This window comes from Pseudomonas silensiensis, assembly GCF_050434865.1.
Taxonomy (GTDB): Bacteria; Pseudomonadota; Gammaproteobacteria; order Pseudomonadales; family Pseudomonadaceae; genus Aquipseudomonas; species Aquipseudomonas fluorescens_W.
Genome location: NZ_JBNDJH010000035.1, coordinates 1 through 57,226 on the forward strand (window position 1 = coordinate 1; position 57,226 = coordinate 57,226).

Below are 57,226 nucleotides of genomic sequence, written 5' to 3' on the forward strand. Positions count from 1 at the left end.
ACCGGGTAGCAGTGTTCAAAAGCAGGTTGAATGTGGGGGCGAGTCCATACATAGCAGCTGGCGAAGCCTGCGTTCGGCTGCGAAGCAGTCGTAAAACCTGCGAATTCAATCTTCCTGAAAGAACCGCAGTGTCTGAATTCACGACTGCTTCGCAGCCGAACGCAGGCTACGCCAGCTGCTACAAGGGGGGCGCGAAGACTGCAATTGTTTTGCGTATTTGAATAAAAAAAGAAATGGAGTTGTACCGATGAAAATGTTTGGCAGGACTCTGCTGACACTGTCCTTATTGGGCGCAATGGCTACCGGCGCCCAGGCCAATGACAAGGTACTGCGCGTCTACAACTGGTCGGATTACATCGCCCCGGACACCGTCAAGAAGTTCGAAGACGAGACCGGCATCCGCGTGACCTACGATGTGTTCGACAGCAATGAAACCCTTGAGGCACGGCTGCTCGCCGGCAAATCCGGCTACGACATTGTCGTACCGTCCAACAGTTTCCTGGCCAAGCAGATCAAGGCAGGCGTCTATCAGGAACTGGACAAGTCAAAGCTGCCGAACTGGAAAAACCTCAACCCGGTCCTGCTGAAAAACGCTTCCGCCAGCGACCCGGATAACGGCCACGCCTTCCCGTACATGTGGGGCTCGATCGGCATCGGCTTCAACCCGGAGAAGGTCAAGGAAGTGCTCGGTAGCAACGCCCCGACCAATTCCTGGGACTTGCTGTTCAAACCGGAAAACGCCGCCAAGCTGAAAGCCTGCGGCATCAGTTTCCTTGATTCGCCGACCGAGATGCTCCCGGCCGCCCTGCACTACCTGGGTTACCCGGTGAACTCGCAGAACAAGGATCAGATCGCCGAAGCTGAAGCGCTGTTCATGAAGATTCGTCCGTCGGTGGCGTATTTCCATTCGTCGAAATACATCTCCGACCTGGCCAACGGCAACATCTGCGTAGCGGTCGGTTACTCCGGCGATGTGCTGCAAGCCAAGGCGCGCGCGCAAGAAGCGGGCGATAAGGTGAAGGTCGACTACAGCATTCCCAAGGAAGGCGCGGGCAGTTTCTACGACATGGTCGCGATTCCTCGGGATGCTGCGAACGTGGAAAACGCCTACCTGTTCATGAACTTCCTGATGCGTCCGGACATCATCGCCGAGATCACCAACAACATCGGCTACAGCAACGCCAACGCGGCGGCCACACCGTTGGTGGATGAAGCAATTCGGGATGATCCGGGTTCGTATCCGTCGCAGGCTGTGATGGCGACGTTGTATGCGATTCCGGACATGCCGATCGGCGTTCAGCGGGTGATGACCCGGGGCTGGACGCGGGTGAAGCTCGGTAAGTAATTCAAAGATTTCCGTTCACGCAGCGCCTTACCACCGCTGCACTCCTATCTGCAGAACGGCCTCACCTGGCTTCCTCGGTTAAGGTGAATTTGGGCGCCCTCCTCGGGCGCTTTTTTTATGAGGAAACGAGCGGCCACTCGGCCAGCGCTCGGTAGCGGCCTTTATGGGATTCGAACAAGGTGAAATGATCGGCCCGCAGATAGAACTCGGGCGGCGTCGCGGACTCTGGCACCGGCACTCGGTAATCACGCATCAGCGTCAGATGCGGCCGAAACTCCTTCTTCGGCGAATCCTCAAACCCGAACGGCAGCATGGCCTGCTCAAGCGCATACACCAGCCGCAGCAACTCCGGTGATGCCTGCTCCGGAGCGAGCACCAACACCCCTGCCCTGCGCCAGACATCCAGCCGATCAAGCGCAACCCTCAAAGGCACACCCGGTGTTCGAACATTGGCGGCAGCCGTGCAGATATCGGCAATCTGCGCCACCTCGACAGCGCCCAAAAACATCAACGTCAGATGAAAGTTTTCCACCGGCACCGGGCGCCCGCTCCTGAGCCCAAGTGCGCTGCGCCATTGGGCAATGGCCCGACGTTGCTCGGGCGTGCAGTTCAGGGCAAAAAACAGCCGTTTTAACGGCTCATGGGATTCGTCGCTCATCTCTGGCACCTCCTGACATCCAAGTTATAGTTCATGCAAACGATTCAACTGGAGGGGGCCATGCGAGAGATCATCAGCAAGGAACCATGGTGGGCCGTGCCGCCGAAACCCGGTCAGGACGAGTCCGAGCTGGAATGGGGCTGGCTGGTTCATTACAACGAAGGTGAGCCGCGCTTTGAGTTCATCAAGGAGCGGCCGACGGACAGCGAGATTCGTAATCGCAAGAGTTGCAGGATCACCCCGACGCCGGAGTGATCCTGTCGTTTATTTCAGGCTTTTACGATCATTTCGAACCCGCCAAAGATCAGCCTTTGACCATCGAACGGCATCGGGTTGACGTCCTGCTGCATGCGCGGATCGGTCATGATTTTTTCCATGCCTGCATCGCGGGTGGCCTTATCGGGCCAGATGATCCAGGAAAACACCACGGTTTCGTCTTCCTTGAGTTTTACTGCCATCGGAAACGAGGTCACTTTGCCGTCAGGGACATCGTCGCCCCAGCATTCGGCGACGCTGAGGGCGCCGCTTTCCTTGAAAAGGACAGCGGCGGTTTCGGCGTGTTTCTTGAATTTTTCGCGGTTGGCGGTGGGTACGGCTGCGATGAAGCCATCAACGTAAGACATGGTCATTCTCCTTGGGTTATGGGGCGTTCTGCTGGTTAGTCGATTCCTTCGGCCCCCAATCGACAGATCCGCTGCCCGAACTGACCGACGGTACTTCGGCGCTCCCCGCCAGATTGCCCTCGATCTGCGCCGCCATGTACAACGTACCCGCCATCACGCCGGTGGTCGGATTTTGCACCAGCTTCAGCCAGGCCTTGTCGAACGTGTTACCCAGGCTGCTGCGAATCAGTGCCTCGCTGTCCGGCCGGTCATTGGCCTGGATAAGCGCGCGAATCCCCGCCACCCCCACGGTAATCAATCCCCCGGCCAATTTGCCCGCTGCGGCGGCCACTGCACTGGCCGCTCCTCGCGGGGCCATTTCGGCTTCCATCCGTTGGCTGGCGCGTTTGGCCACCGGCGCCATGGCGGTGTCTGTCGAACCCACGCCCTTGTCACCGCCCGCCTTGTGGATCTTCTCGATCAGCGCCGCATAGGCCGGCAAGGTGTTCAGCGGCTGGGTGTGAACCACTTGATACAGCGAGGCGTCCCGGGCCGGCGGTGGCCCGAGGGCGATGGCGGGGATTTTCTGGATTCGGCCATTGAGCTGAGCCATCGGCACGCCGTGACGCTGGGAGATTTTCTGCAATTCTTCCTGAAGAATGTCCACGTAGAACGCCGTCGCCTGGCCAAGAATCGCGTCGGGATCAATCTCCACCGCGACCGGCGCCAGCACGCGCTCTTGGTATTGCTCCAGCAGATAAGCCGCCAGGCGCTTGGCCGAGGCATCTTGCTCGCCCTTGGCGCTGATCGTGTACCAGCTGACCTTCATCGACAGCCATTCCTGGGTCCAGTAACTGCTGAACCAGGGGATGAAGTTCTCTTCAGTCAGTTGATAGACCCGTGTTCGCCAGTAATCCATGGCCCCGCGTGCGTAGATTTTGGTCTGCTCGGTGGCCGATTGCGACGCCGCGACAATCTCCTGATCCACCCTCTGCCAGGTGCTTTGGGAAACAATCACCGGCACCACTTGCACCGGCGCACGCTCAGGCGTGGCGCATCCCGCCAGCACCACCAACAGCGCGACGATCAGCGAACGCACGTTCAAGATCGCGGTTCCTACAGACTTGCCCGAACGGGATGTCCGGTGTTCAAAGGCCTATTAATTTGAGTATAGGTGTCGGTGTTTGTTCGCTTGGGGTTGAGGGTGTTCTTCAGGCCGCGATGTTCCCACCATCACTTATGTCGATATTCACCATCGCAGCGAAGGCCTTCCGCTCAAAAACCGTCAGCGTAGGATCAGCCTTAACCCAACGCAAAACCCCGCATCGGAGGGGCGAATCATGATTATCCATCTCCTGACCTGCCTGGCCCTGACGGCCGTCACGCTGAGCATTTTTTCCTGGTACGTCCTGTCTGAGGAGCGCACGTCATGATTCACTCCGTGACCCTGGCCGTGAGCTTTGCGGTGTTCGGCAATAACTCCTATTCCCAATCCTTCGTTTCCCGCAAAACGTTCGAACTGGTGTTCGACAAAAACTTCGAGGCGTTGCTGATGCCATCCGCCACCAATCACTTCAACAATGAAGTGATCGGGCTCAACGATCAGTTCCGCTTCCTGAGCGATGTGCTGGAAGAGCACCTGCTGGCGACCGAGCTCGCCGCTACCGCCCGCCGGAATCAATACTTCTGAGCAGTTGACCCAGCCCCTCGGTAAAACAGGTCGGTGAACTCAAGGAAAAACGCTCAAGCAGGCGACGGTTGTCGGCGCGCGAATGTTTGATGTCACCGGAACGCGGCGCGTCGTGGTTCAACGTCACGGGGCGTCCCAGGAGTTCGCTTAACGTCGCCACCAGTTCGTTAACGCTGGTGGATCGGTTAAACCCGACATTGACCGGTTCGATCATCGGCTCTGACTCAGCGACCGCCTGTACCAGGACCTTTACCAGGTCATTGATGTAAACAAAATCCCTTGTTTGCTCCCCATCACCGTAAACCGTGATGGGGAGTTTTTTTTGCGCCCGCTCGCTGAAAATGCTGATGACACCGGAGTAAGGCGATGAAGGGTCCTGACGGGGTCCGTAGATATTGAAAAACCGCAGAATGACCGGCTCGAGACCGTGTTGGCGGCGGTAGAAATCAAGAAAATGTTCGCTGGCCAGTTTGTCGGCGGCATACGGGGTCAGCGGATTCTTGGGCGTGTCCTCGGTAATCGCCATGCCCTCGCCATTGTTGCCGTAGATCGCCGCACTGGACGCGTAAACCACCCGTCTTACGCCAGCCTGACGCATGGCTTCGCAGATATTCAGCGTCCCGACGAAATTGCTTTGGTGAGTCGCAACCGGGTCATCGATCGACGCCTGCACCGAGGCCACCGCCGCCAGATGCACCACCGCGTTGCAGTCTTTCATCGCCCGTTCCACCGTCGGCGCGTCGGCGACATCCCCCACCACCAGGGTCAAATGGCAGCGATCAATCGGCAAGTTCGACAATTTTCCACTGGAAAGATCGTCCAGAACCCGAACGCTATAACCGCTTTCCAGCAGTGTTTCGACCAGGTGCGAACCGATGAAACCGGCACCGCCCGTCACAAGAATTCGATCTGCAGTCATGATTTATTTACTCCCCTGTGCGGTAGTGGGTGTTCGATCCATTGCAATGAAGTCGCCTAATTGCTCGATGAGTTCACGGCTGTTACTGACCATTTGTTGCCAGTCGGTGGGAAAGCGCACATTCAACGGCAGTTGATCGATTCTCCAGCGCGGCGGCAGGGGGCGATCAAACCGGGCGGCGACCTGCAAACCCATTTCGCTGGCAGCGAACGGCCCACGCAACACCGTCGGCGTGCGACCGGCGCTGTCGACGGCCTGGACAACATGGGCCGGCAACCACTCGCCATCGGGCATGCGCACGCGCAGCGGCTGGCCAATCGCGGCGTAGCTGATGTTCAGCGGTTCCAGATAAATCCACAGCAGAGGCTCTTCCAGCCGCTCAAGACGCATCAACAACGTGCCGGCACCGACGTTTTCGCCGGGCGTGACCAACACCTCCGCAATTCGACCGCTCTGCGCAGCCTTGACCGACAACGCGGCGAGGCGCGTCTTCAACCACTGTTGCTCGGCGGTCTGTTGAATAATCTCGCGCTCAACGCTCAACGGCGACTGACGAGCCAGTTGCTCGCGGCGCTCGAACGCCAACAGGTCGGCTTTAAAAGCGTCGAGTTCGGACTGAGCAGCCAGTACTTCTCCACGCGAGACGGCGCCTGATGTGACGAGGTCTTCAAGCACCTGCACGCGCTCCTCCGTCCTGCTCACTCGGGTCCTGAGCAACTGACGCTCCCTGGTGTCCAGTTTGGCGTTGGTGGTGGGCACCGCCTTGGTCGGCATCGCGGCGAGCTGCGAGAGCCGCGCACGCCATTCGGGATTGTCGAGGCTGACCAACGGCTGATCGACCTGGACCTGCTCGCCGGCCATGACGAACAGCTGATCGACCCGCCCGGCATCCCGTGCGCGCACTTCAAGAATCGGCAGGCGCAATTGCGCCGGTGCGTCGATCATCAACATGCCGTAAGCCAGCTTCCCTCCCAGCCAGATCAAGGGACTCGCGACCAGGAACAGGATCAAATACCAACGCACGCGAAACGCCATGCGTTTGCCCGGCGCATAGAGCACAGTCAAACCCTGTTCCTGGGTGGGGTTCAGTTCTTTGCGACTATCGAATCGAATCTTCATGACGGCTCACCGTTTTGGAAAGTCTCGCCAGGCTTGCCAGTCAATGCCGACAATCCCCCAGGGTTGCAGCTGTTCGCGCCAGACACTGGTCTGGTGCTGCAACTGCTCAGGTGACGCGCCGGCCCAGGATTCCGTGGCATCCAGTTGCGGCTCCGTGCTTTGCGCCAGGCGAAACTGCAGATCGGGCCAGCGTTGAGCGATCTGCTCTGCCATTCGTGCGCTGTTTTTCGGGTTACGGGTGTAGATCATCAGGCTGACCTGACGCACGCCCGCCCCGGGAAGCGCGCACGGCAGGCAGGTTTTTCCGGGTTTTGCCTCAGCGAACCAGCGATGATGGCTGGAGATTTCCACCGGCCATGGGCTGGCTGCGGAGGCGGCGCGCAAGGTATCGAGCAAATCCTTCAAGCGCTGATCCGGGACCGGCACGCCCAGTTGTTCGAGTTCCAGGTCCAGGTGCAGGCTGGTGAATGAAAGCCCCTTCAGCTTCGCCAACAAGTCGGTGAGCTGATGGCGTCCCTGCGGCTCGATCCACGCCGGATCGCCGAGCAACAGGCTGACTTGCACCCCCTTGCCGGCCGCGTCCCGGAGCAATTGCTCCAGCCGTTGGCGCGTCGTGGCAAGGTCCTTCAACTGGGCGGACTTGAGGCCAAGGTAGATCTTGTCCATCCCGGCTTTACGCAGTTGCTCGAGCTCCGCCTTGCGTTGATCGGGATCGAGCAACGCTTCGCTGTCCCAGACATAACTGGCCTGTGACCATTGGCTCGACGGCGCCCCCGCCGCCTGAGCCGGCAGTGCTTGTACGGCCAGTATCGTAGGGGGCAACGACAGCGTCAGCAGCAGAAGTATCGATCGCATCATCAAAACCTCGTGGCTCGTTTAAGCACCCACCACGGTGCCATAGAGCTTTCTTCGTGGCCCCGGCGAAAGATCTCGTTGAGCATGGCCACTGCGCTCCAGCACCGCAGGAGTAGCATGAACAGCGGAAAGAAAGGCACCAACAACCCCAGGGTCATGTCCTTTGCAGGTCGGTCGGAGACCATCAACAACATGGCGCCGAACAACAGCGCGGTGATCGTCAGGTACAGCGCATAGATCAGTACAAACAGAAACAACAGCGTCTTGCCCGGCAGAACAAATAACGCCAGCAAGGTGTAGCTGAAGATGAGGAACGGCAGCACCAGCTGAAAAAAGAAGCCGCTGAGCAGGATCATCAGAAAGGTCGGCCAGCCCAACAAGCTGGGGTTGATGTTGTGGTTGTGCTTTCTGATGTAGAGAAAAAACAGGTCGCCATCCCAGCGTAAGCGCTGCATCAGGAACTGACCGAGCGTCGACGGTGCATCGGTGTGTCCAATCGCTTCCGGCTCGAAGGGAATCCTCAAGTCGTGTCGCTTGAAGTAACTTTTGATGCGCAACGTCAGGTCCAGATCCTCCGCGGTGTGGGTGTTCCAGCCACCGATTTTCACCAGAAAGCTGCGGCGAAATGCCCCGAACGCCCCCGAGACGTTATTGACCAGGTTCCATTCGGCCAGGCCGATTTTCGACATGTGGATGGATAGCAGGTATTCCAGCGCCTGCATCGCGGTCACCCAGGACGCCCAGACATTGCGCACTCGCAGGCTACCGGCGACCGCAGGCACCGACGGGTCCTCGAAGTGCCGCACGATGGCGCTGACCATGTTGTTGTCGAAGGACGTGTCACCATCAAGCGCCATCACGATTTCACCGCTGGCAAGCGACAGGCCGGCGTTCAACGACGACACCCGCCCGCCCCTCTGCCACTTGGCGATCGGACGCAAATGGCGCCGGGGGTACAACTGCGGATCCACGCTAAAACTGCGCACGGCGCTGAGCGTCGGCTGGTTCACCGTGGCCCCGTCCACCACCGGAATCATCTCGATGTGGCCGGGGTACGTCTGCTCGCACAGGCTTAACAGCGTGGTCTGTACATCCATTCCCTCGCTGTAGCAGGTAATGATGCAAGAGACCCTTGGCCGATAGACACTGATCTTCGGTACACGGGTGCGCCGACGTGTGAACCAGCGCAACACCCCCAACATCACCATGATCATCAGGGGTAATTCAAAGATCAGAAACAAGGGGAAAAGCATGAAGAACAACCGGCTCAAACCATCCGGCCCCATCAGCGCACTGAGTGCGTTGTAAAGTTGCTCCAGTAAAGGGCTCATGGCGGGTCACGCCAACTCACTGGCCAGACGGGCCAGGAGTAGTTCGCCATCTTCTTGCTCGAGAAGATCCTGGGGCGCCGTGATGCTGACGACACGCAGGGAAATGTCACTGACCTCCGGTGCTGAAAACAACTCGGCGACCCGGCCCAAGCGTTGCTTGACGGTCTCCAGGCCCTTGCCATCGGTATGGGGAAGCATGATCCAGAAGTACTCTTCGGTACTTCGAGAGCAGCGGTCTGTTTCCCTGACGGTTTCCTTCAACCGATCAGCCACGCTGTCGATGAAGGCATGGCCGTGGTGTTCACCCAGGCGAGTCAACGTGCCGGCCAGGTTGACGAAGCGCAGACCGAGCAGTGAGAAGGCAGGCGACTGGTAGCGGCGTACGACCTGCATCTGCCAGGTCAGCAGGTCATAGAAATCCTTGCCGCCTAACAGATTGAGTCGACCGAAGTGACGGACCGTTTGATCGCTGAACTCCTGGCGGCAGCGGAAACGGCCGGCCTCGGCCAGGCGGAAATCTCTGACCTCGCGTACTCGCAACTTGTCAGGCGTGTGCGACAGGCCGCAATCCAGGCAGCGCGCCTGCACGTCGGCATCGACAAAAAACGCCTGACATGAGCGACAGCGATAGTTCTCCATCGGGCGGTCGTAATCACTGCCGATATGGCGCAACCGGTTCAAGCAGTTGGGGCACAACAACACCCCGTCTTTGAGAAAGGATTCCTGTGGCCCCACATGCCCACAGGTAAAGCAGTGCAATGAAGGCTGCCGTGAAATGTCCAGGGCCTGACATTCGGCACACACATCAATGTAATTGAGCCGGCCCGAGCCACACTCCGAACACAAGCGAACGCGATCGACCAGAACCCCCTCTTGCAGCCAGTCCTGCTGCACCATCAAGCTGAGCCAGACAAACGAGTTGACCTGCTCGTTATCAGCCAGGGCGTCCAGCAGCGGATAGCGATAGTGCTGAGGCACCTCCGGGTCTCGAAGGGCATAGATGTGAGCGCTGTCGCGCAACCACAACCATGAAAGCACCCGACTTTCAAAACGCTCGGGGGCAGAACCTCGTTTGAACAACCTGTAGCGTTCTTGCCATATCCCCCAGAGGGTTCTTATTTCGCTGGATTCGACAGGGCATGCGCCATCACCCAAGGCTTCGCACCAGCCGTTCTGATCACGGCAGCAGTAAATGAGGCTGTAACGATATGGGTGAAGGGTGCGCAACTTTCGAAGCACCCGCCCGGAATAAACCGCGGGCAGGTCCAGCAGCACCACATCAAATGCGGGTGCAGCCAACAAGCTGCCCAGATCGGCGAAGTGCTCAAGCTCCGGAAGATTCAAGCTTGGAACTCTATTACCCAGTATCGCAATCCGTGGAGTTGGAGTCGTCATGACGCACGGCCTCTACAGACAGACAAGTACGGTTAAAAGGAGTTAGAAACACTAGCACCGCATCAGAAATACGTCAGTATTATTATGAAGTTATTTTTCTGATATGTCGGCTGCCAATATTCTGCCACTACCCCTTATTGGATCCCTGACTTACCCTCCGTGTTTCAGCCTGTTAAATCGCCTGATTACTAGAAAAATAATTATTTATATTTCATAAGGTTATACACACTAAGTAACTCAGGCTTTACAACTATACTCACTACTAGTTAATCGCCACCATTGATAGCGTTGCGCCATTTAATGGTATCAGCAGTTAATTCCCATTTACGCAAAAACCTTTCGGCTACCGCACCTATATTAATAAGTTCAAAGTATTTTTATACCAAAATTACTTACATGTAGAACCAGAACACCCATGCAATAGTTCCACGTATGAAACAGCATAGTTTCAATAATGAACATCAGATCAAATCTGACAATTTTTAATCGGAACAAACCTCTCGAAGACAACCGCGCAACCAGCGATGCACAGGGTCGGCATCCAGCCGCGGATGCCAGAGCATGGCAACGGTGAACGCCGGAAGAGGCAACGGCAGCGCAAAGCTGTGCATGCCGGTGCGCAGGCTGGCAGTGTGGCGTTCGGGAACGCTGGCGATCAGATCGGTGGCCCGGGCGAGCGCCAGCGAAGTGGAAAAGCCTGCAACGATGGTTGCTATCTGCCGCTCCAGGCCCAGGCGCTCAAGGGCTTCATCAATGGGTCCTTTGTCGAGCCCCCGCCGAGAGACGCTGATGTGGCTGCCTGCGGCAAAACGCGAGGGGGTTATCTCGCCTTCGCTTAGCGGATGCCCCATTCGCACGACGCCAATAAATCGATCCCGAAACAAGCCTTGGGTACGCAATTCCGGGCCAGCGGCTGTGCCCACCACACCCGTTTCCAGATCGACCGTCCCGTCGCGCAGTGACGCACTGTCTTTGTCGGGTTTGTGCATGAAGCGCAGCCGCACGCCAGGGGCTTGCTTGGCGACGCGGGCAATCAGTTCCGCGCCGAAATTCTCGACAAAGCCTTCACTGGTACGCAGCGTGAATGTGCGGCTCAGCTGGCTGAGGTCGGGTTGCTCGGCAGGCCGAAGGACCGCTTCGGCGTCCTGCACCAGCTGACTGACCCACTCGCGCAGTTCGAGCGCTCGCGGAGTGGCAACCAGCCCCCGCCCGGCCCTGACCAACAGCGGATCGCCGGTGGTTTCACGCAATCGCGCCAGCGCCCGGCTCATGGCCGACGGGCTCAGCCGCAAGCGCTTGGCGGCGCGGGCCACGCTGCCTTCGGCGAGCAGCACATCAAGGGTGATCAGCAAATTGAAATCGGGAGTAGACATGCAGCGCCTCGCGGCAGAGTGATATGGCGTTGAACGCACGTATCAAGTGCAAACGGTGCGCCTTCCGCCATGTTAGGCCGGGGCGTAGATTTCTGATAGCTCCACTTCGGGAGTGGTCAGAAAAGAGGAACAGCATGAAATCACTCAGTGCAGTCGCAGAGCGTGCGCAACAGACACCGTCGGTTCGGTGGGCGCTGGCCAGTCTTTCGCTGTCGATGCTGCTGTCCTCGCTCGGCACCAGCATCGCCAATGTGGGTTTGCCGACTTTGGCCCAGGTGTTTAACGCTTCCTTCCAGCACGTGCAGTGGATTGTCCTCGCCTACCTTCTGGCCATTACCACCCTGATTGTCAGCGTCGGTCGGCTCGGTGACATCACAGGCAGACGGCGGCTGCTCTTGACCGGCATTGGCGCGTTCACCCTGGCGTCGGCCCTGTGCGGCTTTGCGCCCACACTCTGGATGCTGATTGGCGCCCGGGCACTGCAAGGAATCGGTGCGGCAATCATGATGGCGCTGACCATGGCCTTTGTCGGCGAGACCGTGACGAAGGCAAAAACCGGCAGCGCCATGGGCTTGCTCGGGACGATGTCGGCGATCGGCACCGCGATGGGACCGTCGCTCGGTGGCCTGTTGATTGGCGGGTTCGGCTGGCGGGCGATCTTCCTCATCACCGTACCGCTGGGCTTGCTGACACTGGTACTCGCGCATCGCTACTTGCCCGCCGATCGCCAGAAGCCCAAGACCGATCGCGCTGGTTTCGACCCGCTGGGCACACTGCTGCTTGTATTGACGCTCGCCGCTTATGCGCTGGCCATGACCCTTGGCCGAGGCAGTTTCGGTCCGTTCAACATCGCCTTGCTGTTGGCGGCGGGCGGCGGCGCCTGCCTCTTTGTATTCACCGAGGCTCGCGTCACCTCACCGTTGATTCGATTGGCGATGTTCCGCGATCCCGTGCTCAGTGGCAGCCTCGCCATGAGCCTGCTCGTCGCGACCGTGATGATGGCGACGCTCGTGGTCGGCCCCTTCTATCTCGCGCATGGGCTGGGGCTCGATGCCGTTCTGGTAGGACTGGTTTTGTCGGTCGGGCCGTTTGTCGCGGCACTGACGGGGGTCCCAGCCGGCCGTATTGCCGACCGCTTTGGCGCCCAACGCATGACCCTCGCCGGGCTCGTGGCCATGGCGACTGGATGCCTCACGCTGTCGATATTGCCGGAGACGTTCGGCATCGGCGGCTATCTCTTGCCCATGGTCGTGATAACCATCGGCTATGCCCTGTTCCAGACAGCCAACAACACGGCGGTCATGGCGGAGGTTCAGCCGGACCAGCGAGGCGTCATCTCCGGCCTGCTCAACCTGTCGCGCAACCTGGGGCTGATCACGGGGGCATCCGCCTTGGGCGCGGTGTTCGCGCTCGCTTCGGCCTCGGTCGACATTGCAACGGCGCGACCCGAAGCGGTGGCCAGCGGTCTGCGGATCACCTTCGCCGTGGCGCTGGTGCTGATCTCTTTCGCACTGACCATCGCGCTGGGAAACCGCGCGCTGGCCGTGCGTCGTGACCGCCGGTAACCCGACAGGTCGTTTACTTTTCCAGTACGACCAGTGGCGTGTCTTTTTTCACAATGTACGTCGCCAGCTCAGACGCTTTGTTCGCGCCAACATTCTTCGCAACGTGCGCGGTGCCTGCGGGGATGTACAAGGAATCGCCCGCCTTGAGCGTTACAGGAGGCTGACCCTCGAGTTGATATTCAAACGTGCCTTCAATGACGTGGGCCACTTCCACCCCGGGATGCGAGTGCTTGGGGGACACCACACCTGGCTCGAAATCAACGCGGACCTGAATCACTTCACGCCCGGTGACGTCGAGGTCCTGGCGCAGCAGATCGGTGCGGTGAAGACCTGCCTGCCAGCTTTTTGCCGCAGGCGCCTCTTCTGCTTGAGAGAGCCCCGCGAAGGCGGTGAGTGACGCGGCAACGGCGATGCCGAGCATGCCAGCGCAGATACGGTGGTTGAAACGGGACATGGGCATTTCTCCAATGGGTGCGCGGAGAGTCGCGCGGAGCTTGCCGCGGATGCGGTGGCTCTATTTGGAGGCCGCCGTGTATCGCGCACGTGTCGCCAATGCCCTGGATTTGTATGTGAAGGTAGCTGCAGGTGCGCGGGATACGTTCCGATACAAACGGACCCTGCGGGCACGAAAAAGCCCGCACAAGGCGGGCTTTGTAAATCGAGTAGGTGGCCGGTGCTGGTCTCCGGCTTACAAGGTTTATCAGGCTTCCCACAGAACAGTTTTGTGCTGTCCTGCTTCACACGGCATAAGGGCTGGATCTCAGCGCGGAGATCTTTCTAACCGTGTACCCTTCGGAACGCGCCCCACGTTTCCTCGCCATCCGCTTGCGCATCAGTCTGCGTCTTCACCTACACGTTCAAGATTAGTACAAAGTGCACAGCGCAAGGCGGACTTTTTAGAACGATTTTGCCCCGTCGAAAGAGCGGAAGGATGGAAAAATACTAACAGCCGTGACACACCTCATTGACGCGCTCGCTGTCAGTGTTGACTCATCAGACCATGAAGAACGCCAAACCTCAGCCCCGGCTCGGAAGGCGTCATCTGCGAGACACCAAACACCTTGAATGCCGCCAGCATGAGCACCAGACCTCCAGGCAAGATACTTTGGCGATGGGGTTGCAAGCCCGCCAGGCCAAGTTGTTTGACATGCCCCACTTCAAGCAGGCGCAACGACAGGCGCAACAGACCACTGTAGGTGATGCCGCTTTCGCCATAGTCGTTCAACCCGTTGGCCTTGAGGACTTTGGCCAGCATCCGTGCGGTGCCTGAAGAGCCAATCACCTGCTGCCAACCCAGCGTGCGATAACGACGTGCGACTTTTTCAAATTGAACAGTGGCTACGCGCTCAGCCTCCAGGAGCGCCTGCGCCGTGATACAGCCACCCTGAAAGTAACGCGTGCCGAAGTTGCCGCTGCCTATGGCAATACTCTCGGTCATCAAGGGCTGAGCGCCCTGCCCCAGAATCAATTCAGTGGAACCGCCACCGATATCCACGACCAGTCGTCTGTTTTCGGTACCGGGTATCGTATGAGCCACACCGGCGTACACCAGTCGGGCCTCTTCATGCCCAGAGATGACATCAATCCGAAACCCCAGGTGCCGCTCCGCGCTGGCCAAAAACAGTTGCGCATTGTCGGCTTCGCGCACGGCACTGGTCGCCACCGCCCGCACTCGACCGGCCTCGAAGCCGCGTAACTTTTTGCCGAATCGCGCGAGCGCTTGCCATCCCCGATCCAGAGCCAACTCGTCCAGCGCGCCACCTTGAAACCCCTCCGTTAAACGGACAGGTTCACGCAGAGTTTTCACTTCCTGGATCACGAAGCCCTGACGCCGTCTGACTGACTGGCCGATCATCATGCGAAACGCATTAGAACCAAGGTCAATGGCTGCAAATAGAGAGGCGTCTCCTTTCATGGGGGATTCCTTGCAAGCTGAGCGCGCTAGGCGGTTTGCGAGGATCTTGCCATGGGGTCGATGACGCTAAGATGACACCCGCTACCCTTTACGGATGAGCAGACACCAGGATCGCGGGTCTTGAGGAGGTGATCGTCGATGGACGCAAAAAATGTGTCACAGCGCTGTAACTTTCGACAGGCATACTCGGGCTATACAACGCGTGCTCGTTCTTCTGCTGCCCCTTTAGGCGGCTTTTTTTTGCCTGATGATTTTGGCAGCCGTTTTGACAGATCGACCAATTGGATCTCGGCTTTGCCGAGCGCGGTTGCTGCGCAGCTCTGCCATATCTTTTCCAGCGGGCGCAGGTCGGATTCGATCAGCGCCTTCTGGCACCATTGATAGTGGTCATGCCAGGTGCCCAACGCCGATTGCAGTGCCTTGAGCGCACTCGCCGCTTTACCCGACAGCGGTGAAAGACTGGGAAACGCTTCCGTCAGGTAGCGCGTGCGCTTGACCAGGATTCTCAACTCGTGCCGATCAAAACCAACGTCATCCACGGCCGCATGCAGCCGGTCAATCTGCTTTATCAGTGCTTTTTCGATTTGAGGCTGGACGTGTTTTAAACCGCCGCTGGCTTCCACTGATCGAAAAATGGAAGGCCACTCATCCAATTGAATGAACAGGTTCTTGAGGGCCGGACTTTTCAGAATCCAGGAGTAGTGAGAGGCCAAGCGCGCTTTTCTGAGCTGAGCCTGGGCAGGAAAGCCCCTGCCCTCCAGTTCCTCAATTATGACCTCCAGATCCCGAGCGGGTGTAGTCAGCCGTCCCACCTCAGCTGCGGCGATGTTCAGAGCTGCCACCTGGCTCATGGAGCGCATCGGTCGGAGCAAACTCCTGATACGCCTCACGGCAATCCTGAGATCATGCAGAGCTTCGCTATCAGTTCGTGCCTCCAACCGAGCACGGGCGTGGTACAGGGCAACCTGAAGGGCCAGTATCTCAGCAACGAACTTGTCGACGAATGCCATTCTGTCATCTCATTGAAACGCGATGGACAGGAGATTAGCAGTGGCCAGTGCGTTCGACCTGTCTTGCATTAATAAATCAGTGACCCTTGTGTGGTCGTACCTGACACTCCTTCCAGACCTCGCGCATCAGCTCCTTCAGCATCAACGCCTCGGCCCAGCGATCGGTAATATCACCTCCGTCGGCACCCGTGATTGCATACGGCGGCGGACCGAGTTCACAGGTGAAGGACAGGCTGGCAGGTGTGTTCGATCGGGCCAGCCAATCCTCGATCCCATAGCTCCACCAGCTCAGAAAACGCTCCAGCCAAGGTCGGTGCTGGGCGAAGCTCAAGGGCACCTGGACCTGTTCGCCATTGGCGACACGACCATGGAAACCCCAACTGTGACGCAGGATGGTATGGATCTGCTCGTCGTCCTCGGTGGTGGCCGGCTCTGGCAGTTCGCGGCCCACGATATAGTGGGACAAGTCGGCCAACAGTTTGAGATCGGGCATTTCAGCGAGGATGTCGAGGGTGAACAACAGGTCGCTGGTGAGGCGATAACGGTGGGTTTCCAGCAAGATCGGAAAATCCACCTGCTCGGCCAGGCGCTGCCAGCCTTCGATCAGCTGGATCGCTTGCGTCAGCGTGCGCGGCCTCACGTCGGCTTGCAGCGTGAGGTGGTGGCAGCCGTAGCAGGAGGCGACATCAATCGCTGCGGCCAGATCATCCACGGTGCGGGGGAACAGCTGACCTTCGATTTGCAGGCCCTGCTCTTTGGCAGCGGCGCTCAGGCGTTTGGCCTGTTGCGCGACCCAGAAATGGTCGGTGATTCCGTCGAAGCCGGCGGCAGCGATTTTCTCCAGCTGCGCTTCCAGGGGAAGGTCGCATTGGCCGTGCTGATCCTGCATGGCCCATAGGGACTGAAATACCAGAAATTCACGCATGTCAGCTCCTGAGCAATTGTTTGAGCGGCACACCGGCATCGGCCAGCGCTTCCGCCGAGAGGGGGTTATGGCTGGTGATCAGCCGTTCGCACAATTTGATGTCCTTGGCCACGCTATTGCCCTGGCCCCAGCCGCAAGCACCTTGCAGGCGCCGCTCGGCATCGAGGTAGAACAACAGGAAACCACCGTCCTGGGTTGTCCGGCTCACCGTGGGTTCGGCGTTCGAAATCACGCCCACGATCTGCAGCCCCCAGTCGTACTGATCAGACCAAAATCCGGGAATGACCTCGAAGGACTGCTCGCCGCCCAAGAGATTCAAAGCGGCGTGATGGCCTTGGGTCTCGGCGTTGCGCCAGGTTTCCTGACGCTGGAAAACGCCTTGCGGGTGCAGCTGAAACTCACAGACATCGCCCGCCGCAAAAATGTCAGGCGCGCTGGTGCGCAACTGGGCATCGACACGAATGCCCTGGCCGACCTCGATCCCCGCGGCTGCGGCTAATTCAATGTTGGGTTGCATGCCGATGCCCACGACCACCAGGTCGCAGGGCAGAAGCTCGCCGTCGACCAGTTGCACCGCCTCGACGCAAGTGTTGCCTCGCACCGCCTCAATCACCACGTTCAAACGGACGTCCACGCCTTGTCTGCGATGCAGTTCCAGCAGGACGCTGGACAGTCGCTCAGGCAACACCCGTCCCGCCAGACGCGGTCCGGCTTCGAGCAAAGTAACCGAGCAACCCAAGGCGCGGGCGGTCGCAGCGACTTCAAGTCCGATGAAGCCGCCGCCGATGATCACCAACCGAGCACCGGGCCGCAACGAAGCGCGCAGTGCCAGCGCTTCGTCGTGGGTCCGCAGGTAAAGCACGTTGCCCAGATGCTCGGGTACAGAGGCCAGTCGCCGCGACCGCCCTCCCGTGGCGAGCAACAGACGCGCATAGGTCAGCCAGCTACCGTCGGCCAACTGCAGACGATGCTGCTGCGGGTCCAGGTTTTTAACCGGATTGCCGGCCAGGTGTTCGATCTCCAGTTCGGCGAGTCGAGCGCTGTCGCACAAGCTGTAACCCGCCAGATCTACCGTGCCCTGCAACAATCCCTTGGACAGCGGCGGACGTTCATACGGAGGGTGAGACTCGTCGCCGATCAGGATCAGGCGACCGCTATAACCTTCAGCACGCAGGGTCAGCGCCGCGCGGCCACCCGCATGCCCGGCGCCGACGATGACCAGTGGAGCATTGGCAGAATTCATGGCACAGACTCCCTGCATTTAAACCGTGACGGCGAGCAGAACACGCCCCGCCTCGACCCGCACCTGATAGGTCTTGAGGTTGACACACACCGGTGCGCCAAGGGCTTTGCCGGAGCGGTAGTCGAAGCGCCCGTTGTGCTTGGGGCACTCGATGACATGCTCCATCACCAGGCCATCGGCCAGGTGGATGGACTCGTGGGTGCACAGGCCCGCGGTGGCGAAGAACTCGCTGTCGGCGGAGCGGTAGACGGCATAGGTGTGCTGGCCGTGGTCGAAACGAATGACGTCTTCTTCATTAATCTCGCCCACGGCACATACGTCGATCCATTGATCGGTCATGGTGCTTTCTCTTTTTAGTGGTACAGACAGGAAGGTGTCAGGCCGGCGTTACTTCAGATTCCGCCCGGGCGGTTGCGGCAGGTTCTGCGCGCTGTGGCAAAGGGCGACGGATGAAATACGTCGGGTCTTTGCGCTGCTTCCAGATAGTCGGGAGGATTTCCTTGAAGGCCTCGAACAGGCTGGTGTACGGCGGTGGGCAGTCGTGGCGGATCTCTTCGTGAAGCTGCGCCAGCGCATGAAACGGCACCATCGGATACATGTGGTGCTCAAGGTGATAGTTCATGTTCAGGTACATGAAGCGCATCACCGGCCCCATGTAAATCGTGCGGCAGTTGCTGCGGTGATCGAGCACGTCCTCGGCCAGGCCGACATGCTGCGTCAGGCCGAACAGGTAGGACAGCCAACCGCCATAGAGGGTTGGCAGACCGATAAACATCAGCGGCAACCAGCTTTGCAGATACAGCGCAGCGACCACGACAAGCCCATAAATCACCAGCCAGACGCGCGCGTCTCTCACCACCTTGGGCCACTCGGATTCCGGGATGAACGTTTGCTCTTCTTCATCCATCCGCCCGACTGCATGCCGGCAGACTGACCCCATCGTCTTCAACGCGTAGGGCATCCTGAACAGGCTCAGCACCATATTGATCAGGCTCGGCGGACGCGGCTCGACGATCTCAGGATCGCGGCCGACGATGATGGTGTCGGTGTGGTGCCGCGCATGGCTCCAGCGCCAGACTTGGGGTTCGAACATGAACATGAAGCTCGACAGCTGGTAGACCGCATCATTCATCCAGCGGGTTTTGAACGCCGTACCGTGACCCGCTTCGTGCCAGCGGGCATTGGATGCGGTGCCGTAAAGCAGCCCATAGACGAAGAAGAACGGAACGCAGGCCCAGGAGCCCCAGAACCAGTAACCACCGAAGCCAGTGACGACCATCGCCAGCAACCAGATCGCGGTATCGCGCAAAGCCGGGCCGTCGCGGCGCTGCATCAATTCCTTCATGCGTTTACGGGAAATGGGCGATTGGTACCAGTTGGCCGAGACCAAACCTTTTTGCGCCGCTTTGGCGGCTTCGGGACCGAGCAATCGATAATCCCGAGGCACGGGTTTACCGCGGTTTTCATAGGCTGCGTTTTGTTCAGGCATTTTATTGTTCTCCGCAAGCTTGATGGTTTTAGGCACTTGCTTCGATGCGGGATGGCACCGTTGGAGAAAAGATAGAGAGCGCACTGATTACCCTCAAGCCCTTGAATACATTCCCTATCAAGCTATCATCCAGGCCCAGCAAGGCTTGATAGTTTTCTATCAAGGCGATTTCGGGACCCGCCATGAACAACACTAAACGCCCCACCATCGCCACGGTCGCCGAACACGCTCGGTTGAGTGTCGCCACCGTCGACCGGGTACTCAATGCCAGGGCGCCGGTCAACCCGGCCACCGCCGAGCAGGTATTCCAGGCCGCTGAAGCGGTCGGTTATTTCGCTGCCCGGCTGATCGGTCAGCGGATCCGCGAACGGCGTCCCAGCTATCGTTTCGGCATCCTCTTGCTCGGTACCGCCCAGGCGTTCTATTCCAATGTTGCCGCCGCCATCACCGAAGCGGCGCAGCGTCAGACCGGCGCCAACCTGAGCTGTCAGTTCGAGTACGTATTCGATCGCACACCGAGCGCCATCGTTGCTCAAATTGAACAACTGGCCGTGCAGTGCGATGGCCTGGCAGTGGTCAGCTTCGCTCACCCGCTGATCAACGCCGCCATCGCCCAGATCAGAGAGGCCGGCGTGCCGGTAATTGCCCTGCTGTCCGACATTGATGAGGCTGAGAATGAGCCTTACGTCGGCCAGGATAATCTTGAGGTCGGGCGCACCATGGGCTGGCTGATGGCCCACACCTGTGGTGCACGCAAAGGCAGCATCGGGGTGTTGCTCGGCGGCCACCGTTTTCTCGGGCATCAGGCGCGGGTCGAGGGGCTGCGCAGTTACCTGGCGGAGCACGCACCGGGGTTGCGGCCGCTTGAAGCGGTGATCAACCTGGACAATTGCGACATCACCGAAGAGGCGACCCTGGAACTGTTGGCCCGGCATGACGATTTGCGGGGTTTGTGCGTGGTCGGCGGTGGCGGCGACGGCATCATCAGTGCCCTGTCGCAGTTACCGAAGCGGCCGTCGCTGTGCTGCATTTTGCAGGAGTCGACCGAGCTGTCACGCCAGGCTTTGTCGCAGGGTTTGATCAGTTTGGTCATCGATTCCCAGCCGCGATTGCTGGCGACGGCGCTGGTCGATTTGCTGGTGGAATTGCAGACCACGCCGGACTTCGATCCGGCCCGGCATCGGGTCCATATTCCTTTGCAGATTGTCACTTCAGAGAATGCCCGGCCTTAAACCTTAATCCTGTGGCGAGGGAGCTTGCTCCCGCTGGGCTGCGTAGCAGCCCAAAACCAACCATTGAGTTCTGGCTGGAAGACTGCGATAGCACTCGTGGGGTCGCTGCGCGACCCAGCGGGAGCAAGCTCCCTCGCCACACGGTTGTTTTTCAGTCAGCAACAGATGGGGGAATTCCGATGTCCGTCAGAGATTGGGCCCTGCACGAAAAGCCTCGGCACTCAGCCCAAACCGATTCATCTTGTTGTACAGCCCGCCACGAGAAACGTTCAGCTGTCTGGCGGCCAGGCGGATGTTGCCGCGGGTATCCTTCAGGGCCGCAATGATCGCATTCATTTCATGGGCACCAAGGTCCAGGGCGGCCCGGGGTTCGGGCACATTTCCCGGCGCCGACGGCCGTTGCCCTTGCTTGATTTCAAGCGGTAGATCAGCTGGCTGGATCAGTTCGGTCACGGCGAGGTTGGTCGCCCGTTCAATGGTGTTTTCCAGCTCACGAACATTACCCGGCCAGTGGTAAGCCGACAGAATATCCAGCGCCTCTGGCGAGATGCCTTGCACCGATTTGCGCAGCGACCGGGCGCAACGGCTGAGAAAATGTCGCGCCAGCAACGGCACATCCTCGCGGCGCATCCGCAATGGCGGAACCGTCAGGTTCAGGACGTTGAGCCGATAGTAAAGATCCTCGCGGAAGGCTCCTTCAGCCACCGCCTGACTCAGGTTGCGGTGGGTGGCAGCGATGATGCGCACGTTCACCTGCTGCGATTTTTTCGCGCCCACGCGCGTCACCTCGCCTTCTTGTAAAACGCGCAGCAGGCTGACCTGGGCATCAAACGACATGTCACCGATTTCATCGAGGAAGATCGTTCCGCCATCAGCCAATTCGAACTTCCCGGCAGAGCCGCCGCGGGCCGATCCGGTGAAGGCGCCTTCGACATGACCGAACAGTTCGCTCTGCACCAGATCGCGCGGAATCGCCCCGCAATTGACGGCCACAAATGGACCGCTGCTACGGTCACTGGCGTTATGAATCGCTTGGGCGAACAGCTCCTTGCCGGTACCACTTTCACCCAGGATCAGCGCGGTCGAATCACTGCGACTGGCTATCCGCCCCAGGTGCAACGCGTCCTGAATGGCGCGCGAACTGCCCTGAATGGTCTCGAAGGTGTAGCTGGCTTGAGTACCGATAATCCGGCGAGTAATTTCCCGGATGCGCCGGTTCTCACGCAACGAAACAATACGTCCACCCTGCTCCAGCGAGCACACGGACACCAGGCACGCCAGTTGACTGCGATCATGCAGCTCAAATGTGCAATCCAGATCCCGCAGACCTTCCCCGCCACGCAGCAGAATCTCATCAGTCAATTCGCTCTGACCCAGGCGCTGGAACGGGCTGCCCAGCAGATCCCGGCCCACGCGAAACAATTGGCGGGCGTAACGGTTGAGCGCCTTGATGCAGCCCCGCTCATCCAGCACCACCAGCCCCTCATTGAGCACTTCAAGCACGGTTTGTTGTTCTTCCAGCAATGCTTGCAGCGCCATCTGCCGCGAGACCGCTTCGGCCGCCGCCTGGACGGTGCCCAGCGTATGGAAATGAAACCAGCCCGGCTCGGCGGTCAGGGTCAGCATGGCCAGTGTCCGGCCCTGCGCATCCCTGATCGGCGCGGCGGCACAATGCATGCGCCGCCGACGCAGGCCGACGCCGAAATTTTCCTCGGCCAGCACATACACCAAGCGGTCTTCGGCAAGCGCCAGCCCCGTGCAGTTGGTGCCTTGCACCGACTCCAGCAGCCGGCTGCCCACCGGCGTGAGGTCCAGGCCGCAGAAATACAGCGTCGTCCCTTCGGCATCGGTCAGGTTGATATGGCCCCTGGGGTTGTAGGCCAGCAACCCGCGCATGACCTCCGCCGCCGCCGTGATCAACACACGATTGGCCGCCAGCGTTGCAGCCAGCACCTCGGGGGTGACAAATCGGTACTGACCATCATCAGGATCGAGGCCGGCACTGACGCTGCGCAACCAGGAGTCCCAAATAATCTGCCTGACCCCGGCAGGTCGGTCGGTGCGACCGTTCAGGCACGCCAGCCAGGCCTGCTCCAGCTCAGCGATCGGTCCTTCGTTTAACGATGCCGGACCGAGCGCCGTAATGTAATCGAGGTCTTGCACGCTGAAGGCCATTGGCTGTGGGATCACCGCTTGCTTCCTATGTTCATATTTTCGACATGTCAGTATAGACATGTCATCGAAATGAACACTTATTTCAAATCACCTTGAATACTCCCTTAAATATCAATGACTTAAATATTGGCACAGCCCTTGCTCCCTGCTTTGTACCAGCGAGGACATTCCTGCTGTCGAGTCATTGAACAACAATAAAAGGGAGTCATTTCATGAGTACGTCCAAGATCATCCGCCTGGGTCTCATCGGTGCTGGCCGCATGGGCAGCTTTCACGGCCTGACTGCCGCGCGGCACATTCCCGGTGCCTGCCTGGCTGCCATCGCCGACCCGACACCCGGCCAGGCCGCGCGCCTGGCGGCAGAGTTGGGTGTGCAACGGGTCTATACCGACCCACAGCAATTGCTCAATGATCCGGAAATCGACGGTGTGTTGATCGCAGCCCCGGCCCGCAGCCATGCCGAACTGGTGATCAGCGCCGCCCGCGCCGGCAAAGGCGTGTTTTGTGAAAAACCCATGGCCATCACCCTCGACGAAGCCGACCGCGCCATCGCCGCCGCTGCCGACGCACGGGTGACGCTGCAAGTCGGTTTCAACCGGCGCTTTGCCAAAAGCTTCCGAACGGCTCATCTGGACGTGGTCGCCGGTCGTATCGGTACGCCGCAACTGTTGCGCTCGCTGACGCGCGATCCGGCGCTGAACAATCCGGCCGCCTCGCCCCAGTGGGTGATTTTCCTCGAAACCCTGATTCATGATTTCGATACCCTGCGCTACCTGAATCCTGGTGCAGAAGCGGTTGAGGTTTTTGTCATGGCCGATGCGCTGATTGCACCGGACTACAAGAGCAAAGGGTTTCTGGACACCGCCGTGGTCACGATCCGTTTCGACAACGGTGCGATCGCGACGGCCGAGGCCAATTTCCAGGCGGTCTATGGCTACGACGTTCGGGGCGAAGTGTTTGGCAGCGCCGGCATGCTGACCATGGGCAGCGTCAATGACTCTGACCTGGTTCGCTATCTGGCCAATGGCATTCAGGCCGACACCCAGCGCCTGGACACCGACCTGCTGCGTGACGCTTATGTGGCCGAGCTCAACCACTTTGTCGATTGCCTGCGCACCGGCGAAAAACCCCTCGCCAGCGGCGAAGATGCACGGGCGGCACTGGCCATTGCCCGTGCGTGTATCGAGTCCTTCCAGCAGGGCAAAGCGGTGCGCGTGCAAGGAGGCCGTTCATGAGCTTCATACCGTTCAAACTGGCGATCAGTGCTGAGATGGTCTTCCTCGACCTGCCGTTCACCGAACGCGTCAAACGGATTCACGCACTGGGCTTCAGCGCCGAACTCTGGGACTGGACGCAGAAAGACATTCCAGCGCTTGTCGCCACCGGCGCTGATTTCACCTCGATGACGGGCTACCTCTCGGGCAACCTGACCGACCCCGAGGACATCCAGCACCTGCTCGACAGCGCACGCGAATCGCTGGCTGTCGCCGCCCAACTGAATTGCCCGAGCCTCAACCTGCATGGCACTGGCCTGGGCGACAAAGGCCTGCCGGTCAAACCCGTGGCTCTCACCACGGGACGCATGTGGTTGAGCGCCTGCAAGACCCTGGAAAAAATCGCCCGTCTGGGCGAAGACGCTCGCCGGGTATTTTTGCTGGAAAACCTCAATACCGAGGTGGACCACCCCGGCACCCCTTTCGCTCGCGCCGACGATACCCTGGCACTGATCGAGGCCGTGGGCAGCCCCCATTTGAAAATGAATCTGGACCTTTACCATGCGCAGATCGGTGAGGGAAACCTGATCGAACTGATCCAGCGCGCCGGCAGCGCCATCGGGGAAATCCAGGTTGCCGACGTCCCCGGCCGCATGGAACCGGGTACCGGTGAAATCCATTATCCGGCGATTGCCAAAGCGTTGTTCGGCATGGGATACACCGGAGTCGTCGGGCTCGAGGGCTGGGCCAGTGGCGACAGCGAAGCGGCACTGGAACGCTTCCGACAGGCCTTCACGCTGGATTGAGCCTAATGCCAGTCAGTTAAGCAATTTCAGCTGCGACGCACTCTTTGTAGCAGCTGTCGAGCTTGCGAGGCTGCGTTCGGCTGCGCAGCAGTCGTGAATCCGGCTGATGCGGTCCGCCTGACGCACCGCAGCTTCTGGTTTGACGACTGCTGCGCAGCCGAACGCAGCCTCGCAAGCTCGACAGCTGCTACAGATCGCATTACGGCTTAACGGACTGGCATCAGTCAGCCCCCACGTTTTTGATCTTGATGAATGTCGACTCATAACAAAAAAGGAAAACCATCATGCGTCGTTGCACACTGCTTTTTGCCACGCTGTTATTACTCTTCAGCCAATGGGCCGCCGCCAGCTATCGCATCGGCGTCAGCATTGCCAGGGTCGACGACAACTTCATGACCTACGTGCGCAGCGGTCTCGAAGAGGCCGCCAAGAAGGACAACGTCCAGATCCAGTTCGAGGACGCCCAGGGCGATGTGGTTCGCCAGCTCAATCAAGTCGAGGGCTTTCTCAGCCAGAAAGTGGATGCCGTCATCGTCCTGCCCGTAGACACCGCCGCCACTGCCAACATGACGCGCGCCGCCGTCGACGCGAAGACACCGCTGGTCTACGTCAACCGCCACCCGGACGAGCGCGTCCTACCCAAAGGCGTGGTCACGGTGGCGTCCAATGACATCGAGGCCGGGCAACTGCAGATGCGCTACCTGGCCGACAAATTGGGGGGCAAAGGCAACATCGCGATCATCATGGGCGACCTGGCGCAAAACTCCACGCACGACCGTACCGAAGGTGTGAAACAGGTGCTCAAGGACTATCCAGGGATAAAGATCGTCGAACAACAAAGTGCCGAGTGGCAGCGCAACAAAGGGATGGACCTGACCAGCAACTGGCTGCTGGCAGGTACCAGTTTTGATGCCATCGTTGCCAACAATGACGAGATGGCCATCGGCGCCGCCATGGCATTGCAGCAAGCCGGCAAAGCCAAGGGCGAGATTGCGATTGTCGGCATCGACGGGCTGCCTGACGGCCTGGCAGCCATCAAGCGCGGGATGCTTGTAGCTTCGGTATTTCAAGACCCCAAAGCGCAAGCGACCAGCGCGTTGCAAGCGGCCGTGAAAATGATCAAGGGGGAGCCGGTCGAGGCGGATGTCTGGGTGCCCTTCCAGCTGATCATGCCGGAGCAAGTGGCCGTGTTTGAGCAACGCTACAAATAACGTCTAACAGTCGAATGACCTGCGGACAGGACGTCAGCAGGTCAATCGCATCGCCGTTTACAGGTCAGTGATTTCCTTATGGCGTGGTACCAGCGTCTTCATCACGCTCCACGCCACCAGATAGGCCAGCGCACAGATGGCAAACATGATCATGTAGCCGGTGTGGATATCGCCGATCAGTTTGTAATGGTCGATCACCCACCCGCCAGTCTTGGTCATCACGACGCCGCCCAGGCCGCCGGCCAAACCGCCAATGCCCACCACCGACGCGATGGATTTTTGCGGGAACATGTCAGACACGGTGGTGAAGATGTTGCACGACCACGCCTGATGCGCCGATGCGCCCACGCCGATCAGCAGCACCGGCACCCAGAAACTGATGTAACCGAATGGCTGCGCCAGCAACACCAGCAGCGGGAAGAAAGCGATCACCAGCATGGCTTTCATACGGCCGTCATACGGCGCGTCACCGCGTGACATGAAGTAGCTCGGGAACCAGCCGCCGCCGATGCTGCCCACCATGGTCATGCTGTACAGCACGGCCAGCGGCAACACGATGGCCTGGCCCTTCATGCCGTATTGCGCCGACAGGTAGGTTGGAAGCCAGAACAGGAAGAACCACCAGACGCCGTCGGTCATGAATTTGCCGAAGGCAAAGGCCCAGGTCTGGCGGTAGGTCAGCAGCTTGAACCACGATACTTTTTTAGCGGCGGCACCCGAGTCTGTCCCGGTGAGTGCTTGCGCGCCCTGATCGCTGCGGATATAGGCCAGCTCTTGCACCGACAGGCGTTTTTGCTGCTCCGGTTTTTCGTACAGTGCAATCCACACCGCCACCCAAACGAAGCCCAACGCACCGATCACGATGAACGCCGCTTCCCAGCCCCAAATACCGGCAATCAGCGGCACGCAGATCGGTGCCAGGACCGCGCCCACATTGGCGCCGGAGTTGAAGATACCGGTGGCAAAGGAGCGTTCCTTCTTCGGGAAGTATTCGGCAGTGGCCTTGATCGCGATCGGGAAGTTACCCGCTTCGCCAATCGCTAGCACGGCGCGCGCCAGCATGAAACCTGCAATCGAAACCGGGATGGCGGCAAAGCCCAAGGCGCTGCTGATGCCGGCGATCCCCTCGCCCATCGGCTCCGCAAAGGCGTGCATGATCGCGCCGGTGGACCAGATGCCGATCGCTACCACATAGGCGGTCTTGGTGCCGATCTTGTCAACGAAGCGGCCGGCGAACAGCATGGAAATCGCGTACACAAACTGAAAGACAGAAGCGATGTTCGCGTAATCGGTGTTACTCCAGCCAAATTGCGTCGACAGATCCGGCGCCAGCAGACTCAGTACCTGGCGGTCCAGGTAATTGACGGTGGTGGCAAAAAACAACAGCGCGCAAATCGTCCAGCGGTACTTGCCGACGGCCTGGCCGATTCGTTGCGGATTGATGGGCTCGTTCAGATTCATGGCATCACTTTATTGTTGGATTATGGTGATGATCTCTCGGTTTCAAGCGAGATCAATTGTGTCGTAGAGCATCGTCAAAACGCGATGAATCCACGCCACTGTATTGCGGGCTCGACAATGGGCACTCCATGCTCAGCGGCTGGAGTGGGACATTTGGCAAGAGCTATCGGGCGTTGGGTGGGACAGTTGTATGGGACAAGCCTGACCGTGGGGATGGGCAAGCAGTCGAGGTCGAACCATAAGAAGCGGCATTCTGGGAGATGCGCAGGCGGGTTGAATTCATGATGGGGCCGACACTCGTTTTTATTTTTAGTGTTTAACAGCCGATAATCGTCTGTCGTCGTACAACCTTGTCTTTTATATCGAGATCAATACCGGGCTGTCAATCTGAAAAATGGCCGTTCGTCTCGACAAAGGCTGCCTGTTAAAAGCGCAACTTCGTACAGATGCCGCTGGTTGTGGACCCGTCAGGTTTTTACTTTTAGGGTGTTGATCGCAAGATCTGGGCGTTTTGACACCAAGCAAAGTCGTACGACAACGCCATTCAGCACGATGACTGGCCGAAACCAGACCGTATCCACTCGGCGCCAATTGCTGCACCTGTTACAGCAATGAACTGCAATTACCCTTACTAGTGCTTCACTGGCAACTCCTTAGACTCTCAGCACCACCAACGCATCGGGAGTTCCACATGGTAAGCACCGTTACAATTCAGGACACTGGCGGACCTCAGGTTTTGCGGTTCGAAAAAACCACTGCGCAAACACCGGCTGCCGGAGAAGTCTGGCTGGAGCAAACGGCCATCGGGCTCAACCCTCTGGACTTAAGTCAGCGCTCCGGAGCTGCCCGTATTCCCCTGCCCTCCGGACTCGGCCTCGAAGGCGCCGGCCAGGTGACGGCGATCGGGCCAGGCGTCACCGAAGTCGCCGTGGGGGACCGGGTCGCGTACGCCACTGGCCCGATGGGTGCCTATGCAAGCGGTCGCCTCTACCCGGCCAATCGGCTCGTGAAGATTCCCGATGAACTCGGTTTCGACGAAGCGGCAGCCCTGCTCTTCAAAGGCATCACCGCCCACTACCTGCTCAAGACAACCTACCCCGTTGGCCCAGGCACCAGAATGCTGGTGTATGGCGCTGCGGGTGCGTTGGGGCAAATCATGGTGCCTTGGGCCAAACACCTTGGCGCCTTCGTGATAGGCGTGGTGTCGAAACAGGACAGCATCGAGCGGGCCAAGGCTGCCGGTTGTGATGAAGTGCTGGTGTTCGACGCAGCGACGCTGGCCGCCGAGGTAGCAGAGGTCACCCACGGGCAAAAGGTTGACGTCGTGTATGACCCCATCGGGCGGGTGTCTTTCGAAGCATCCCTCGACAGCCTTCGCCCGCGTGGCGTGATGGTGTCTTTCGGCATGGCCTCGGGAATCCCGCCGGCTGTCGAGGTCAGCACCCTCAACGCCAAAGGCTCTCTGTTCCTGACCCGACCGTCTCTCGCCGCGCATACCGCCACCACGCACGAGTATCAGCAGCGCGCACAAGAGGTGTTGCAAGCGGTCGCCGCCGGTATCATTCAACCTCGAATCTGGCGTCGTTACCCATTGGCTGACGTAGCACGGGCGCACGCCGATATGGAAAGTGGACTGTCGCAAGGTGCAATGGTCCTTACGCCCTGAGTAGACGCCGGGACGAAGCCTGTGTCCCGAGCCCTTGTTTCCTTGAATTTGCGAGGTTTGCCGTTGCATGGATCTGTTCGATAGCCGACAGGCAGATGAACTCGCCACACTCTTGGCGCTCTCCGAACACGGCTCTTTTGCCGCCGCCGGAAGGAGGCTGCAACGGCACCCGTCGGTGCTGTCCAAACGGCTCAGCGCGTTGGAACTTCGTCTCGGAATTCGTCTGGTCGAACGAACGACAAGGCAACTGCGTTTTACCGACGAGGGACAGCGTCTGGTCTCGCAGCTTGGTCATGCCGTCAGTTTGATTTCGCAAGCGGAGCAAGAGGCGGCTCAGGGCGCGGCACAGGTCAGGGGACGGTTGCGACTCGCCCTGCCAGCCGCGATGGGGCGTTTATGGCTCAGCGCGATGGTGTCGGAATTCGCCCTGGCTTACCCCGAGGTGTCGCTAGAGGTCGAATACTCGGAACGATTCGTCGACATTGTCGCGGAGGGTTTCGATGCCGCAATCCGAATCGGTGAGCTGTCAGACAATCGCCTGGTCGCCAGGAAGTTGTGCGATCACCGCCGAATCCTCTGTGCTGCACCCGCCTACCTGCAACGCCGGGGCGAACCGAAGACACCGGCAGACCTCGCGGAGCACAATTGCCTGGGCTTCACCGGACTGCATTCGTACCCGGAATGGAAGCTGACACGTGATGGCGATCAGCAGAGCATCAGGGTACGCAGCGCCATGGTCAGTAACGACAATGAGGCGCTGCTGTCCGCCGCCCGCATGGGGCTGGGCATTCTTGCCGGCGGTGAGTGGCTCATGACGAGGGACATCGATAGCGGTCATCTCGTCAGAGTGCTTCCCGACTGGCAGCTGGATGCAGACGCGGGTGTCTATCTGGTGCGCCCGTCAGCCAAGTACAACACGGCAACGACGACGGCGTTCAAGCAGTGGATCGAGGCAGCGTTTGCGCAAGGTGCGCCATGGCAGTTGCCCCAACCGTAGCGCTTCGGCGAGGCCGCGTCAGGGTTTCGCACGCCCGCTTGTGTTGAGCGTCACGGCGGCGAGAATCAGCGCCTTCAAGGCGTTCTCATCAAGCGTGTCGCCCTCATGCAAATCAATGGCACGTCGGGTGTTGCCTTCGAGGCTGGCGTTGAAGAGGCCTGATGGGGCTTCCAGCGAGGCGCCCTTGGCAAACGTCAGCTTCACAACCTGCTTGTAGGTCTCGCCGGTGCAGATGATTCCGCCGTGCGACCACACTGGAACGCCCCGCCACTTCCATTCCTCGACCACGTCGGGGTCCGCCTGCCGGATGAGCATTCGGACCCGAGCGAGCGTCTCGCCCCGCCAATCTCCCAGCTCCTTGATTTTCGCGTCTATCAACTGAGAGGCCGAAACTCCCCCCTCTTCTTCCCTTGCACCGACCTGCTGTTTCTTCATGGTGGTTGTCGCCTTCTTCATGAGTTACAGCGTTTTCTGACTGTTGCCGAGAGTCTTGGCCTTTTCGATCCCCCAGTCAAAGGCAGCCTCCATGTCCAGCAGATGCGGCTTTGGATCGTGGTCCTCAAAAATGGCCGTGCCATCCGGCCGGTAAACACCGATGAACATCCCCAGTGAGCCGTCCTTCAATATCTCGGCTTTGACCTCGATCTTGCATCCGTTCGACAGCGTTTCCTTGTGGTGCATATGGCGTTCAGTCATGGCTGCATTTCTCCCGTCGTTGAGGTCCGAGTCGCGCATTTACCCATTGGCCATGTTAGCTCAGTGCGGCCCACTAAAACGCCTGCCAGGACAGCGGCGTAATGCCACCTATACTAGAAGCCACCGCCCCCACGGGGTCTGCACTCCCAACAATAAAAAGCAGAGGTGGAACATGGTCTGGCAGCAAATCTACGATCCGTTCGGTAACCCGATACTTTCAACCATCATGGCAGCAGTGCCGGTCGTGGTGATGCTGGCAGCCCTGGCGTTTTTCCATGTCAAGGCGCATCTGGCCGCATTGATGGCGCTGGCGTCTGCGCTGGTGATCGCGATCTTCGCCTTCGGCATGCCGGCGAACATGGCCGGCTCGGCCGCACTGTACGGCGCTGCCAATGGCTTGCTGCCCATTGGCTGGATTGTGCTCAACATCATCTTCCTGCATCGGCTGACCACCGAGAACGGCTCGTTCAAAGTGCTGCAGGATTCCCTGGCGCGCATCACCGACGATCGACGCCTGCAACTGCTGCTGATTGCTTTCTGCTTCGGTGCTTTCTTCGAAGGGGCCGCAGGCTTCGGTACGCCGGTGGCGGTGACCGGGGCGATTCTGATCGGGTTGGGCTTCTCGCCACTGGCCGCGTCCGGGCTGGCGTTGATCGCCAACACCGCGCCCGTGGCGTTCGGGGCGCTGGGCACGCCGATCATCACCCTGGCCAAGGTGACCGGGCTGGATGAAATGGAGCTGTCGATGATGGTTGGCCGGCAATTGCCGTTCTTCTCGGTGATCGTGCCGTTCTGGTTGATCTGGGCCTTCGCCGGCTGGCGCAAGATGCTGGAAATCTGGCCGGCGATTCTGGTGGCCGGGGTCACTTTCGCCGTGCCGCAGTTCCTGGTGTCCAACTACCACGGGCCGATGCTGGTGGACGTGATCGCCGCACTGATTTCCATGGCCTGCCTGACCGGTTTCCTCAGGGTCTGGAAACCGGCCACTGTGCACACCTCCGCTGCGCTGTCCGGGCGTGTCGACAACTCCAAAATTGCCGAAGAGCATGACGAAAAACCCGTCGCCAGCGCGACCTTTGCCAGCGATGCCAAGCCTGCGGTGATGCGCGCGTGGATGCCGTGGATCATCCTCACGGTGTTCGTGTTCGCCTGGGGCACCCAGGGGTTCAAAAACATGTTCGATACCCGCCCGGCGATTGATCCGGCCACCCACTCGGCCAAGCTCGACCCTCAAGGCAAACCGATGCGCGAAGCGAACCCGATCTTCGCCCCGGTCGTGACGTTCACCACGATTCACCAGCAGATCGAGAAGGTCCCGCCGGTGGTGCCCGCGCCTAAAACCGAGGACGCGATCTACAAGTTCACCTGGTTCACCAGCACCGGTAGCGGCATCCTGCTGTCGGCAATCCTCGGCGGGTTGCTGATGGGTTATTCCATTCCTCAGCTGATCCACCAGTACCTGCGAACGCTGTGGGTGGTGCGCTACTCACTGATCACCATTACCGCCATGCTCGCCCTCGGTTTCCTCACCCGTTATTCGGGCCTGGACGCCACCATGGGCCTGGCCTTCGCCGCGACGGGCATTTTCTACCCCATGTTCGGCACCCTGCTCGGCTGGCTCGGCGTGGCATTGACCGGTTCGGATACGGCGTCGAACGTGCTGTTCGGCGGCTTGCAACGGGTGACCGCCGAGCAGTTGGGCCTCAGCCCGGTGTTGATGGCTGCCGCCAACAGTTCCGGCGGGGTCATGGGCAAGATGGTCGACGCGCAGTCGATTGTGGTGGCCTCTACCGCCACGCGCTGGTACGGGCATGAAGGGGAAATCCTGCGTTACGTGTTCTTCCACTCGATCATCCTGGCCATTCTGGTCGGTGGATTGGTGACGTTGCAGGCGTATGTGGCGCCGTTCAGTCATATGGTGGTCGGCGGGCATTGACTGACGCAAGCGCGACTCTGAAGTCTGACTTTTGTGGCGAGGGAGCTTGCTCCCGCTTGAGTGCGTAGCACTCACAAAAATCGGCCGTCTTTTCGATTTTTGGGGCCGCTACGCAGCCCAGCGCGAGCAAGCTCGCTCGCCACATGTTTCTCGCGGATTCAAGCAGCAGGTTTCACGCCCACCCCTCAAGTCGCAGCGTGGCCCGAACCAACCGTTGTTCCTCGCTTTCGATTTCCTTGAGGTTCTCGCAGATGCTCTGGATGTGAGCGATGGCCGCCTTGCGTGCCTGTTCCGGCATACGGCCGGTGACAGCGTTGTAGAGCCGCGCATGTTGGCGGTCGATCTGACGCTTTTGTGGCTCGCGGTGGTAGAGGTTGTTGACCGAGGCAAACACCGTGCTCAGCAGCAAGTCCGTCAGCGAGCGCAAGGTCTGCACCAGCACCGGGTTGTGCGAGGCCTCGCAAATCGCCAGGTGAAAGGCATGATCGAGCCGAGCGTGTTCGGACGCCTCCAGCGAACGACTATGGGCATTAAGCAACGCCTCGTAGCTGCGGGTGATGAGGACGAAGTCGGCGTCGGTTCCGCGCAACGCAGCCAAACGTGCGGACTCGCCTTCGAGCAGGCTGCGGACCTCGAACAAATCGTAGAGCGTGCGGGGTTGTGAGCTGAACAAGTGCATCAGCGGCGACGCGGCACCGTGACCCGAAAGGTCGGCGACAAATGAGCCTTTGCCCTGCTCTGTCTTGATAATCCCGCGTGCGCGCAACAGCTTCAGGCCCTCGCGAAGTGCCGTGCGGGAAACGCCGAGTTTTTCGGTCAGACGACGCTCCGACGGCAACAGTTGCCCGGTCTTGAGTACCCCGTCCACGATCAGCCGTTCAATGCGTTCACAGACCACATCTGCGACTTGTGGATTACGGCTCGTTTCTGCCTTTTCCATCGACTCTCCAACTGGTATGACCAGCCTCGCTACCAAAACCACAAAGATTCAAACACAAACATAAGCCTATGTTTTAAAACCATTTTTTTGCACCAATAAAAAACCATTGAATAAAAAACTGGTTCGACCAGCCAAACAACACATAGACAGTAGAACGCCTCAGGCCAATGATGCAAGTCAGTGGTAAACGGACACAGACCTCCTATAAAAACAACTGAGGGTCGTCAACCGACTATGAACATTCTTTACGATGAACGCGTCGACGGTGTCTTGCCTGATGTCGACAGAGCCGCCTTGTTGCAAGCCCTGCACACGCAGTGGCCGGATCTGGAAGTCCTGCATCAGCAGGAAGAGCTCAAACCGTACGAATGCGACGGACTGTCTGCTTACCGCACCACACCGATGCTGGTGGTGCTGCCGCGCCACATCGACGAGGTGCAAGGCGTGCTTCGACTCTGTCATGAGCGGCAGGTCTCGGTGGTCGCCCGCGGTGCCGGCACCGGTTTGTCCGGCGGTGCATTGCCGCTGGAAAAAGGCGTACTGCTGGTGATGGCGCGCTTCAACAACATCCTGCACATCGACCCCGCCGCCCGCACGGCTCGGGTTCAGCCGGGGGTGCGCAACCTGGCGATTTCCCAGGCAGCCGCGCCGTTTGGCTTGTACTACGCGCCGGACCCTTCCTCGCAGATCGCCTGTTCAATCGGCGGCAATGTGGCGGAAAACGCCGGTGGCGTGCATTGCCTGAAGTACGGGCTGACCGTGCACAATCTGCTCAAGGTCGACATCCTCACCGTCGATGGCGAACACCTGACCCTGGGTTCCCAGGCGCTCGACTCTCCGGGTTTCGATCTGCTGGCATTGTTCACCGGTTCCGAAGGCATGCTCGGTGTCATCACCGAGGTCACGGTCAAACTGCTGCCCAAACCCCAGACCGCCAAAGTGCTGCTGGCGGCGTTCGATTCCGTCGAGAAGGCTGGCCGCGCGGTGGGTGACATTATCGCCGCCGGCATCATCCCCGGTGGCCTGGAAATGATGGACAACCTGGCCATTCGCGCAGCCGAGGACTTTATCCACGCCGGTTATCCGGTCGACGCCGAAGCCATTTTGCTGTGCGAGCTCGATGGTGTTGAAGCCGACGTTCATGATGACTGTGATCGCGTGCGCCAGGTGCTGGAACAGGCCGGCGCCACCGAAGTGCGCCAGGCCCGCGATGAAGCCGAGCGCGTGCGCTTCTGGGCCGGACGCAAGAATGCCTTTCCGGCGGTGGGCCGTCTCTCACCGGATTATTACTGCATGGACGGGACGATCCCGCGCCGCGAGTTGCCCGGTGTGCTGCAGGCGATTGCCGCGTTGTCGGCCGAGTACGGCCTGCGGGTGGCCAACGTTTTTCACGCTGGTGACGGCAATATGCACCCGCTGATTCTGTTCGATGCCAACCAACCGGGCGAACTCGATCGCGCCGAAGCGCTGGGCGGCAAGATCCTCGAATTGTGCGTGAAGGTCGGTGGCAGCATTACCGGTGAACACGGCGTGGGCCGGGAGAAAATCAATCAGATGTGTGCGCAGTTCAATAGCGATGAGCTGACCGTGTTCCATGCCGTCAAAGCCGCCTTCGATCCGAGCGGCCTGCTCAACCCCGGCAAGAACATTCCGACGCTGCACCGCTGCGCCGAGTTCGGCGCCATGCACGTTCACATGGGTCAGTTGCCCTTCCCTGAACTGGAGCGTTTCTGATGCGCAGCGAACACGATATCGACGACAGCGCCTCGCTGCTGGAACAGGTCAACCAGGCGCTGCAAAACGCTACGCCGTTGCGCATTCAGGGCTCCAACAGCAAGGCGTTTCTTGGACGCATCGTGGCGGGCGAAGTGCTCGACACGCGCAGCCACCGAGGCATCGTCAGCTACGACCCGACCGAACTGGTGATCACCGTTCGCTGCGGCACCCCGTTGGCAGAACTGGCTGAAGTGCTGGACACGGCGCAGCAGATGTTGCCCTGCGAACCACCCTCCTTTGGCGACGGCGCGACGGTCGGCGGCATGATCGCCAGCGGGCTGTCGGGACCACGGCGTCCCTGGTCCGGGTCCGTCAGGGACTTCGTCCTCGGGACACGGGTCATCACCGGACATGGCAAGCATTTACGCTTCGGTGGCGAAGTCATGAAAAACGTCGCCGGGTACGATCTGTCGCGTTTGATGGCCGGCAGTTATGGCTCGCTGGGCGTGATCACCGAAGTCTCGCTCAAGGTCCTGCCCAAGCCGCGTCAAGCGTTAAGCATCAGCCTGGAAATGGACAGCGATCGCGCCTTGCTGCGCCTCGCCGAATGGGGGCAACAGCCGCTGCCGATCAGCGCTGCGTGCCACGATGGGCAGCGCCTGCACCTGAGGCTTGAGGGTGGCGAAGGCTCGGTAGCGGCGGCTCATGACCGACTCGGCGGCGAGTTGCTGGACGCTTCATATTGGGATGATCTCAACGAACATCGAATGAGTTTCTTCGATGAGGACCAGGCACTTTGGCGCCTGTCCGTCCCTCACAACACGCCTCGGCTTTCCTTGCCTGGCCGTCAGTTGCTCGATTGGGGCGGTGCGCAGCGCTGGCTCAAATCTGACGCGCAGGCAACGTTCATTCGCTCGATCGTCGAAGAAGTCGGCGGGCATGTGACCTGCTATACCCATGGTTTGATCGACAGCCCGTTCCAACCGTTGCCTGCCGCATTGATGCGCTACCACCGGAACTTGAAGCAACAACTCGATCCCCGGGGCATCTTCAACCCCGGGCGCCTGTACGCGGAGCTTTGACCCATGCAGACCACCTTGAGCGAGCAAGCCCGCCAACTGCCCCGCGCCGAAGAAGCCGAAAGTATCCTGCGCACCTGCGTGCACTGCGGTTTCTGCAATGCCACCTGCCCGACCTATCAATTGCTGGGTGATGAACTGGACGGACCGCGGGGCCGCATCTACTTGATCAAGCAGGTTCTGGAGGGCAACGAAGTCACGCAAAAGACCCAACAGCACCTGGATCGCTGCCTGTCGTGTCGTAACTGCGAAACCACCTGCCCTTCCGGCGTCGACTACCACAACTTGCTGGACATCGGCCGGGCGGTGGTCGATGCGGCGGTGCCGCGCCCGCTCGGTCAGCGCTTGTTGCGCGAGGGATTGCGCAGCGTCGTGCCCAATCCGGCGCTGTTCAAAGGGCTGGTCAGCAGCGGTCAGGTGTTCCGGGCGTTGTTGCCCAACACCTTGCAGATAAAGTTGCCTCGCCGCATCTATCCGGCCAAGCCGCGCCCGGTCACTCGCCACGCCCGGCAGGTGCTGATGCTTGAAGGCTGCGTGCAACCGAGTCTGTCACCCAATACCAACGCAGCCGCTGCACGAGTACTGGATCGACTGGGGATCAGCGTCACACCGACCCGCGAAGCCGGGTGCTGCGGCGCCGTGGATTATCACCTCGACGCTCAGGCGGCCGGCCTGGATCGCGCCCGCCGCAATATCGATGCGTGGTGGCCAAGCATTGAAAACGGTGCCGAAGCCATCGTGCAAACCGCCAGCGGTTGCGGCGCCTTCATCAAAGATTATGGTCACCTGCTCAGCACCGACCCGGCCTATGCCGAGAAGGCGAAAAAGGTCAGTGCGCTGGCCAAGGATCTGGTCGAAGTGCTGCGTGACGAGCCGCTGGAAAAGCTCGGTATCCACAGCGCCCAGCGCCTGGCGTTCCATTGCCCCTGCACCTTGCAGCACGCGCAGAAACTGGGCGGCGCGGTGGAAGCGATTCTGACCAGTCTGGGCTTCAACCTCACGCCTGTTGCCGACAGTCACCTGTGCTGCGGCTCGGCGGGCACTTATTCGCTGACCCAACCCGAACTGTCCCGGCAATTGCGCGACAACAAGCTCAATGCGCTGGAAAGCGGACATCCCGAAGTCATTGTCACGGCCAATATCGGCTGTCAGTCCCACCTCGACGGTGCGGGCCGAACCCCTGTCAGACACTGGATCGAATTGGTCGAAGCCGCCTTGCCCCAACCGAGCACTGGAGAATCCCGATGAAAAGCAAAGCCGTACTGAGCCAGACCGAAGTCAGCCAAATCCTCGCGGCGGCACGCACCGAAGCGCAGAACAACCAATGGGCCGTGACCATCGTGATTGTCGATGATGGCGGCCACCCTCTGGCCCTCGAACGCCTTGACGGTTGCGCCCCGATTGGCGCCTACATCGCCACCGAAAAGGCCCGCACTTCGGCCCTGGGTCGGCGCGAATCCAAAGGCTATGAAGAAATGGTCAATGGTGGGCGCCACGCCTTTTTGTCCGCGCCATTGCTGACGTCTCTTGAGGGCGGTGTGCCGATTATCGTCGACGGCCAGGTGATCGGCGCGGTCGGGGTGTCCGGTGTCAAAGCCGAACAGGATGCCCAAGTGGCCAAAGCCGGCGCGCAATGCCTGAAGTGAACTGAACGTGACGCTGTCGTTGCTCGATAAATACTGTGTGATGGAGATGCAAAAAGTGACCGATTTCGTGAACTGCCAAGGCCTCAAGGTCGCGCCTGTCTTGCAACGTTTCGTTGATCTGGACGTGCTGCCGGGAACCGGCCTGGACCCTCAAGCGTTCTGGAGCGGTTTCGCCGCACTGGTGCATAAACTGGCGCCGCAGAACCGCGCGCTGCTGGCTGAACGTGATCGCCTGCAAACCGAACTGGACACCTGGCACCGCGCCCACCCGGGACCGGTGACGGACATGGCGGCTTATCGCAGCTTCCTGAGCAGTATCGGTTACCTGCAACCGCAACCCGCAGACGTCAAGGTCAGCACCGCCAACGTCGATACAGAAATCAGTGTGCAGGCCGGACCACAACTGGTTGTCCCAGCGGTCAACGCGCGTTATGCGCTGAATGCCGCGAATGCGCGCTGGGGCTCGCTGTACGACGCGCTCTACGGCACCGATGCGATTGCCAATGATGGCGGCGCCGAACCGGGCCGGACTTACAACCCGGTGCGCGGGGCGAAAGTCATCGCTTTTGCGCGGACGTTTCTGGATCAGGCTTTCCCCTTGATCAACGGCTCCCATGCAGCGGTGGCGCGTTACCGAATCGACAACGGAACACTGGAGGCCACCTTGAATGACGGTAGCCAAACCGGTCTATCGAACGCCGCGCAGTACATCGGCTATCAGGGTTCGCTCACTGATCCCACCGCCATCCTGCTGAAAAACAATGACCTGCACGTCGAGATTCAGATCGATCGCCACAGTGTCATCGGTCAGGCTGACGCCGCCGGGGTCAAGGACCTGCTGATTGAGGCGGCCCTCTCGACCATCATTGATTGTGAAGACTCGGTCGCGGCAGTCGACGCCGATGACAAGGTGCAGGTGTACCGCAACTGGCTGGGTTTGATGAAGGGCGACCTGAAAGAGGACCTGGAGAAAAACGGTAAAACCATCACACGGCGGCTGAATCCGGACCGTGAGTACACTGCGGCCGATGGCCGCTCACTGTCGCTGCACGGGCGGTCGTTGCTGTTCATCCGCAACGTCGGGCACCTCATGACCAGCCCGGCGATTCTCGACAAGGACGGACTGGAAATCCCGGAGGGCATCCTCGACGGCGTCATCACCAGCCTGATTGCCCTGCATGACCTGCAACGCCGCGGTAATTCCCGGACCGGTAGCGTCTACATCGTCAAACCAAAAATGCACGGCCCCGCCGAAGTGGCCTTCGCCGAGCAGTTGTTCAGCCGCATCGAAGACCTGCTGCAGCTCGAACGCCATACCCTGAAAATGGGCATCATGGACGAGGAGCGGCGCACCAGCGTCAACCTCAAGGCCTGCATCGCCGCAGCTTCCTCACGGGTCGCGTTCATTAACACGGGTTTCCTGGATCGCACCGGCGACGAGATGCACACCGCCATGGAAGCGGGCGCGATGCTGCGCAAGGGCGACATGAAAAACACCGCGTGGATCGAGGCTTACGAGCGTAACAACGTGCTCGTCGGTCTGGACTGTGGATTGCGTGGGCGAGCGCAGATCGGCAAAGGCATGTGGGCCATGCCGGACCGGATGGCCGATATGCTCAAACAGAAAGTCGCCCACCCGAAAGCGGGCGCGAATACCGCGTGGGTGCCCTCACCGACCGCCGCCACCCTGCATGCGCTGCATTACCACCAGGTCATCGTGCGTTCGGTGCAGGAGTCCCTTGAAACAACGGACTTCAGTGGCGCCAGCCCGGCACTTCTGGACGGCTTGCTCAGCGTGCCGGTCGTCACCGAGCCATCCTGGTCGGCCGATGAGATTCGTCAGGAAGTCGAAAATAACGCGCAAGGTTTGCTGGGGTATGTAGTGCGTTGGGTCGAACAAGGGATTGGCTGCTCGAAGGTGCCCGACATCCATAACGTGGGCCTGATGGAAGATCGCGCGACCTTGCGCATTTCCAGCCAGCACATGACCAACTGGCTGCGACACGGGGTGATCACCAAGGATCAGGTCGTCGAGATATTGCAGCGTATGGCGCGGGTCGTCGATGAGCAAAACGCCGGTGATCCGATCTACACGCCTATGGCGCCGGACTTCGAGCAGTCAGTTGCATTTCAAGCGGCCTACGCGCTGGTGTTTGAGGGGGGCGTACAACCCAATGGTTATACCGAACCGCTGTTGCATAAATTCCGGCGGGCGTTCAAGCAGTCGAGGGCGTAAGCAGAGAGGACAACAGAGTCTGAGCAGACTGGGTGAAAACCTGGAACCTGTTTGGTAACTACGAGCACTGAAACAGTCGGGCCGTGTGGCAAACGGCCCGACGTTCATTTTCGATCACTGCCCTTCAGCAAGCTTCGTCTTCGGTATCCGCAGAGCACGCGAGGCAATTAAAATCGCCATGAGTGCCAAGCCGCACGTCACCCACGAAACCAGATTAATTCCACCCTCGAATGCACTTCCCGCCTGTGTCATCAGCTGTCGTGCTTGATCTCCTGACAACTGCACCGCCACATGATTAGCACCCGATAGCGTCTCACTCGCCAGCATCGTCTGCACCTCGCTCAAAAAATCCGGAAGCTGCAATGCACCGCGATAGTAGGCAGTGACGAGACCTCCGAGCACTGTCGTCCCCAAAACCACACCCACTTCATAGGCCGTTTCACTAATGGCTGACGCCGCACCTGCCTTTTCCGGCGGTGCAGCCGACAAAATCACATCGTTGGATACCGTCGCGATCGCGCCCACGCCAATGTTCAGCAAGGCAAAGGCCACCACCAGAACGATCAGACTGCTGCCGATGCTGGCCACCAGCAAAAACGCCGCCCCAGCAAACGCCATCAGAATCGGTACCAGCACATGCACCGGTACTCGCCGCGCTACAGGCACGACTGCCATTCCCATTACGATCGCCATGATCTGACCAGGTACTAACGCAAAACTGGCATTCAACGGTGACATCTGAAGGACGATCTGTAAGAACTGAGTGGTGAAGAACACAAAGCCGACGAGGAATGCGAGGCTCATCAGATTGATTAGTACCGAGCCGCTAAAGGTGCCACTTCGGAACAGACTCAGATCCATCAACGGCACAGGCAGACGTAATTGCCGATGCACAAACATCCACCCAGCAACCATGCCGATTACAAATGCTGTCAGCGCCATCCAGTCGAGACCATTACTGGCGCTGTGTTTAATGCCGTAAACGATCGCACTGAGGGCAATCATCGATTGCAGGATACTTAACGGATCCAGTGGCCCTGAACAGTCTTTCTCGGATTCGGGCAACAACACCGGCCCCAATACCAACAACGGCACCAATACCGGTATCGCCAATAGGAAAATTGCCCCCCAACTGAAAAACTCCAGCAAAACTCCACCGACCAAAGGACCCAGCGCTGATCCTACCGTCAGAGTTGTTGCCCAGATCGCCACAGCTACTCTGCGCTCCTCTCGATCCAGAAACACCGATCGTATCAATGCCAGCGTCGAGGGCATCAACATCGCACCGAAAATCCCCATACAAGCTCGCCCGGCAATCAGTTGCATGGCCGTTTGGGAATAGGCAGTCAGCACCGACACAATGACAAATCCCAAAGACCCGGCCAGTAACAGCTTTCGATGACCGATTCGATCACCCAGACTACCCATCGACACCAGCAATCCAGCCAATACCAGCGAATAGGCATCGATCATCCATAACTGCTGACTAGCGTTCGGACTCAGAGCCTCGGCAATCTTTGGTAACGCGAATCCAAGCACCGTATTGTCTACTGTTACCAGTAGCACTGGCAGCATCAGCACGCTAAGGGCTGACCATCGTTTTGATTTTGCTGTGTGTTGCGCTGTCTCACTTATTAACGGCATTACTCCAAGCTCCTTATTACCTCAAAAATCACGGGAGATTTCGCAATGCACCCGTGAAACGAACCCTGCGCGCTTCCATGGCGAGGGCTCGGTCAGTTCAGTAACGAAAATACGTGCTGACAATCAACAGCCCCTGAGTTCAAACGACTACCCAAAGCATTTGAAACGCCCCTTAAGTCGCATCTGAACTCGTCAAAATCCTGATTAGAGACATTATTCATCAAGCGCTCCATCCCTTCCGCCAGCGCGGCGCGTTGGTGGTGGGCTTGGTCATTTTCTAGCTGTATGTCCCAGTAGACTTCAGGCGGATTGACCAGAACCCGGGACAGCAACGCCATCATTGTCCGCATCGGTGGTGGCATCACTTCAAGAGCGCTTTCCAGGTCAAGTGACGACCTTGCCAACGCCAAACCGAAACCGAGAATTGCGGCATGGGGCAGCGCCTGACATAGCGCCATGAGTTCATCATGGGCCACCGGCGTCATTCGCTTTATCTTCATCCCAGCCCCCATCAAGTGCTGTTCGATGAAAGTCGAAGGCGAGTCGCCATCTTCCAGACAAATTGCAACGGTGCGTCCCTGAACGGAGAGCTTGGGTGAAAACATCGGATTGACGCCGACGAAAGGCTGCTGGGACGAAGCATTCTTCAATGCTCTGTAAAAAGGCTCCTGAACAGAACAAGTCGGTATGAATACAACATCGTTCGAAACGGAGCCAACAACCCAAGGTATTGCTCGAATAGCCACGGTTTCGGGCAATGCAAAGACCACTGCCACCGCCCCTTGAAAAATGTGCCCGGTGTTGCTGAACGGACTTGTGACATCGACTTCATAGAAGCCACTTTCCTGTTCGGGAGGCCTTCGATCCACCACCCGGACATCATATCCATATTGCATAAGAATGCGGCTGATCAGTGAGCCAACCAAACCCGCTCCCCCCAACACGACAACCGTGTCGCTCATCATGATTCGCTCCCTGCGGCAAAACTGTAATAAGGCACGCTAGCCTTGACCAACGTTTCTTCAAGCTCTTGCTGTGGGTCAGAGTGCGCAACAATCGCGCCACCAATTCCAAATTTCGCCTCGTTACCCTGGAGCACTGCCGTTCGGATGACAATACTCAGCTCCGCTCCACCACTGAAAGATAACCAGCCTAAAGCGCCTGAGTAGACACCACGGGCAGAGGACTCCAATACGTCAATAATTTCCATCGTGCGTTTCTTCGGAGCTCCCGTCATTGAGCCTCCCGGAAAACAAGCTCGAATAGCTTCGATCGTTGAAATATCAGAGCGAAGGTGCCCACGAACCGTTGAGACAAGTTGGTGAACCGAGGAAAAGCTTTCCACTGAGAAAATCTCAGGAACATGAACGCTCCCTGGGCGGCACACTTGATTCAAATCATGACGCACCAAGTCGACAATCATTAGGTTCTCGGCCCTGTCCTTGGTCGATTTACGTAGTTCATCCCGCAGTATTTGGTCCTCTGCGAGTTGTTTACTACGCGGCCTGGTTCCCTTGATCGGTCTGGATTCGATCAATCCGCTGTCATCGATTCTGAGAAAGGTTTCGGGCGAAGCGCTCAATACTGAAAATCCTGCAAACGAAAGGTAGGCACCGTAGGGTACGGGGCTAGCCTGGCGCATTCGCCAATAAGCACTCAAAGGCGCACCGCTGTACGCCATTTTTGCCCTATTGGTCAGGCAAATTTCGTACGACTCTCCATCGGAGATGTACTTTAGAGATTGATTTATTTTACTGATGTAATCATCTGGCCCGTCCTCAAGCGTGAGTTTCAGCTGATCTACGGCACCTGGAATAAACGAACTGCAATGACCCGCTGACTCATCATTACGATGGAGAAAATCAGGTAAGGTCGGCCAAACAACAGCATCGCCAGTCGCAGTCATCAGGCATTCATAGGCCTTGTTTTCATGATGATCAAAGACAAAGAAATGAGGCGCAAACATGAATGAAGCGTCCGGATAAACCGAACGGTAAATTTTTCGCCCACCCGCCAGTGCTTTCAATTCGTAACCGAGGTAGCCAACAAAACCACCCTTGAAAACAAACGGCAAGTACTGAGGTGTTGCCACCTGCACAGCTTCGAAGATCTGTGCAACCAGAGTAAAAAAGTCTCCTTTGATGCTTTTTTTACCCTTGGGGCCCTCAAGTTTCAGGCACTCATCATTTACATCGTACGCAAGCCTTATCGCTCCTTGCGCGTCCCCACTACCCATGATCGAGTAGCGAGCATTAGGTCTTTCCGACTTCTCGCAGTCTAACCAAAAAGCATAACTATCATCTGCATAGAGCGTTGAAAATACCGCTGGTGGATCCGTGCATTCGGAAAACTCGCGGTAGGAAAGCTGCATATTCAGCATCCCCCCTACTGCGACGTATGCATCTTTCGATGACGTACATTCCATGTCGGATTCTAAGTGAGTTCTAGCACTGACGTTATGTTCCAGCGCCATGCGTATGAAGTTGCTCAATAGCGCATGGCCATATTCTGAATCGATGGACTCGGGGTGGAACTGGACACCCCAAACCGGTCTAGTGATATGTTCAATTGCCATGACCACACCTTCAGACGTCCAAGCCGTACATTGGAGCTCCGCTGGTAGGCTGGTACACATCAACGAATGGTATCTGACCACTTCGAATTGCTTCGGTAAATCTCGAAAGAGCCCTTTACCGGAATGAGTAATCCGACTGCGGTAGCCATGCACAGGGCTGGGAGCGTACCCCACAGTCCCCCCAAGAAATTGAGCGATGCCTTGGTGTCCTAGACAAATACCAAGCAACGGGACAGGAGAGCGGAGGATGACGTCACCGCACACACCGAAATCAGCCTCTTGACCGGGGTGCCCTGGACCGGGCGACAGTACTACAGCATCATATTTTTCGATGCCCAATTCATTGTACGAAAAGGTATTTTTTACTACATCTGCGCAAACTCCTGTCACCTCATACAAATACTGAGCAATGTTCTGGGTGAAGGAATCAAAGTTATCAATCAGCAATATTTTCATGAAGGTCGCCCCTCAGTCAGACACTGATTGATCAGGACGTCTTCCTGAATACACGTCTCTTCTATTATCAGTTTGAATATCGACTCGGTGTATTCTGCCCTCAACCCGACCGCCTCCGATCTAGTCTTAATCATATCGAGCACGTAGGAAATTCGTCCGGGTTGCATCATCGCAATGCCATGGACGGCTTTGAGCTCGGCAATGTCCATGCACACTTTCATTCGCTCAGAAAGCAAGTCGACAACTTGCAAATTTATCGAGTCAAGCCGCTCCCGCTGCGGCTGCAAAATGTTAGACGTGCCTGTCTGTGACAACTGTCCCTGTTGTTTCATTTTCTGCACCTCCGTTTGCCAATTTCTGGTAGAGAGTCGTCAGTCAGGCGTGATCCCGCTCATTGATAGCAGGCGTCCATAACCCCTTGCTCGTCATAGCCCCTAGAGCAGCCCCCAATAACTTGATGTCTTTGCCACTGTGGTCTGCTGAAATTGCAAAACGCAGCATCGCTTTGCCTTTGGCAATGATTGGGTAAAACACCGGAAAGAGCAGCATGCCTTGGTCACGCAGGGTTCTCGCAGCATGCAAGCCGGCCTCCTCTGTTTCAAAGAAGGCTCCTCTGACAGGTGACTGGATACCTGCGTTGAGCAACTGGTTGTCGGTGAGGGAATCTAATAGGGCGACATTTTCCCAAAGTCGCCGTTGCAGCATATCGATCTCTTCACTGAGATGGATTTTCGCCGAGGCAACGTTAGCCGCCAGCATGGGCACCATAATGGAATGACCAAATATCAGTGGATTGGCCAGGGTTCGGATAACTTCAACATCCCGTGGATCTGAAACCACGACAAAACCACCCGCACCACCAAATGCCTTGGAGAGAGATCCTGCCAGAATAATATTTGCAGGTAATGAGTGATCAACCGCTGCAAAGGCATATCCCGCACCATGACGTCCGACGATCGAAATACCATGAGCATCGTCTACGTATAGGTATCCCTTTGCCGACTCTAGCTGCCGAGAGAGCTCGGCGATGGGTACAAGACCACTCATCGAACCAATTCCATCGATCAAGAGCACAGGAGTTTCACCTTTGTCGGTGCAGACTTTCAGCCTGTGGTCATTGATTCTTGGCTGGTGGACTCGACTCTAGAAACAGGTCCGAACTGCTCCAAAATCCCCCTGAGTACCTGCATCGAAGCATGGGCGGTTTTATCCATCAGCCAGTGGATTCGTTTTTTGACCGGATACCCACTCAACGAACCACTCCCGAGCAACGGTAAAACACCTAAATGGACACTGCTGGTAGAGGTAAACACCGCAACACCGCTACCGCTGTAAATCTGAGCAAGCAATTCCTCCAGTTGAGGGAGGTAACTTGGGCGCATTGCACTTCGAGAAGACGACAAGTGCAGCCCGGTAGTTTCCATAGCCTGGTGTGCGGCATCGATCAATACCGAGTGGGTTTCCAAGCCCAAATACGAACAGGAAACAAACTCTGTGAATGTGCCTCCGTCCTGCAAGGTAATGTGCTTACCCACACGACTCGCAACGGTAAAACCTGTCAGCCCTTCCTCGTAAGCCTTCGCCAGTGCACCAGTGGTGTTGCCGCGACGAATGCTCATCCAGTCTTGTCTCGTTTGCACATCCATAGCTAAAGCTCCTTTCTGAAAATCAATGAGATTTGCATCCGATGGTCATTACTGAGCTGCCCGAGGCGTCGGACGCTTCCTTATCGATTACAGTTTGTGTATTTGTCAGTTGACTCTGCTCGAACAGTTCACGCACTGCTCTGGCCTGTTCCTCGCCATGCTCAATGACTAGCCAACCTTCACGATTAAGTAACTGGTTCGCGAGCGAGATGATTTGCCGTATCAGTTCAAGCCCATCGACCCCGGAATAGACCGACTCCCGTGGATGGTGATCGCTCCATTCAGGCAACAACTCTTGGGACTGCGGGACGTACGGAGGATTAGCGACAATCAAACCAACCTGATCTTTGAATCGCGTGAATGCCTGTTTGTCGCGAATGTCTGCCTGCAAGTGATTGACCTGCCCCCCCTTGCAGGCCAGTCGATCGATATTGCGTTTGAGGTACTGCATCGCTATCCCATCAAACTCCACGCATGTCACTTTCAGATCCGGTCTGCGCCGTGCGATCGCCAAGCCAATCGCGCCGCTTCCGGCACACAAATCAAGGACACTAGCTCCCGGTTGCAGCGCAGCACTGGTCTCCAGCCACTTGTGAATGATTTTGCTGTGAGGGCGAGGGACAAACACGCCGCTACCGACCACCAGTGGCATTTCGTCAAACTCCACCATGCCAACAATATGCCCGAGAGGAATTCGGTTACAGCGTTCTTTAACCGCAATCATAAATTCATCGAGCGCACGGCTTTTATCCACCCGTTCGATATAGCGATCTATAAGACAACTCAAATCGGCTTCCAAGTCCCAGACACCAGACGATTCCAACATAGCCCGTGCCTGACTAATAGCAAGATACTCACGATCTGTAAGACTCATGACCACTCCTTGTAATACTGCGAAAGTCTTTTCAAAATTGACTCATACAGATAGGAGAATGCGACCAACTCCGGCGGAGGCGTAAATGACGGATGCAAGTCATTTATAAGTTGTTCGTAATTACGCGATAGTCCTTCATCCAGCAAAGGAAACCAGTAAGGTTTTATATCCCAACGATACTCATATCCTGTGGCAAACATCTGCTGTACCGTTTCCTTGACCGTATTCTCGCGGGCAAACCCAGATAACGGAGCACGCACAGGTTTGAAAGGGCTGAGATCTAGATCGGGAGTCTCTATATCGGTAAGGCAATCAGCTATATACCGCGCCAGCAATGGTGATTGGTGCAGGCCGTCTCGGTAGGTACCTGTTGCAAGCCAAAGACCTTCGATGCCGCACTCGCCAATCAAAGGGAAACCATCTGCCGGAATTGGTCTGTTGCCAACCTGTATGGAGATGATTTCAGCACCATGAAGGTCCAGGTTCAATTGATCAACAGCACAGTCAAGCAAAAACTGAACATCCGATATGAGAGCCTGTTGTTTAGGCTGCTCGGAAATTATATTGGTAGCTCCCAGATATAGGACGCCGTCCCCACGAGGGACACAGTGCAAGCCGCACGCAAAAGCGCGATTTGGCGTCCGTATGACAGAACTCGGCAACTCAACCCCTTCTGGCATTTTCACGAGAATTGAAACGCCATATCCACTGAACAACGGTGGAATTTTCTTTACAAGCTCGTCGAAATCACTAAGCAGGTCTAAAGATTGAACGCCTGCCGCAATCACAACTTTTTTAGCCCAAAGAACCTCTCCATCGCATAACTCAATGCCGGTGACTACCCCGCCCTCACCCAACACACGTTGGGCGTTCTCATTTTTCAGAGCGCCGCCCTCGGAGACAAATGCAGCATCCAGTTTCTCCAGCAAAAGATGAGAATTCACGGAATGCTCGTTTGGTATATACAGCCCACGCAAAGGGCGAACCAGATGGTTGGGCTTCAGCCACTCCATTTTGCGTGGATCAACAGTTTCGAACGGCTCACCATACTCACGAAGGGTTCTCTCGATGGTGTCGTAGTTAACGCTGTCCACCTCATCCATGCCGGCGGTGTTGAGCAGCACATGGGTCCCAATCGCGGTAAACAACGATCTGAAATCACCTGAAGAAATTGCCAAGCGCTCCGCCCAACTTGACCACAAGTGTTGAGCTTTTCGGTCCATGTCTAGTTTCAATCGACCAAAATCACTTGCCAGCAGGCCGCTTGTTACCTCCCCGAAACATCCATTCATCGCTCCAGCAGCCCTTGACGCTGCATTTGTACGATCAGTCTTACCGACCCGACAGACATTTAAACCACGCGTAGACAACTCATACGCGATTGACCCACCAACTGCTCCTGCACCTACAACAATGACGTCGAACTCCATGTTTTGACCTCGGACGATTACCCGCAATGTAAGAAAAATCAACTTTTCTCGTTGTAAAGCAGAACATTTCTATAATTTCGTTACATTACGATTCAACCGACTATTTGTTTCATATTGTATCTTCGAAATAATTCCACACATCTTGTCGTAGAGCTAAAAATCTTGACCTCCCCGCTTAAGCCACGGACTTTCAGTTAACTTTTTTAAAAACAGCAGCCTATGCAAATGTAGTAATAATTATCGAATTAATAAAAATTTATACCTCCAAAAAAATCGACCATCACAGATTGTGTGAAAACTTAGCTATCCGCCTGACGCTTCGAGCTTTGTCGCAGGTGAGCTGGCGACTATCGATGGCAGTTAGTTTCAGGCAGCCGCGTCCTAGTGGCGTCATTTGAGTTTCAAGCGGCCTGCGCATTGGTGTTCGAGGGATGCGCACAACCCAATGGTTATACCGAACCGCTGCTGCATAAATTCCGGCGGGCGTTCAAGCAGTCGAGGAGGTAAATAGGGGGCATAAAAAAGAAGAGGCTCAGGCCTAATGCGATCAGTTAATGGAAATCCGTCGAGTGGTGATTATTTGTGGCGAGGGAGCTTGCTCCCGCTCGACTGCGCAGCAGTTGTAAAGCCTGCACATGCGGTATGACTGGCAGAACCGGCTTGCGCGGATTAGGGCCGCTACGCGCCCCAGCGGGAGCAAGCTCCCTCGCCACAGGTTCAATGTTCGTCTCAAATCCTTAAATAATCAGCATTAGAGGCTCCGGCCTCTTTTTTTTGTGAACGGCTACGCTCGATAGGTATCGCTCACGCTGTCCAGGCGACAGAGCAATCGACCCGCCCAAGAGGAAACGCACAGATGCCCCGTCTCACTGCGAAAGACTTTGCCCCGGAACTGCTCGAACTGTACGACTACTACGCCCACGGCAAGATCAACCGGCGAGAGTTTCTGGATCGGGCGGCGTTGTTCACCTTGGGCGGCTTGACCGCCAGCGCCCTGCTCGCTGCCCTGAGTCCGAATTATGCGCTCGCCGAGCAAGTTGAATTTACCGACCCGGAGATTGTTGCCGAGTACATAACCTATCCCTCCCCCAAGGGCAACGGGCAGGTCCGTGGTTATCTGGTGCGCCCGGCGAAAGCCACCGGCAAGGTGCCGGCGGTGGTGGTTGTGCATGAGAATCGCGGGCTCAACCCGTACATTGAAGATGTCGCGCGGCGTGTGGCCAAGGCAGGGTTTATCGCCCTCGCCCCCGATGGTCTGACGTCGGTGGGCGGCTATCCCGGCAACGATGACAAAGGCCGGGAGTTGCAGGCGACCGTCGACCCGGAAAAGCTCATGAGTGACTTTTTCGCCGCCATCGAGTGGTTGATGAAGCATGACGCGACCACCGGGAAAGTCGGCATCACCGGGTTCTGTTACGGCGGTGGCGTCGTCAATGCCGCGGCCGTGGCTTATCCGGAACTGGCGGCTGCCGTGTCCTTTTATGGCCGCCAGCCAGAGGCCAAGGATGTCGCCCGAATCCAGGCGCCGGTGATGCTTCACTACGGTGAACTGGATACGCGCATCAACGAAGGCTGGCCCGCCTATGAGAAGGCACTGAAAGCTGCGGGCAAGACCTATGAAGCCTACATTTACCCCGGCGCCAACCATGGTTTCCATAACGACTCCACGCCTCGATACGATGAAGCCGCGGCCAAGCTGGCCTGGGACCGGACGCTGGGGTGGTTTCGGCGGTATCTGGCTTAACGGTGAGGTTAATCGCCTGTTGCTAAATAGAGTTGGCGGTACGCGCCCACCAGTTGATCAAGGGTGAACGCGCGATTTCGTCCACTGGGATTGGGCAGGATCCAGACCGAAGCATTGCCAAAGGTCTTCGACTGAAGGCCCCACGCAATGTCTCGTTGGCCGGATAGCGCGCAATACGCCGCTTTACCGAGAAACGCCACAAAGCGCGGCGCATGGCGCTCGATCTTTTGTTCAAAGTCCGCAGCGGCAGCGATGAATTCATGGGCAAACAGCTGATCCGCTCGCGCCGTCGGCCGTTCCACCACGGCCGTTAATCCACACTGATACTGCAAGATCGTCCGATCGTTTTCCGGGCGCACTTCCTCAGGCGTAAAGCCAGCGAGATGCAGCGTGCGCCAGAAGCGATTGCCCCGGCCCGCAAAATGATGGCCTTGAGCAGCGGCAGTCATACCTGGGTTGATGCCACAAAAAATCACGGCTAGCTGTCCGGCAAGAATATCTTCAAGTCCTTCACTCACCGTAAGCCTCACCCACCGCAAATCACGTTGACCGCGCTGCGTGCAAGCTCGGTCAGTTCAGCGCGGGATTTGCCCGCCCGCGCACGTATCGAAATGCTGTGCAGCAAGGATGACGCGAGTACTGCAAGGGCGGCCGGGTCGACATCGCTTTTCAACTCGCCGGAGCTGATGGCCACTCGCATACGCGTTTCGAGATCGGCATCGAGCCTGCTGAGCCGGTCCGACAGCACGTCTCGTATTTCAGAGTCCTCGACGGCTTCGGTCGTCGCCGTGCCGATCGCAAAGCAGCCGCGCGGCTGGCCGTCACCCGAGAAGTAAATCGACAACTGCCCTTCGTAAAACCGCATCAATGCCTGGCTCAAGGTCAGTTCGTTGTCCGTCAGCGCCTCCTGCATGGCAGCGGCGGCAAACTCCCAATACTGCTCCAGCGCTTTGATATAGAGCGCGTGTTTGTCACCGAATGCCGCATAGAGGCTTGGGCGATTCATGCCGGCGGCCGTGGCGATGCTGTCCAGAGAAGCGCCGGAATATCCGGTACTCCAAAAAACATCAAGTGCCTGCAACAGCGCTGTCTGCGGGTCATACGCGCGTGGGCGGCCGCGGCCTTTGCCCTCTGCAATCTTTTTTTGTGCCATATCGTACAAAATCCTTGAATGAAGATGGGTCGGGGGATATTCTTACACCATCGCACAAAATTAAGGAACCAGAAATTCCTTGGTTTGCAGGTTTGTTGTAGCGGAGCTCGAACTGGGTATTGCGGCGACGAAACAGAGGCGGCGGAGCGATCCTCCTGACCGCACACGGTATGGCTGTTTTTGTGGGTGTTAGCCCGACTTCCCGGTTAATAGGTGCATTCGATCATGACCAAACAGTTCGACATCCCAGCTACACAGACCTTCGAGCATCCAGGGCCGAACCCGTCTGATTCGCCCATCAAGAAGCCGCTTAAAGAGAAATTACGGCCAGTGCTGATGGTGGGTTTTCCTCTCATCTTTGCTGCGGTTGGGTACGCCCACTATGTGGCGGGCGAGCCCTTTGTTTCGACCGACAACGCTTACGCCCGCGTGGCGAAAGCATCGATCAACGCGCGCATTTCCGGGCAAGTTGTCGAGATCGCCGTTGAGGACAACCAGCCTGTTCACAAGGGCCAGGTTCTGTTTCGGATCGATCCGAAACCGCTGCAGATCACGGTTGACCGTGCACAAGCACAGTTGAGCGTTGCGCGGCTGCGCATCGACGGCCTCAAGGCCAGCTATCGCCAGCAGCAGGCCGAACTGCAATCGGCCAAAGAGTCGGCCGATTTCGACCAACGGGATTTTGCCCGCAAGAAGGCGCTGGTCGCTACAGAGTTTGTCTCGCGCTCGATTTACGAGCGCGCCGACACTGACGTTAAAGTTGCCCGGCAACGAATAGCAGCGGTCGAACAACAGCTCGCCAGCACGGTCGTTGCACTGAACGGCAATCCAAACATCGAGGCCGATAACCACCCGACAGTTCGCGAGGCCAAGGCTCAGCTCGACGAGGCACAGCTGTACCTCTCGTATGCGACGGTGTATGCGCCGGACAATGGCACCGTGGCCAAGGTCGACGACTTGCAGGTTGGCAACTATATGAACAACGGTGCGCCAGCCTTTGCGCTGCTGTCCGATCGCGAGATCTGGGTTGAGGCCAACTTCCGTGAAACCGACGTGACCCACATGCGTCCAGGCCAGGAAGCGACCATCAGTATCGATACGTACCCTGATCACACCTTCAAAGCCCACGTGACCAGCATGAGCCCCGGTGCCGGATCGGACTTCGCCCTGTTGCCGCCGGAAAATGCGACCGGCAACTGGGTCAAGGTTGTGCAGCGGGTACCGGTCCGACTCGAACTCGATGAGGTGGACCCTGCCCTGCCCCTTTTCTCGGGGACCAGCGCAACGGTCAAGGTCGATACCGGCTATCGCACGCCCTGGTGGCATCCGCTCAAGGCGCTGTTAACCGCAGGTAATTTCTGATGAACGCCAATCTTGCGGGACCTCAAGGTGCGGGAACGTTAAGGTTCGCCGCGCTGCTCGCGACTTATATGCAGTCGGCGAACCTGCCGCTTCCGAATGCGGTACTCAGGTTGATTCAGGGCAGCCTGTCGATGACTGACGACCAGGCTGGCTGGATATTCACCTCGTACCTCGCGGCGAGTGCCATCACGATGCCGATTGCGCAATGGCTCGCCGGGCGCTATGGCTTGAAGTTGGTTTATCAAGCTGCGCTGGCCTTCTTCGTCCTGGGCTTGCTGCTCGCTACGCAGGCAACGACGCCACTGGAATTCATTGGCGCGCGCATTATCCAAGGCCTGGCGAGTGGCGTGCTGGCACCGCTGTCGATGGCGATTTCGCTGGAGACCTTGGCACTCGAGAAGCGTGCAAAATTTGGCGCAACGTGGACCGCCATCGTGCTGTTCGGCATCGTCAGCGGCCCGAGCATCGGTGGTTGGGTCGGCGAACATTTCGGATGGCGCCCGATCTTCTACATCAGCCTTCCGCTGTCGGCATTTATCTTCCTCGTCATGGCGCTGTTGCTGGCCGAGAAGAAGGCCGAGAAACGTCCCTCGTTCGACTTCTTTGGCTTCGGCAGCTTCACGCTGGGTTTGATCAGCCTGCAAATGTTGCTTGATCGCGGTGAACGCCTGGACTGGTTTTCCTCGACCGAGATCTGGCTGGAAGCGATCGGCTGTGCACTGGGGCTCTACCTGTTCGCTGTGCATGCACTGACTGCGAAGGTGCATTTCCTCAACAAGCGTTTGTTCAAAGACCGCAACTTCGTGCTGTCGACGGTCATCTTTTTCGCCGTGGGTTTCGTGCTGTTGTCGACCATGGCGCTGACCTCGCCAATGCTCGACGAGATTCTCGGCTACCCGCCTGACACCACGGGTTCCCTGACGATTCCGCGCGGGATCGGGCTGGTCGGTGCATTCCTGTTGATGGGGCGTGTTCCCGAGCGTTTCGACCGTCGAATGTTCGTGGCCGCAGGCGTCGCCGTGGTGATTTATGCCAACTGGTTGATGCTCGGCTATTCGCCGTTGATGGACTGGTCGCCCGTGGCGGTGGCGGGTGCGATCCAGGGGATTGGCATCGGCATGCTGATGCCGTCACTGACCAAGGTCGCGTTCAGCACACTCGACCCGACGTTGCGCCCTGAAGGCACCGGTTTTTTCAATCTGTCTCGCGTGTACGGCAGCACCCTCGGCGTTGCGATTGTGCAGTTGTTTTTCTTCAACAACACGCAAGCGATGCACATGGCGTTGGCCAGTAATCTGACGCCGTATCGCGCCGCTGCGCATTCCGCACCGACGTCTCTGCAAGCACTGGCGGGGCTCAACGAAATGATCACCGGCCAGGCAGCTTTTATCGCGGTGATCGACCAGTTCAAGATTTTGATGTTCGCGATGCTGGTGGTCAGCCCACTGGTTGTCTTTCTTCGCAAGGCCGTTCCGACCAACTAGTTTTCGTGGAGTTTGCCAAATGAAATCCCATGCGCGCTTCATCAACAGACAGATGTTCAAAACCACGTTCGGTGCGGTGTCGGCTCTTGCATTCCTGACCGCCTGCACCGTCGGCCCTGACTATCAAATGCCGCCACCGAGCCTGTCGCAGCACTACGATCAACAGGCCGAGCAGCGTCTTGGCCAAGGCAGCAACAAGCCCGGTGAACAACGCATAGACCTGGGCAAAAAGGTCAACGGTGATTGGTGGTCTGCGTTTCGTTCGCCGAAGCTGGACAAGCTGGTACGTCGCGCCATCGACGGCAATCTTGAGCTCGTAGCGGCAGACGCGACGATCCGGCAAGCGGCCTCTTCCGTCGCTGCAGCGGAAGGTGCGCTTTATCCGCAAGTCGATTTTGGCGCCGTGGCTGGCCGCCAACGGGTGCACAACGCGAAAGAACCTTCTATCTCCAACTTCTATGCGATTGGGCCACGGGTTGGCTTCGACCTTGACGTTTTCGGCGGTAACAAGCGTCAGGTCGAACAACAGCAAGCGTTTACCGATCTGCAGAAGCATCGCTACGAAGCGGCGTACCTGACGCTGACGGGCGATGTCGCGAGCCAGGCGTTGTTACTGGCCTCAGCCAACGCGCAGATGGCAGCCGTCGAGAAGTTGCTCGCCAATGATGCAAAGAACCTCGAACTGGTGCGCATGGCGCACGCCAATGGCAGCACCACGCAGATCGATGTTTCGCTGGCCGAGACGCGGCTCGCCCAGGACCGCACGCTGTTGCCGCCCCTCGCCCAGCAGCGCGATTCGGCACGTCACGCGCTCTCGATTCTGACGGGCAAAGGCCCTGCTGACTGGATCGCGCCTGACTTCACGCTCGCCGAGTTTGCCTTGCCGGCAAACGTGCCGGTCAGTCTGCCTTCCGAAATGGCCCACGATCGGCCGGACGTACGGCAAGCAGAGGCTGAACTGCACATGGCCAGCGCCGCGGTTGGCGTGGCGACAGCCAACCTCTATCCGCATGTCGAGCTGTCCGCGTCACTTGCACAGGCGGCTTCCGGCAATGGCGGCGCCGCACTCTGGGGTTTCGCTGCCGGGCTCACGGCGCCCATCTTCAATGGCGGAACGCTGAAAGCTGAACGTCAGGCCGCCGTTGACGGCTACAAGGCAACCCTCGCCGGCTACCAGCAAACCGTCATTAATTCGTTCGGCCAGGTCGCCGACACGCTGCAAGCGATCAATCATGACGCCGAGGAAAACCTGGCCCAGGAGGACGCGTTGCGAGCGGCTGACACGAGTTTTCGCTTGAACCAACAAGCCTACGCGCAAGGCGAGAACAGCATTCTCCAGGTGCTGGAGGCGGAGCGTGCTTACGAGCAAGCGCTGCTGGGTCAAATCAGAGTGAAGACCGCACAGTACCTCGACACGGTGCGGCTGTACGTGGCACTCGGCGGTAATTCCATCGGTGTGTTTGAGCAACGAGTGGCCAGTCGCGAAGACCAGAAACCTTCCTATCAGTAGCACCCGATATTGGAGTCAAAGATATGCCTTACGAATCCTTTCACGATGCACTTCGCGATACCCGATTCCCTCTGATCCACGGATCCGGTGAGATGCCGGCCGTTGGCTTTGGCACGCTGTTTCGGGATCTCAGTGTTACAACACAAGCGGTCAAGGCCGCCCTGGAAGCAGGCTTTCGCCATTTCGATTGCGCAGAACGTTATCGAAATGAAGAGAGGGTCGGCGTTGCCCTACAGGAAATGATTGAGGCGGGTAAGGTCCGGCGTGAGGACGTGTTCATTACCACGAAACTGTGGAACACCAACCATCGTCCCGAGCGTGTCGAACCTGCCTTTGAAGCGAGTTGCCGACGGCTTCAAGTTGATTACATCGATTGCTATCTGATCCATACGCCTTTCGCCTTTCAACCCGGTGATGATCAAGACCCAAGAGACGAACACGGTCGAGTCATCTATGACTCAGGCGTGACGTTAATAGAAACCTGGCGGGCGCTTGAGCGCCTGGTGGATGAAGGCCGCTGCAAGTCCATCGGCTTGTCTGATATCACGTTGGAGCGGTTACAAGAGATTGTGGCAGTGGCCCGGATAAAACCCGCCGTGGTGCAGGTAGAATCCCACCCTTATTTGCCTGAATGGGAACTGCTTGAGTTTTGCCAGCAACATGGAATTATCGTCCTTGCGTTTGCGCCACTCGGCCATGGTATGGAGCCGAACGTATTGGAAGACACGGTGATCACGGGGATCGCCAAGCGCATACAGAAGACCCCGGCTCAAGTGGCACTGGCCTGGTCGGTACAGCGGGGAGTCGCTTTCCTGACCACGTCTGCGACGCCGAGCCATATTCAGGAAAACATTGATATCTCTACCCTGCCGCACAGGGCTATGCGTGAAATCCAGGAAGAGA

The 57,226-nt window shown here is 58.1% G+C and carries 53 protein-coding genes (1 of these 53 cut by a window edge); 22 read left to right on the forward strand and 31 right to left on the reverse strand.

The genetic code is table 11. From position 1 onward, the window contains the following. A partial coding sequence (locus QF010_RS31635) for a hypothetical protein (RefSeq protein ID WP_429534624.1) occupies positions 1-221 on the forward strand: 221 nt, incomplete at its 5' end. Positions 222-247: 26 nt separating this feature from the next. Continuing rightward, positions 248-1,345, forward strand: coding sequence for a polyamine ABC transporter substrate-binding protein (locus QF010_RS31640; protein ID WP_008151822.1), 1,098 nt, complete (start codon positions 248-250; stop codon positions 1,343-1,345). A gap of 115 nt (positions 1,346-1,460) precedes the next feature. Here QF010_RS31640 and thpR read toward each other — a convergent pair whose 3' ends face one another. After that, a complete protein-coding gene (gene thpR / locus QF010_RS31645) occupies positions 1,461-2,003 on the reverse strand; it encodes an RNA 2',3'-cyclic phosphodiesterase (protein WP_033056473.1) in 543 nt (180 codons plus the stop codon). A 60-nt stretch (positions 2,004-2,063) separates the two neighbouring features. On the opposite strand from thpR, the gene QF010_RS31650 reads away from it, so the two are divergent. Continuing rightward, a complete protein-coding gene (locus QF010_RS31650; RefSeq protein WP_033056474.1) occupies positions 2,064-2,258 on the forward strand; it encodes a hypothetical protein in 195 nt (64 codons plus the stop codon). 14 nt (positions 2,259-2,272) lie between these two features. Here QF010_RS31650 and QF010_RS31655 read toward each other — a convergent pair whose 3' ends face one another. Further along, on the reverse strand, positions 2,273-2,626 hold the full coding sequence (locus tag QF010_RS31655; RefSeq protein ID WP_033056475.1) for a DUF1428 domain-containing protein: 354 nt from the start codon (positions 2,624-2,626) through the stop codon (positions 2,273-2,275). A gap of 16 nt (positions 2,627-2,642) precedes the next feature. After that, a complete protein-coding gene (locus tag QF010_RS31660; protein WP_033056476.1) occupies positions 2,643-3,710 on the reverse strand; it encodes a lipoprotein in 1,068 nt (355 codons plus the stop codon). Between the two features lie 324 nt (positions 3,711-4,034). Between QF010_RS31660 and QF010_RS31665 the strand changes: the two genes are divergently transcribed. After that, a complete protein-coding gene (locus QF010_RS31665; protein ID WP_033056477.1) occupies positions 4,035-4,295 on the forward strand; it encodes a hypothetical protein in 261 nt (86 codons plus the stop codon). Here the strand turns inward: QF010_RS31665 and QF010_RS31670 are convergent. The 6 genes from QF010_RS31670 to QF010_RS31695 all read right to left on the reverse strand — a co-directional run bounded on the left by QF010_RS31670 (position 4,267) and on the right by QF010_RS31695 (position 11,287). Further along, complete coding sequence (locus QF010_RS31670) at positions 4,267-5,214, reverse strand: NAD-dependent epimerase/dehydratase family protein (protein WP_033056479.1); 948 nt, start codon at positions 5,212-5,214, stop codon at positions 4,267-4,269. The genes QF010_RS31665 and QF010_RS31670 overlap by 29 nt on opposite strands. A gap of 3 nt (positions 5,215-5,217) precedes the next feature. After that, positions 5,218-6,333, reverse strand: a complete 1,116-nt coding sequence (locus QF010_RS31675) for an HlyD family secretion protein (protein WP_033056480.1) — start codon at positions 6,331-6,333, stop codon at positions 5,218-5,220. Between the two features lie 6 nt (positions 6,334-6,339). Further along, positions 6,340-7,191, reverse strand: a complete 852-nt coding sequence (locus QF010_RS31680) for a hypothetical protein (protein ID WP_197281734.1) — start codon at positions 7,189-7,191, stop codon at positions 6,340-6,342. Further along, positions 7,191-8,519 carry a glycosyltransferase family 2 protein gene (locus QF010_RS31685; protein ID WP_033056481.1) on the reverse strand — a complete coding sequence of 443 codons (1,329 nt, stop codon included), beginning with the start codon at positions 8,517-8,519 and terminating at the stop codon, positions 7,191-7,193. The genes QF010_RS31680 and QF010_RS31685 overlap by 1 nt, the downstream gene beginning before the upstream one ends. 6 nt (positions 8,520-8,525) lie before the next feature. After that, entirely contained in the window at positions 8,526-9,863 is a 1,338-nt protein-coding gene (locus QF010_RS31690) for a TackOD1 domain-containing metal-binding protein (protein WP_488169048.1), read from the reverse strand. 533 nt (positions 9,864-10,396) lie between these two features. Then, positions 10,397-11,287 carry a LysR family transcriptional regulator gene (locus tag QF010_RS31695; RefSeq protein ID WP_033056483.1) on the reverse strand — a complete coding sequence of 297 codons (891 nt, stop codon included), beginning with the start codon at positions 11,285-11,287 and terminating at the stop codon, positions 10,397-10,399. A gap of 134 nt (positions 11,288-11,421) precedes the next feature. Between QF010_RS31695 and QF010_RS31700 the strand changes: the two genes are divergently transcribed. Beyond that, positions 11,422-12,852 (forward strand): MFS transporter, encoded by a 1,431-nt coding sequence (locus QF010_RS31700; RefSeq protein WP_033056485.1) that lies wholly within the window; start codon positions 11,422-11,424, stop codon positions 12,850-12,852. 13 nt (positions 12,853-12,865) lie between these two features. Here QF010_RS31700 and QF010_RS31705 read toward each other — a convergent pair whose 3' ends face one another. The 7 genes from QF010_RS31705 to QF010_RS31735 all read right to left on the reverse strand — a co-directional run bounded on the left by QF010_RS31705 (position 12,866) and on the right by QF010_RS31735 (position 19,434). Beyond that, complete coding sequence (locus QF010_RS31705; RefSeq protein ID WP_033056486.1) at positions 12,866-13,306, reverse strand: cupin domain-containing protein; 441 nt, start codon at positions 13,304-13,306, stop codon at positions 12,866-12,868. Between the two features lie 525 nt (positions 13,307-13,831). Then, positions 13,832-14,767 (reverse strand): Ppx/GppA phosphatase family protein, encoded by a 936-nt coding sequence (locus tag QF010_RS31710; RefSeq protein WP_429534625.1) that lies wholly within the window; start codon positions 14,765-14,767, stop codon positions 13,832-13,834. A gap of 191 nt (positions 14,768-14,958) precedes the next feature. Next, complete coding sequence (locus QF010_RS31715; protein ID WP_429534626.1) at positions 14,959-15,777, reverse strand: CHAD domain-containing protein; 819 nt, start codon at positions 15,775-15,777, stop codon at positions 14,959-14,961. Between the two features lie 76 nt (positions 15,778-15,853). Beyond that, complete coding sequence (locus QF010_RS31720; protein ID WP_429534627.1) at positions 15,854-16,702, reverse strand: sugar phosphate isomerase/epimerase family protein; 849 nt, start codon at positions 16,700-16,702, stop codon at positions 15,854-15,856. A 1-nt stretch (position 16,703) separates the two neighbouring features. Then, positions 16,704-17,945, reverse strand: coding sequence for an NAD(P)/FAD-dependent oxidoreductase (locus QF010_RS31725; RefSeq protein ID WP_429534628.1), 1,242 nt, complete (start codon positions 17,943-17,945; stop codon positions 16,704-16,706). Between the two features lie 18 nt (positions 17,946-17,963). Beyond that, positions 17,964-18,284 (reverse strand): MocE family 2Fe-2S type ferredoxin, encoded by a 321-nt coding sequence (locus QF010_RS31730; protein ID WP_429510244.1) that lies wholly within the window; start codon positions 18,282-18,284, stop codon positions 17,964-17,966. A 37-nt stretch (positions 18,285-18,321) separates the two neighbouring features. Continuing rightward, complete coding sequence (locus QF010_RS31735) at positions 18,322-19,434, reverse strand: fatty acid desaturase family protein (RefSeq protein WP_429510245.1); 1,113 nt, start codon at positions 19,432-19,434, stop codon at positions 18,322-18,324. A 182-nt stretch (positions 19,435-19,616) separates the two neighbouring features. Here QF010_RS31735 and QF010_RS31740 point away from each other — a divergent pair, with 182 nt between their 5' ends. Next, complete coding sequence (locus QF010_RS31740) at positions 19,617-20,666, forward strand: substrate-binding domain-containing protein (RefSeq protein WP_429534629.1); 1,050 nt, start codon at positions 19,617-19,619, stop codon at positions 20,664-20,666. 186 nt (positions 20,667-20,852) lie between these two features. Here QF010_RS31740 and QF010_RS31745 read toward each other — a convergent pair whose 3' ends face one another. Beyond that, positions 20,853-22,901: a sigma-54 interaction domain-containing protein gene (locus tag QF010_RS31745; RefSeq protein WP_429510246.1), complete on the reverse strand. Its 2,049-nt coding sequence runs from the start codon at positions 22,899-22,901 to the stop codon at positions 20,853-20,855. Positions 22,902-23,053: 152 nt separating this feature from the next. On the opposite strand from QF010_RS31745, the gene QF010_RS31750 reads away from it, so the two are divergent. The 3 genes from QF010_RS31750 (at position 23,054) to QF010_RS31760 (ending at position 26,072) form a co-directional block, all read left to right on the forward strand. Next, positions 23,054-24,076 carry a Gfo/Idh/MocA family oxidoreductase gene (locus QF010_RS31750; protein ID WP_429534630.1) on the forward strand — a complete coding sequence of 341 codons (1,023 nt, stop codon included), beginning with the start codon at positions 23,054-23,056 and terminating at the stop codon, positions 24,074-24,076. Next, positions 24,073-24,861, forward strand: coding sequence for a TIM barrel protein (locus QF010_RS31755; RefSeq protein WP_429510248.1), 789 nt, complete (start codon positions 24,073-24,075; stop codon positions 24,859-24,861). The genes QF010_RS31750 and QF010_RS31755 overlap by 4 nt, the downstream gene beginning before the upstream one ends. A 284-nt stretch (positions 24,862-25,145) precedes the next feature. Next, entirely contained in the window at positions 25,146-26,072 is a 927-nt protein-coding gene (locus tag QF010_RS31760) for a sugar ABC transporter substrate-binding protein (protein WP_429534631.1), read from the forward strand. Positions 26,073-26,129: 57 nt separating this feature from the next. Here QF010_RS31760 and QF010_RS31765 read toward each other — a convergent pair whose 3' ends face one another. Then, complete coding sequence (locus QF010_RS31765) at positions 26,130-27,533, reverse strand: MFS transporter (RefSeq protein ID WP_429534632.1); 1,404 nt, start codon at positions 27,531-27,533, stop codon at positions 26,130-26,132. 691 nt (positions 27,534-28,224) lie between these two features. Between QF010_RS31765 and QF010_RS31770 the strand changes: the two genes are divergently transcribed. Beyond that, a complete protein-coding gene (locus QF010_RS31770) occupies positions 28,225-29,199 on the forward strand; it encodes a quinone oxidoreductase family protein (RefSeq protein ID WP_429534633.1) in 975 nt (324 codons plus the stop codon). Between the two features lie 67 nt (positions 29,200-29,266). After that, complete coding sequence (locus QF010_RS31775) at positions 29,267-30,196, forward strand: LysR family transcriptional regulator (protein WP_429534634.1); 930 nt, start codon at positions 29,267-29,269, stop codon at positions 30,194-30,196. Positions 30,197-30,214: 18 nt separating this feature from the next. Here the strand turns inward: QF010_RS31775 and QF010_RS31780 are convergent, their stop codons facing one another. Next, positions 30,215-30,631, reverse strand: coding sequence for a DUF1801 domain-containing protein (locus QF010_RS31780; RefSeq protein ID WP_429534635.1), 417 nt, complete (start codon positions 30,629-30,631; stop codon positions 30,215-30,217). 24 nt (positions 30,632-30,655) lie between these two features. Further along, the gene (locus QF010_RS31785; protein ID WP_008151753.1) at positions 30,656-30,892 is read right to left on the reverse strand and encodes a hypothetical protein; all 237 of its coding nucleotides are present in this window, start codon (positions 30,890-30,892) and stop codon (positions 30,656-30,658) included. Positions 30,893-31,064: 172 nt separating this feature from the next. On the opposite strand from QF010_RS31785, the gene QF010_RS31790 reads away from it, so the two are divergent. Further along, a complete protein-coding gene (locus tag QF010_RS31790) occupies positions 31,065-32,828 on the forward strand; it encodes an L-lactate permease (RefSeq protein ID WP_429534636.1) in 1,764 nt (587 codons plus the stop codon). 172 nt (positions 32,829-33,000) lie between these two features. Here QF010_RS31790 and glcC read toward each other — a convergent pair whose 3' ends face one another. Further along, on the reverse strand, positions 33,001-33,768 hold the full coding sequence (gene glcC, locus QF010_RS31795) for a transcriptional regulator GlcC (protein WP_429510255.1): 768 nt from the start codon (positions 33,766-33,768) through the stop codon (positions 33,001-33,003). 234 nt (positions 33,769-34,002) lie between these two features. On the opposite strand from glcC, the gene glcD reads away from it, so the two are divergent. The 5 genes from glcD to QF010_RS31820 are packed head-to-tail and all read left to right on the forward strand — an operon-like array spanning position 34,003 to position 40,445. Further along, positions 34,003-35,502 (forward strand): glycolate oxidase subunit GlcD, encoded by a 1,500-nt coding sequence (gene glcD / locus QF010_RS31800; protein ID WP_429534637.1) that lies wholly within the window; start codon positions 34,003-34,005, stop codon positions 35,500-35,502. Further along, positions 35,502-36,566, forward strand: a complete 1,065-nt coding sequence (glcE, locus tag QF010_RS31805) for a glycolate oxidase subunit GlcE (protein ID WP_429534638.1) — start codon at positions 35,502-35,504, stop codon at positions 36,564-36,566. The genes glcD and glcE overlap by 1 nt, the downstream gene beginning before the upstream one ends. 3 nt (positions 36,567-36,569) lie before the next feature. Further along, positions 36,570-37,811, forward strand: coding sequence for a glycolate oxidase subunit GlcF (gene glcF / locus QF010_RS31810; RefSeq protein WP_033056517.1), 1,242 nt, complete (start codon positions 36,570-36,572; stop codon positions 37,809-37,811). Continuing rightward, positions 37,808-38,209, forward strand: coding sequence for a heme-binding protein (locus QF010_RS31815; RefSeq protein ID WP_033056518.1), 402 nt, complete (start codon positions 37,808-37,810; stop codon positions 38,207-38,209). Before glcF ends, QF010_RS31815 begins: the two co-directional genes overlap by 4 nt. Before the next feature lie 55 nt (positions 38,210-38,264). Then, the gene (locus tag QF010_RS31820) at positions 38,265-40,445 is read left to right on the forward strand and encodes a malate synthase G (protein WP_429534639.1); all 2,181 of its coding nucleotides are present in this window, start codon (positions 38,265-38,267) and stop codon (positions 40,443-40,445) included. Positions 40,446-40,559: 114 nt separating this feature from the next. Here the strand turns inward: QF010_RS31820 and QF010_RS31825 are convergent, their stop codons facing one another. The 8 genes from QF010_RS31825 to QF010_RS31860 all read right to left on the reverse strand — a co-directional run bounded on the left by QF010_RS31825 (position 40,560) and on the right by QF010_RS31860 (position 49,070). Beyond that, positions 40,560-42,089, reverse strand: a complete 1,530-nt coding sequence (locus tag QF010_RS31825; protein WP_429534640.1) for an MFS transporter — start codon at positions 42,087-42,089, stop codon at positions 40,560-40,562. A gap of 92 nt (positions 42,090-42,181) precedes the next feature. Next, a complete protein-coding gene (locus QF010_RS31830; protein ID WP_429510260.1) occupies positions 42,182-43,054 on the reverse strand; it encodes a prephenate dehydrogenase dimerization domain-containing protein in 873 nt (290 codons plus the stop codon). Next, a complete protein-coding gene (gene pabB, locus QF010_RS31835; RefSeq protein WP_429510261.1) occupies positions 43,051-45,120 on the reverse strand; it encodes an aminodeoxychorismate synthase component I in 2,070 nt (689 codons plus the stop codon). The genes QF010_RS31830 and pabB overlap by 4 nt, the downstream gene beginning before the upstream one ends. Next, entirely contained in the window at positions 45,117-45,452 is a 336-nt protein-coding gene (locus QF010_RS31840) for a chorismate mutase (RefSeq protein ID WP_429510262.1), read from the reverse strand. The genes pabB and QF010_RS31840 overlap by 4 nt, the downstream gene beginning before the upstream one ends. Positions 45,453-45,495: 43 nt before the next feature. Next, positions 45,496-46,194 (reverse strand): aminotransferase class I/II-fold pyridoxal phosphate-dependent enzyme, encoded by a 699-nt coding sequence (locus tag QF010_RS31845; RefSeq protein ID WP_429534641.1) that lies wholly within the window; start codon positions 46,192-46,194, stop codon positions 45,496-45,498. Positions 46,195-46,223: 29 nt separating this feature from the next. Beyond that, positions 46,224-46,766 (reverse strand): PLP-dependent aminotransferase family protein, encoded by a 543-nt coding sequence (locus QF010_RS31850; protein ID WP_429534642.1) that lies wholly within the window; start codon positions 46,764-46,766, stop codon positions 46,224-46,226. Positions 46,767-46,788: 22 nt separating this feature from the next. Then, positions 46,789-47,640 (reverse strand): HemK/PrmC family methyltransferase, encoded by an 852-nt coding sequence (locus QF010_RS31855; protein WP_429534643.1) that lies wholly within the window; start codon positions 47,638-47,640, stop codon positions 46,789-46,791. Continuing rightward, positions 47,637-49,070 (reverse strand): NAD(P)/FAD-dependent oxidoreductase, encoded by a 1,434-nt coding sequence (locus tag QF010_RS31860; protein ID WP_429534644.1) that lies wholly within the window; start codon positions 49,068-49,070, stop codon positions 47,637-47,639. Before QF010_RS31860 ends, QF010_RS31855 begins: the two co-directional genes overlap by 4 nt. Positions 49,071-49,926: 856 nt before the next feature. On the opposite strand from QF010_RS31860, the gene yghX reads away from it, so the two are divergent. Further along, a complete protein-coding gene (gene yghX / locus QF010_RS31865; protein WP_429534645.1) occupies positions 49,927-50,814 on the forward strand; it encodes a YghX family hydrolase in 888 nt (295 codons plus the stop codon). Positions 50,815-50,822: 8 nt separating this feature from the next. Here yghX and mug read toward each other — a convergent pair whose 3' ends face one another. Both mug and QF010_RS31875 read right to left on the reverse strand, forming a co-directional pair. Continuing rightward, positions 50,823-51,332 (reverse strand): G/U mismatch-specific DNA glycosylase, encoded by a 510-nt coding sequence (gene mug / locus QF010_RS31870; RefSeq protein WP_429534646.1) that lies wholly within the window; start codon positions 51,330-51,332, stop codon positions 50,823-50,825. Between the two features lie 8 nt (positions 51,333-51,340). Next, the gene (locus QF010_RS31875; RefSeq protein WP_429534647.1) at positions 51,341-51,967 is read right to left on the reverse strand and encodes a TetR/AcrR family transcriptional regulator; all 627 of its coding nucleotides are present in this window, start codon (positions 51,965-51,967) and stop codon (positions 51,341-51,343) included. 225 nt (positions 51,968-52,192) lie between these two features. On the opposite strand from QF010_RS31875, the gene QF010_RS31880 reads away from it, so the two are divergent. The 4 genes in view from QF010_RS31880 to QF010_RS31895 are tightly spaced (at most 23 nt apart) and all read left to right on the forward strand, a layout consistent with a single transcriptional unit that may run on beyond the window. After that, on the forward strand, positions 52,193-53,329 hold the full coding sequence (locus QF010_RS31880; protein WP_429534648.1) for an HlyD family secretion protein: 1,137 nt from the start codon (positions 52,193-52,195) through the stop codon (positions 53,327-53,329). After that, entirely contained in the window at positions 53,329-54,813 is a 1,485-nt protein-coding gene (locus tag QF010_RS31885) for a DHA2 family efflux MFS transporter permease subunit (RefSeq protein WP_429534649.1), read from the forward strand. Before QF010_RS31880 ends, QF010_RS31885 begins: the two co-directional genes overlap by 1 nt. Positions 54,814-54,832: 19 nt before the next feature. Then, positions 54,833-56,323: an efflux transporter outer membrane subunit gene (locus tag QF010_RS31890; RefSeq protein WP_429534650.1), complete on the forward strand. Its 1,491-nt coding sequence runs from the start codon at positions 54,833-54,835 to the stop codon at positions 56,321-56,323. A gap of 23 nt (positions 56,324-56,346) precedes the next feature. Beyond that, positions 56,347-57,226, forward strand: the 5' portion of a protein-coding gene (locus QF010_RS31895; protein ID WP_429534651.1) for an aldo/keto reductase. 71 nt of this gene lie beyond the right edge of the window; only the first 880 of its 951 coding nucleotides appear in the window; it begins with the start codon at positions 56,347-56,349; the stop codon falls past the right edge of the window.

Excerpts from the sequence above, each read along its gene's own strand:
- QF010_RS31640 (WP_008151822.1), top strand. The coding sequence starts at position 248 with ATGAAAATGTTTGGCAGGACTCTGCTGACACTGTCCTTATTGGGCGCA.
- thpR (WP_033056473.1), bottom strand. The coding sequence starts at position 2,003 with ATGAGCGACGAATCCCATGAGCCGTTAAAACGGCTGTTTTTTGCCCTG.
- QF010_RS31650 (WP_033056474.1), top strand. The coding sequence starts at position 2,064 with ATGCGAGAGATCATCAGCAAGGAACCATGGTGGGCCGTGCCGCCGAAA.
- QF010_RS31655 (WP_033056475.1), bottom strand. The coding sequence starts at position 2,626 with ATGTCTTACGTTGATGGCTTCATCGCAGCCGTACCCACCGCCAACCGC.
- QF010_RS31665 (WP_033056477.1), top strand. The coding sequence starts at position 4,035 with ATGATTCACTCCGTGACCCTGGCCGTGAGCTTTGCGGTGTTCGGCAAT.
- QF010_RS31670 (WP_033056479.1), bottom strand. The coding sequence starts at position 5,214 with ATGACTGCAGATCGAATTCTTGTGACGGGCGGTGCCGGTTTCATCGGT.
- QF010_RS31675 (WP_033056480.1), bottom strand. The coding sequence starts at position 6,333 with ATGAAGATTCGATTCGATAGTCGCAAAGAACTGAACCCCACCCAGGAA.
- QF010_RS31680 (WP_197281734.1), bottom strand. The coding sequence starts at position 7,191 with ATGATGCGATCGATACTTCTGCTGCTGACGCTGTCGTTGCCCCCTACG.
- QF010_RS31685 (WP_033056481.1), bottom strand. The coding sequence starts at position 8,519 with ATGAGCCCTTTACTGGAGCAACTTTACAACGCACTCAGTGCGCTGATG.
- QF010_RS31695 (WP_033056483.1), bottom strand. The coding sequence starts at position 11,287 with ATGTCTACTCCCGATTTCAATTTGCTGATCACCCTTGATGTGCTGCTC.
- QF010_RS31700 (WP_033056485.1), top strand. The coding sequence starts at position 11,422 with ATGAAATCACTCAGTGCAGTCGCAGAGCGTGCGCAACAGACACCGTCG.
- QF010_RS31705 (WP_033056486.1), bottom strand. The coding sequence starts at position 13,306 with ATGTCCCGTTTCAACCACCGTATCTGCGCTGGCATGCTCGGCATCGCC.
- QF010_RS31710 (WP_429534625.1), bottom strand. The coding sequence starts at position 14,767 with ATGAAAGGAGACGCCTCTCTATTTGCAGCCATTGACCTTGGTTCTAAT.
- QF010_RS31715 (WP_429534626.1), bottom strand. The coding sequence starts at position 15,777 with ATGGCATTCGTCGACAAGTTCGTTGCTGAGATACTGGCCCTTCAGGTT.
- QF010_RS31720 (WP_429534627.1), bottom strand. The coding sequence starts at position 16,702 with ATGCGTGAATTTCTGGTATTTCAGTCCCTATGGGCCATGCAGGATCAG.
- QF010_RS31725 (WP_429534628.1), bottom strand. The coding sequence starts at position 17,945 with ATGAATTCTGCCAATGCTCCACTGGTCATCGTCGGCGCCGGGCATGCG.
- QF010_RS31730 (WP_429510244.1), bottom strand. The coding sequence starts at position 18,284 with ATGACCGATCAATGGATCGACGTATGTGCCGTGGGCGAGATTAATGAA.
- QF010_RS31735 (WP_429510245.1), bottom strand. The coding sequence starts at position 19,434 with ATGCCTGAACAAAACGCAGCCTATGAAAACCGCGGTAAACCCGTGCCT.
- QF010_RS31740 (WP_429534629.1), top strand. The coding sequence starts at position 19,617 with ATGAACAACACTAAACGCCCCACCATCGCCACGGTCGCCGAACACGCT.
- QF010_RS31745 (WP_429510246.1), bottom strand. The coding sequence starts at position 22,901 with ATGTCTATACTGACATGTCGAAAATATGAACATAGGAAGCAAGCGGTG.
- QF010_RS31750 (WP_429534630.1), top strand. The coding sequence starts at position 23,054 with ATGAGTACGTCCAAGATCATCCGCCTGGGTCTCATCGGTGCTGGCCGC.
- QF010_RS31755 (WP_429510248.1), top strand. The coding sequence starts at position 24,073 with ATGAGCTTCATACCGTTCAAACTGGCGATCAGTGCTGAGATGGTCTTC.
- QF010_RS31760 (WP_429534631.1), top strand. The coding sequence starts at position 25,146 with ATGCGTCGTTGCACACTGCTTTTTGCCACGCTGTTATTACTCTTCAGC.
- QF010_RS31765 (WP_429534632.1), bottom strand. The coding sequence starts at position 27,533 with ATGAATCTGAACGAGCCCATCAATCCGCAACGAATCGGCCAGGCCGTC.
- QF010_RS31770 (WP_429534633.1), top strand. The coding sequence starts at position 28,225 with ATGGTAAGCACCGTTACAATTCAGGACACTGGCGGACCTCAGGTTTTG.
- QF010_RS31775 (WP_429534634.1), top strand. The coding sequence starts at position 29,267 with ATGGATCTGTTCGATAGCCGACAGGCAGATGAACTCGCCACACTCTTG.
- QF010_RS31780 (WP_429534635.1), bottom strand. The coding sequence starts at position 30,631 with ATGAAGAAACAGCAGGTCGGTGCAAGGGAAGAAGAGGGGGGAGTTTCG.
- QF010_RS31785 (WP_008151753.1), bottom strand. The coding sequence starts at position 30,892 with ATGACTGAACGCCATATGCACCACAAGGAAACGCTGTCGAACGGATGC.
- QF010_RS31790 (WP_429534636.1), top strand. The coding sequence starts at position 31,065 with ATGGTCTGGCAGCAAATCTACGATCCGTTCGGTAACCCGATACTTTCA.
- glcC (WP_429510255.1), bottom strand. The coding sequence starts at position 33,768 with ATGGAAAAGGCAGAAACGAGCCGTAATCCACAAGTCGCAGATGTGGTC.
- glcD (WP_429534637.1), top strand. The coding sequence starts at position 34,003 with ATGAACATTCTTTACGATGAACGCGTCGACGGTGTCTTGCCTGATGTC.
- glcE (WP_429534638.1), top strand. The coding sequence starts at position 35,502 with ATGCGCAGCGAACACGATATCGACGACAGCGCCTCGCTGCTGGAACAG.
- glcF (WP_033056517.1), top strand. The coding sequence starts at position 36,570 with ATGCAGACCACCTTGAGCGAGCAAGCCCGCCAACTGCCCCGCGCCGAA.
- QF010_RS31815 (WP_033056518.1), top strand. The coding sequence starts at position 37,808 with ATGAAAAGCAAAGCCGTACTGAGCCAGACCGAAGTCAGCCAAATCCTC.
- QF010_RS31825 (WP_429534640.1), bottom strand. The coding sequence starts at position 42,089 with ATGCCGTTAATAAGTGAGACAGCGCAACACACAGCAAAATCAAAACGA.
- QF010_RS31830 (WP_429510260.1), bottom strand. The coding sequence starts at position 43,054 with ATGATGAGCGACACGGTTGTCGTGTTGGGGGGAGCGGGTTTGGTTGGC.
- pabB (WP_429510261.1), bottom strand. The coding sequence starts at position 45,120 with ATGAAAATATTGCTGATTGATAACTTTGATTCCTTCACCCAGAACATT.
- QF010_RS31840 (WP_429510262.1), bottom strand. The coding sequence starts at position 45,452 with ATGAAACAACAGGGACAGTTGTCACAGACAGGCACGTCTAACATTTTG.
- QF010_RS31850 (WP_429534642.1), bottom strand. The coding sequence starts at position 46,766 with ATGGATGTGCAAACGAGACAAGACTGGATGAGCATTCGTCGCGGCAAC.
- QF010_RS31855 (WP_429534643.1), bottom strand. The coding sequence starts at position 47,640 with ATGAGTCTTACAGATCGTGAGTATCTTGCTATTAGTCAGGCACGGGCT.
- QF010_RS31860 (WP_429534644.1), bottom strand. The coding sequence starts at position 49,070 with ATGGAGTTCGACGTCATTGTTGTAGGTGCAGGAGCAGTTGGTGGGTCA.
- yghX (WP_429534645.1), top strand. The coding sequence starts at position 49,927 with ATGCCCCGTCTCACTGCGAAAGACTTTGCCCCGGAACTGCTCGAACTG.
- QF010_RS31875 (WP_429534647.1), bottom strand. The coding sequence starts at position 51,967 with ATGGCACAAAAAAAGATTGCAGAGGGCAAAGGCCGCGGCCGCCCACGC.
- QF010_RS31880 (WP_429534648.1), top strand. The coding sequence starts at position 52,193 with ATGACCAAACAGTTCGACATCCCAGCTACACAGACCTTCGAGCATCCA.
- QF010_RS31885 (WP_429534649.1), top strand. The coding sequence starts at position 53,329 with ATGAACGCCAATCTTGCGGGACCTCAAGGTGCGGGAACGTTAAGGTTC.
- QF010_RS31890 (WP_429534650.1), top strand. The coding sequence starts at position 54,833 with ATGAAATCCCATGCGCGCTTCATCAACAGACAGATGTTCAAAACCACG.